The organism is Sphingobium psychrophilum (assembly GCF_012927105.1).
GTDB classification, from domain to species: Bacteria; Pseudomonadota; Alphaproteobacteria; order Sphingomonadales; family Sphingomonadaceae; genus Sphingobium; species Sphingobium psychrophilum.
On sequence record NZ_JABBFV010000001.1, the window covers coordinates 388,703 to 445,000 of the forward strand.

At 64.8% G+C, this 56,298-nt stretch carries 53 protein-coding genes and 1 tRNA gene (2 of these 54 only partly in view); 32 read left to right on the forward strand and 22 right to left on the reverse strand.

Translation table 11 applies throughout. The features are described from left to right. Positions 1–196, reverse strand: partial view of an SPFH domain-containing protein gene (locus tag HHL08_RS02015; RefSeq protein ID WP_169571091.1) — the 5' end (the start) only. It extends 779 nt beyond the left edge of the window; the window shows 196 of its 975 coding nt (coding positions 1–196); it begins with the start codon at positions 194–196; its stop codon lies beyond the left edge, outside the window. Positions 197–270: 74 nt separating this feature from the next. Between HHL08_RS02015 and HHL08_RS02020 the strand changes: the two genes are divergently transcribed. Further along, the gene (locus tag HHL08_RS02020) at positions 271–1,086 is read left to right on the forward strand and encodes an HpcH/HpaI aldolase/citrate lyase family protein (RefSeq protein WP_169570795.1); all 816 of its coding nucleotides are present in this window, start codon (positions 271–273) and stop codon (positions 1,084–1,086) included. Between the two features lie 85 nt (positions 1,087–1,171). Further along, on the forward strand, positions 1,172–1,984 hold the full coding sequence (locus HHL08_RS02025; RefSeq protein ID WP_169570796.1) for a DUF1206 domain-containing protein: 813 nt from the start codon (positions 1,172–1,174) through the stop codon (positions 1,982–1,984). A 7-nt stretch (positions 1,985–1,991) separates the two neighbouring features. Here the strand turns inward: HHL08_RS02025 and ubiG are convergent, their stop codons facing one another. After that, complete coding sequence (gene ubiG / locus HHL08_RS02030; RefSeq protein WP_169570797.1) at positions 1,992–2,726, reverse strand: bifunctional 2-polyprenyl-6-hydroxyphenol methylase/3-demethylubiquinol 3-O-methyltransferase UbiG; 735 nt, start codon at positions 2,724–2,726, stop codon at positions 1,992–1,994. Positions 2,727–3,003: 277 nt separating this feature from the next. On the opposite strand from ubiG, the gene HHL08_RS02035 reads away from it, so the two are divergent. The 3 genes from HHL08_RS02035 to HHL08_RS02045 all read left to right on the forward strand — a co-directional run bounded on the left by HHL08_RS02035 (position 3,004) and on the right by HHL08_RS02045 (position 6,389). Next, positions 3,004–4,269 carry an aspartate kinase gene (locus HHL08_RS02035; protein WP_169570798.1) on the forward strand — a complete coding sequence of 422 codons (1,266 nt, stop codon included), beginning with the start codon at positions 3,004–3,006 and terminating at the stop codon, positions 4,267–4,269. 123 nt (positions 4,270–4,392) lie between these two features. After that, on the forward strand, positions 4,393–5,421 hold the full coding sequence (locus HHL08_RS02040; protein WP_169570799.1) for an NAD(P)H-dependent flavin oxidoreductase: 1,029 nt from the start codon (positions 4,393–4,395) through the stop codon (positions 5,419–5,421). Between the two features lie 86 nt (positions 5,422–5,507). Further along, positions 5,508–6,389: a hypothetical protein gene (locus HHL08_RS02045; protein WP_169570800.1), complete on the forward strand. Its 882-nt coding sequence runs from the start codon at positions 5,508–5,510 to the stop codon at positions 6,387–6,389. 4 nt (positions 6,390–6,393) lie between these two features. Here HHL08_RS02045 and HHL08_RS02050 read toward each other — a convergent pair whose 3' ends face one another. After that, entirely contained in the window at positions 6,394–6,828 is a 435-nt protein-coding gene (locus HHL08_RS02050; RefSeq protein WP_169570801.1) for a winged helix-turn-helix transcriptional regulator, read from the reverse strand. 99 nt (positions 6,829–6,927) lie between these two features. Between HHL08_RS02050 and HHL08_RS02055 the strand changes: the two genes are divergently transcribed. Further along, entirely contained in the window at positions 6,928–7,665 is a 738-nt protein-coding gene (locus HHL08_RS02055; protein WP_169570802.1) for an SDR family oxidoreductase, read from the forward strand. On the opposite strand, the gene HHL08_RS02060 is transcribed toward HHL08_RS02055, so the two are convergent. Further along, positions 7,652–8,323, reverse strand: coding sequence for a winged helix-turn-helix transcriptional regulator (locus tag HHL08_RS02060; protein ID WP_206377635.1), 672 nt, complete (start codon positions 8,321–8,323; stop codon positions 7,652–7,654). The two genes, HHL08_RS02055 and HHL08_RS02060, sit on opposite strands and share 14 nt — an antisense overlap. Before the next feature lie 129 nt (positions 8,324–8,452). Between HHL08_RS02060 and HHL08_RS02065 the strand changes: the two genes are divergently transcribed. Genes HHL08_RS02065 through HHL08_RS02080 form a run of 4 tightly spaced genes read left to right on the forward strand, consistent with a single transcriptional unit; the run spans position 8,453 to position 10,613 of the window. Further along, the gene (locus HHL08_RS02065) at positions 8,453–8,815 is read left to right on the forward strand and encodes a DUF1428 domain-containing protein (protein ID WP_169570803.1); all 363 of its coding nucleotides are present in this window, start codon (positions 8,453–8,455) and stop codon (positions 8,813–8,815) included. A 30-nt stretch (positions 8,816–8,845) separates the two neighbouring features. Continuing rightward, positions 8,846–9,649 (forward strand): VOC family protein, encoded by an 804-nt coding sequence (locus tag HHL08_RS02070; RefSeq protein ID WP_169570804.1) that lies wholly within the window; start codon positions 8,846–8,848, stop codon positions 9,647–9,649. Beyond that, positions 9,646–10,137, forward strand: a complete 492-nt coding sequence (locus tag HHL08_RS02075) for a VOC family protein (protein ID WP_169570805.1) — start codon at positions 9,646–9,648, stop codon at positions 10,135–10,137. The genes HHL08_RS02070 and HHL08_RS02075 overlap by 4 nt, the downstream gene beginning before the upstream one ends. After that, on the forward strand, positions 10,134–10,613 hold the full coding sequence (locus tag HHL08_RS02080; protein WP_169570806.1) for an SRPBCC domain-containing protein: 480 nt from the start codon (positions 10,134–10,136) through the stop codon (positions 10,611–10,613). The genes HHL08_RS02075 and HHL08_RS02080 overlap by 4 nt, the downstream gene beginning before the upstream one ends. Positions 10,614–10,830: 217 nt before the next feature. On the opposite strand, the gene HHL08_RS02085 is transcribed toward HHL08_RS02080, so the two are convergent. Both HHL08_RS02085 and HHL08_RS02090 read right to left on the reverse strand, forming a co-directional pair. Beyond that, positions 10,831–11,997, reverse strand: coding sequence for a pyridoxal phosphate-dependent aminotransferase (locus tag HHL08_RS02085; protein ID WP_169570807.1), 1,167 nt, complete (start codon positions 11,995–11,997; stop codon positions 10,831–10,833). A gap of 133 nt (positions 11,998–12,130) precedes the next feature. Beyond that, positions 12,131–13,288, reverse strand: a complete 1,158-nt coding sequence (locus tag HHL08_RS02090; RefSeq protein WP_169570808.1) for a pyridoxal phosphate-dependent aminotransferase — start codon at positions 13,286–13,288, stop codon at positions 12,131–12,133. A 160-nt stretch (positions 13,289–13,448) separates the two neighbouring features. On the opposite strand from HHL08_RS02090, the gene ptsP reads away from it, so the two are divergent. The 7 genes from ptsP (at position 13,449) to HHL08_RS26085 (ending at position 22,722) form a co-directional block, all read left to right on the forward strand. Continuing rightward, positions 13,449–15,722 carry a phosphoenolpyruvate--protein phosphotransferase gene (gene ptsP / locus HHL08_RS02095; RefSeq protein ID WP_169570809.1) on the forward strand — a complete coding sequence of 758 codons (2,274 nt, stop codon included), beginning with the start codon at positions 13,449–13,451 and terminating at the stop codon, positions 15,720–15,722. Positions 15,723–15,796: 74 nt separating this feature from the next. Next, positions 15,797–16,747: a helix-turn-helix domain-containing protein gene (locus HHL08_RS02100; RefSeq protein ID WP_169570810.1), complete on the forward strand. Its 951-nt coding sequence runs from the start codon at positions 15,797–15,799 to the stop codon at positions 16,745–16,747. 106 nt (positions 16,748–16,853) lie between these two features. Then, positions 16,854–17,804: a tol-pal system YbgF family protein gene (locus HHL08_RS02105; RefSeq protein WP_169570811.1), complete on the forward strand. Its 951-nt coding sequence runs from the start codon at positions 16,854–16,856 to the stop codon at positions 17,802–17,804. Continuing rightward, positions 17,795–18,757 carry a tRNA lysidine(34) synthetase TilS gene (tilS, locus tag HHL08_RS02110; protein ID WP_169570812.1) on the forward strand — a complete coding sequence of 321 codons (963 nt, stop codon included), beginning with the start codon at positions 17,795–17,797 and terminating at the stop codon, positions 18,755–18,757. The genes HHL08_RS02105 and tilS overlap by 10 nt, the downstream gene beginning before the upstream one ends. Before the next feature lie 130 nt (positions 18,758–18,887). Continuing rightward, the gene (locus HHL08_RS02115; RefSeq protein ID WP_169570813.1) at positions 18,888–19,079 is read left to right on the forward strand and encodes a hypothetical protein; all 192 of its coding nucleotides are present in this window, start codon (positions 18,888–18,890) and stop codon (positions 19,077–19,079) included. A 99-nt stretch (positions 19,080–19,178) separates the two neighbouring features. After that, positions 19,179–21,128 carry an ATP-dependent zinc metalloprotease FtsH gene (ftsH, locus tag HHL08_RS02120; RefSeq protein ID WP_169571093.1) on the forward strand — a complete coding sequence of 650 codons (1,950 nt, stop codon included), beginning with the start codon at positions 19,179–19,181 and terminating at the stop codon, positions 21,126–21,128. Positions 21,129–21,309: 181 nt separating this feature from the next. Next, positions 21,310–22,722 carry a DUF2867 domain-containing protein gene (locus tag HHL08_RS26085; RefSeq protein WP_206377637.1) on the forward strand — a complete coding sequence of 471 codons (1,413 nt, stop codon included), beginning with the start codon at positions 21,310–21,312 and terminating at the stop codon, positions 22,720–22,722. An 82-nt stretch (positions 22,723–22,804) separates the two neighbouring features. On the opposite strand, the gene HHL08_RS02130 is transcribed toward HHL08_RS26085, so the two are convergent. Beyond that, positions 22,805–22,948: a hypothetical protein gene (locus tag HHL08_RS02130; protein ID WP_169570814.1), complete on the reverse strand. Its 144-nt coding sequence runs from the start codon at positions 22,946–22,948 to the stop codon at positions 22,805–22,807. Here HHL08_RS02130 and guaB point away from each other — a divergent pair. From guaB to HHL08_RS02150, 4 genes are all read left to right on the forward strand, one after another. After that, a complete protein-coding gene (gene guaB, locus HHL08_RS02135) occupies positions 22,947–24,404 on the forward strand; it encodes an IMP dehydrogenase (protein WP_169570815.1) in 1,458 nt (485 codons plus the stop codon). The genes HHL08_RS02130 and guaB overlap by 2 nt on opposite strands. A gap of 150 nt (positions 24,405–24,554) precedes the next feature. Then, complete coding sequence (locus HHL08_RS02140; protein ID WP_169570816.1) at positions 24,555–25,730, forward strand: RsmB/NOP family class I SAM-dependent RNA methyltransferase; 1,176 nt, start codon at positions 24,555–24,557, stop codon at positions 25,728–25,730. A 92-nt stretch (positions 25,731–25,822) separates the two neighbouring features. Next, positions 25,823–26,341 carry a tetratricopeptide repeat protein gene (locus tag HHL08_RS02145; protein WP_169570817.1) on the forward strand — a complete coding sequence of 173 codons (519 nt, stop codon included), beginning with the start codon at positions 25,823–25,825 and terminating at the stop codon, positions 26,339–26,341. A 100-nt stretch (positions 26,342–26,441) separates the two neighbouring features. Beyond that, positions 26,442–27,593: a ribosomal protein uL16 3-hydroxylase gene (locus HHL08_RS02150; protein ID WP_169570818.1), complete on the forward strand. Its 1,152-nt coding sequence runs from the start codon at positions 26,442–26,444 to the stop codon at positions 27,591–27,593. A 185-nt stretch (positions 27,594–27,778) separates the two neighbouring features. Here the strand turns inward: HHL08_RS02150 and HHL08_RS02160 are convergent, their stop codons facing one another. From HHL08_RS02160 to HHL08_RS02180, 5 genes are all read right to left on the reverse strand, one after another. Further along, positions 27,779–28,330, reverse strand: coding sequence for a pseudouridine synthase (locus HHL08_RS02160; protein ID WP_169570819.1), 552 nt, complete (start codon positions 28,328–28,330; stop codon positions 27,779–27,781). Between the two features lie 89 nt (positions 28,331–28,419). Then, complete coding sequence (rsmA, locus tag HHL08_RS02165) at positions 28,420–29,256, reverse strand: 16S rRNA (adenine(1518)-N(6)/adenine(1519)-N(6))-dimethyltransferase RsmA (RefSeq protein WP_169570820.1); 837 nt, start codon at positions 29,254–29,256, stop codon at positions 28,420–28,422. Next, entirely contained in the window at positions 29,249–30,271 is a 1,023-nt protein-coding gene (gene pdxA, locus HHL08_RS02170; RefSeq protein ID WP_169570821.1) for a 4-hydroxythreonine-4-phosphate dehydrogenase PdxA, read from the reverse strand. Before pdxA ends, rsmA begins: the two co-directional genes overlap by 8 nt. Beyond that, positions 30,249–31,634, reverse strand: coding sequence for a peptidylprolyl isomerase (locus HHL08_RS02175; RefSeq protein ID WP_169571096.1), 1,386 nt, complete (start codon positions 31,632–31,634; stop codon positions 30,249–30,251). Before HHL08_RS02175 ends, pdxA begins: the two co-directional genes overlap by 23 nt. Positions 31,635–31,719: 85 nt before the next feature. Next, positions 31,720–33,987, reverse strand: coding sequence for an LPS-assembly protein LptD (locus HHL08_RS02180; protein WP_408021746.1), 2,268 nt, complete (start codon positions 33,985–33,987; stop codon positions 31,720–31,722). 191 nt (positions 33,988–34,178) lie between these two features. On the opposite strand from HHL08_RS02180, the gene HHL08_RS02185 reads away from it, so the two are divergent. The 3 genes from HHL08_RS02185 to ndk all read left to right on the forward strand — a co-directional run bounded on the left by HHL08_RS02185 (position 34,179) and on the right by ndk (position 36,636). Continuing rightward, positions 34,179–35,624: a leucyl aminopeptidase gene (locus HHL08_RS02185; RefSeq protein ID WP_169570822.1), complete on the forward strand. Its 1,446-nt coding sequence runs from the start codon at positions 34,179–34,181 to the stop codon at positions 35,622–35,624. Between the two features lie 61 nt (positions 35,625–35,685). Then, positions 35,686–36,123, forward strand: a complete 438-nt coding sequence (locus tag HHL08_RS02190) for a DNA polymerase III subunit chi (protein ID WP_169570823.1) — start codon at positions 35,686–35,688, stop codon at positions 36,121–36,123. A gap of 90 nt (positions 36,124–36,213) precedes the next feature. After that, positions 36,214–36,636 (forward strand): nucleoside-diphosphate kinase, encoded by a 423-nt coding sequence (gene ndk / locus HHL08_RS02195; protein ID WP_169570824.1) that lies wholly within the window; start codon positions 36,214–36,216, stop codon positions 36,634–36,636. A gap of 63 nt (positions 36,637–36,699) precedes the next feature. Here the strand turns inward: ndk and HHL08_RS02200 are convergent, their stop codons facing one another. The 4 genes from HHL08_RS02200 to HHL08_RS02215 form a co-directional block, all read right to left on the reverse strand. After that, positions 36,700–37,545, reverse strand: coding sequence for a sulfite exporter TauE/SafE family protein (locus HHL08_RS02200; RefSeq protein ID WP_169570825.1), 846 nt, complete (start codon positions 37,543–37,545; stop codon positions 36,700–36,702). A gap of 113 nt (positions 37,546–37,658) precedes the next feature. Continuing rightward, complete coding sequence (locus tag HHL08_RS02205) at positions 37,659–38,303, reverse strand: hypothetical protein (protein ID WP_169570826.1); 645 nt, start codon at positions 38,301–38,303, stop codon at positions 37,659–37,661. A gap of 5 nt (positions 38,304–38,308) precedes the next feature. Beyond that, a complete protein-coding gene (locus HHL08_RS02210) occupies positions 38,309–38,983 on the reverse strand; it encodes a glutathione S-transferase family protein (RefSeq protein ID WP_169570827.1) in 675 nt (224 codons plus the stop codon). A 48-nt stretch (positions 38,984–39,031) separates the two neighbouring features. Then, positions 39,032–39,105 (reverse strand) — tRNA-Cys (locus tag HHL08_RS02215). 204 nt (positions 39,106–39,309) lie between these two features. On the opposite strand from HHL08_RS02215, the gene HHL08_RS02220 reads away from it, so the two are divergent. The 7 genes from HHL08_RS02220 (at position 39,310) to HHL08_RS02250 (ending at position 49,871) form a co-directional block, all read left to right on the forward strand. After that, the gene (locus HHL08_RS02220; RefSeq protein ID WP_169570828.1) at positions 39,310–39,942 is read left to right on the forward strand and encodes a protein-L-isoaspartate O-methyltransferase family protein; all 633 of its coding nucleotides are present in this window, start codon (positions 39,310–39,312) and stop codon (positions 39,940–39,942) included. A 20-nt stretch (positions 39,943–39,962) separates the two neighbouring features. Further along, positions 39,963–41,468: a TolC family outer membrane protein gene (locus HHL08_RS02225; protein WP_169570829.1), complete on the forward strand. Its 1,506-nt coding sequence runs from the start codon at positions 39,963–39,965 to the stop codon at positions 41,466–41,468. Positions 41,469–41,538: 70 nt separating this feature from the next. After that, positions 41,539–42,012, forward strand: coding sequence for a DUF2497 domain-containing protein (locus HHL08_RS02230; RefSeq protein WP_169570830.1), 474 nt, complete (start codon positions 41,539–41,541; stop codon positions 42,010–42,012). Positions 42,013–42,117: 105 nt separating this feature from the next. After that, positions 42,118–43,248 (forward strand): adenosine deaminase, encoded by a 1,131-nt coding sequence (add, locus tag HHL08_RS02235; protein ID WP_235954634.1) that lies wholly within the window; start codon positions 42,118–42,120, stop codon positions 43,246–43,248. A gap of 126 nt (positions 43,249–43,374) precedes the next feature. Further along, positions 43,375–45,423: an alpha/beta hydrolase family protein gene (locus tag HHL08_RS02240; RefSeq protein WP_169570831.1), complete on the forward strand. Its 2,049-nt coding sequence runs from the start codon at positions 43,375–43,377 to the stop codon at positions 45,421–45,423. Positions 45,424–45,466: 43 nt separating this feature from the next. Continuing rightward, positions 45,467–48,319, forward strand: a complete 2,853-nt coding sequence (locus HHL08_RS02245) for a valine--tRNA ligase (RefSeq protein ID WP_169570832.1) — start codon at positions 45,467–45,469, stop codon at positions 48,317–48,319. A 100-nt stretch (positions 48,320–48,419) separates the two neighbouring features. Beyond that, entirely contained in the window at positions 48,420–49,871 is a 1,452-nt protein-coding gene (locus tag HHL08_RS02250; RefSeq protein ID WP_328804541.1) for an MATE family efflux transporter, read from the forward strand. A gap of 7 nt (positions 49,872–49,878) precedes the next feature. Here HHL08_RS02250 and HHL08_RS02255 read toward each other — a convergent pair whose 3' ends face one another. After that, positions 49,879–51,534: an ATP-binding protein gene (locus tag HHL08_RS02255; protein ID WP_169570833.1), complete on the reverse strand. Its 1,656-nt coding sequence runs from the start codon at positions 51,532–51,534 to the stop codon at positions 49,879–49,881. Between the two features lie 237 nt (positions 51,535–51,771). On the opposite strand from HHL08_RS02255, the gene HHL08_RS02260 reads away from it, so the two are divergent. After that, complete coding sequence (locus tag HHL08_RS02260) at positions 51,772–52,899, forward strand: acyltransferase family protein (protein WP_328804542.1); 1,128 nt, start codon at positions 51,772–51,774, stop codon at positions 52,897–52,899. On the opposite strand, the gene HHL08_RS02265 is transcribed toward HHL08_RS02260, so the two are convergent. The 5 genes from HHL08_RS02265 to HHL08_RS02285 form a co-directional block, all read right to left on the reverse strand. Continuing rightward, the gene (locus HHL08_RS02265) at positions 52,869–53,873 is read right to left on the reverse strand and encodes an LLM class flavin-dependent oxidoreductase (RefSeq protein WP_169570835.1); all 1,005 of its coding nucleotides are present in this window, start codon (positions 53,871–53,873) and stop codon (positions 52,869–52,871) included. The genes HHL08_RS02260 and HHL08_RS02265 overlap by 31 nt on opposite strands. A gap of 82 nt (positions 53,874–53,955) precedes the next feature. Beyond that, a complete protein-coding gene (locus tag HHL08_RS02270) occupies positions 53,956–54,396 on the reverse strand; it encodes an Hpt domain-containing protein (RefSeq protein ID WP_169570836.1) in 441 nt (146 codons plus the stop codon). 95 nt (positions 54,397–54,491) lie between these two features. Further along, positions 54,492–54,704: a sulfurtransferase TusA family protein gene (locus HHL08_RS02275; protein WP_169570837.1), complete on the reverse strand. Its 213-nt coding sequence runs from the start codon at positions 54,702–54,704 to the stop codon at positions 54,492–54,494. A gap of 5 nt (positions 54,705–54,709) precedes the next feature. Beyond that, positions 54,710–56,077: a ribosome biogenesis GTPase Der gene (gene der, locus HHL08_RS02280; RefSeq protein WP_169570838.1), complete on the reverse strand. Its 1,368-nt coding sequence runs from the start codon at positions 56,075–56,077 to the stop codon at positions 54,710–54,712. A 128-nt stretch (positions 56,078–56,205) separates the two neighbouring features. Next, positions 56,206–56,298 carry the 3' end of an outer membrane protein assembly factor BamB family protein gene (locus HHL08_RS02285; protein WP_408021747.1) on the reverse strand. 1,260 nt of this gene lie beyond the right edge of the window, so only the last 93 of its 1,353 coding nucleotides appear in the window; the start codon falls outside the window, past its right edge; it ends in the stop codon at positions 56,206–56,208.

Consider the following 56,298-nt stretch of genomic DNA (forward strand, 5'->3'; position numbering starts at 1 on the left):
CCTGTTCCATCATGTTGATCTTGCGACCGACGGCGTAGAAGAAGGCGGGGTAGAAATTGAGGCCGGGTTTGGCGACTTCGGTGAAGCGGCCGAAGCGTTCGATCGTATATTGATAGCCCTGCCGCACCACCTTCACGCTGACGGCGAGGTAGAAGAGCACGAGGCCCGTGAGCGTCAGTGCGAAGGTCGTCAGCATCATCTTCTCCCGAAACAGGGTTGGACTATGCGCCTGTTTCGTTAACGGGGGAAGGCAAACCGAGGAGAGATACGATGTTGCTGCGTCATGCCCGTTCCCTGCTGTTCCTGCCCGCGTCCAATGCGCGCGCCATCGCCAAGGCGCGGACATTGCCGTGCGACATGGTGATATTGGACCTGGAGGATGCGGTGCCGGACGACGCCAAGGAGGATGCGCGGGCCGGCGCGGTCGCGGCGCTGGGCGAGGGCTTTGGCGGGCGGATCGGTGCGGTGCGGATCAATGTCGCGGGGACGCCATGGCACGGGGCGGAGATGGTGGCGGTCAAGGCGTCGGCCGCGGACTATGTGGTGCTGCCCAAGGTGGAGACGGGGCGGCAGGTGAAGGACGTGTACAGCGTTTGCCAAAAGCCAGTGATCGCGATGATCGAAAGCGCGCGCGGCGTGCTGGCGGCGGTGGAGATCGCCGCGGCGGAAGGGTGCGCCGGGCTGTTTATGGGCAATAACGACCTGCGCCGCGACCTGGGCATCCCGGCAGGCGCGGGGCGCGAGGGGCTGAGCCATGCGCTGCAGGCGGTGGTGCTGGCGGCGCGGGCGGCGGGGATCGCGGTGTTCGACGGGGTGTATAACCGACTGGACGATCTGGGCGCGCTGGAGGCGGAATGCGTGGCCGGCCATGCGTTGGGCTTCGACGGCAAGACGCTGATCCACCCCGCCCAGGTGCCGGTGGCGAACGCCGTATTCGGGCCGGACGCGCAGGCGCTGGCCGACGCGAGGCGGCTGATCGAGGCGGCGACCGGCGGGGCGGAACGCTATGAGGGGCGGATGATCGAGACGATGCATGTCGAGGAAGCGCGGGCGCTGGTGGCGCGGGGGCAAGCGGTGGGGCTGTAGGGCGCGGCCCATACGGCCATTTGCCGCATCAGGATAAGGGAACGGCCGCCGATCTGGCGCATTGGCGATGCGACAGGAGAGCGGCATGACCTATAATGACAGAATGACCCTTTTTGCCCGGATCGGCTTTGCCGCGCGGGGGCTGGTCTATATCCTCATCGGCTGGTTCGCGCTGGACGTGGCGATCCATGGCGGGCGGCCGATGGACAATCAGGGCGTGCTGGGGACGCTGGTGGATGCGCCGCTGGGCCATGTGCTGCTGGGCATCTGCGCGCTGGGCTTTGCAGGCTATGCGATCTGGCGGCTGACGGAGGCGATCACCGACCCCGAACGGCTGAGCAACGACATGAAGGGGCGGTTCAAACGCGCAGGGCACGCGGTCAGCGGGATAGTGCATGTCACGTTGGCGATGGCGGCCGGGCGGCTGGCGCTGCGGCAGACGTCGGCGCAGGGCAGCAGCCCCGGCGATCGCAGCGCGGAAAGCTGGTCGGCCTGGTTGCTGGCGCAGCCGGGCGGCGTGGCTATACTGGTCGCTGTAGGGGCGGGATTTTTCGCTGTCGCGGTCGCGCAGGGGATCAAGGCGTACAAGGCCCGGTTCGACGAGTTGGACGGGCGTATTCCCGCGCCCGACTATGTGCGGTGGATCGGCCGGCTGGGCTATGCCGCCCGTGCGCTGATCTTTGCGATCATCGGGTGGTTCCTGATATCGGCGGCCCTGAACCACGACCCCGATCGCGCCGGCGGCCTGGGTGAAGCGCTGATGGAATTGCGCGCCCAGCCCGAAGGCGTGCTGGTGCTGAGCGTCGTCGCGTGCGGCCTGGCGCTGTTCGGCATGTTCAGCCTGATCGAGGCGCGCTATCGCCGGATCAGCGTCGCAAAGCCGGGTTTCCTGGGATAGCTGAGCCTCAGTCCTGTCGGTGCTGCGCGGTCAGCAGATAGTTGATCGCGCTGTTGGCCGACAGGGTGAAGCCGCGGCCGGGATCGAAGCTGAGGCCGCTGCTGTCGATGACGGCGAGGCCCGCCTGTTCGAGGAGGGCGGTCAGTTCTTCGGGCCGGATGAATTTGTGCCAGTCATGCGTGCCCTTGGGGATGCCGCCGATGCTTTCGCCGATGGTGATCATGGCGACGCGGGAGAGCGGCGTGCGATTGGGGGTCGACAGGATCATGACGCCGTCGGGCGCGAGCTTGCTCGCCAGCGCGCGCACGAAGGCGGCGGGATCGGCGACATGTTCGATCACTTCCATCGAGGTGACGAGGTCGAAACCGCTGTCGGCCATCGCTTCGACCGGGGTGGCGCGATAGTCGATGGTGAGGCCCTGGGGCGCGGCATGGGCCTGCGCGGCGGCGATATTCTCCGGCGCGGCGTCGAGGCCGGTGACGGTCGCGCCCAGCCGGGCGAGCGGTTCGGCGAGCAGGCCCGCGCCGCAGCCGACGTCGAGGGCACGCTTGCCAGCCAGCGGGCGGAAGCTGTGCGCGTCGCCGGGCCAGCGCCGGTCGATGGCGGCGCGGATATAGGCGAGGCGCACCGGGTTGAGTTTGTGCAGCATCGCGCTGGACCCGGCAGGGTTCCACCAGTCGGCGGCCATTTCGCCGAAATGGGCGGCTTCCTTCGGGTCGATCGTGGCGGTGGTTTCGGTCATGATGCGCCTTGGTCTGCGGCCCCTGGACAGAAAACAGCCCTTCGACAGGCTCAGGGCGAACGGGGAGGGGTGGTTTCGATTATCCTGATGCGGCTTTTAGCAGGCCATGGGCGGGAGGCAAATGGGCCTATCCCGTCGAAGCCAAAAGAGTGAGCGCTAGGTGGCGCGACGGATATGGCAGGATTGCTTGCCATATGCGTGGCGGCTGCTAATAGGAGCGCCGTTTGGCCCTTTTGGGACATTTTCTTTCATAGCTACAGGCAGGCTCGACACACACATGGCGCGCATCGTGATGAAATTCGGCGGCACCTCCATGGCGGGGATGGAGCGGATTCGCAACGTGGCCGCGCGCGTCAAACATGTCGTGAGCCAGGGCCATGAAGTCGCCGTCGTCGTATCCGCCATGGCGGGCGAGACGGACCGGCTGGTGGGTTTCTGCAAGGAAGCCTCCGCCCTGTACGATCCGGCCGAATATGATGTTGTGGTCGCTGCGGGCGAGCAGATCACCAGTGGACTGCTGGCGATGACACTGAAGGCGATGGACGTCGATGCGCGCAGTTGGCTGGGCTGGCAATTGCCGATCCGCACGATCGAGGCCCATGCCAAGGCGCGGGTGAGCGATATCGACACGCTGGACCTGCTGGCGTCGATGCGGTCGGGCACGGTTGCGGTGATCCCCGGTTTCCAGGGCATGATGGCCGATGGCCGGGTATCGACACTGGGCCGGGGCGGGTCGGACACGTCGGCGGTCGCAGTGGCCGCGGCGATCAAGGCGGATCGTTGCGACATCTATACCGATGTCGACGGCGTCTATACGACGGACCCGCGCATCGTGGCGCGCGCGCGCAAGCTGGACCTGGTCACCTACGAGGAAATGCTGGAACTGGCGTCGGTCGGGGCGAAGGTGTTGCAGACCCGATCGGTCGGCCTTGCCATGAAGGAGGGCGTGGTGGTGCAGGTGCTGTCGTCCTTCGACGATCCCACGCAGGATGACCTGCCCGGCACGCTGATCGTCAGCGACGTGGAACTGGAAGCCAAGCTCAAGGAAGACAAGATGGAACGTCAGCTCATCACCGGCATCGCCCATGACAAGAATGAGGCGAAGATCATCGTGACGCGCGTGCCCGACAAGCCGGGCGCGGTCGCCAACATCTTCGTGCCGCTGGCCGATGCGGCGATCAACGTCGATATGATTATCCAGAATGACAGCAAGGATACGGAAGAGACGGATGTCACCTTCACCGTCCCGCGCGCGGACCTGGCCCGCAGCGTCGATATTTTGGAAGCGAACAAGGATGCGATCGGTTTCCGCCGCATCATCACGGATACCGAAGTCGCCAAGATCAGCGTCGTAGGGGTGGGGATGCGCAGCCATGCGGGCGTCGCCGCGACCATGTTCAAGACGCTGGCCGATCGCGGCATCAATATCGAGGCTATATCGACCAGCGAGATCAAAGTTTCGGTGCTGATCGATGAGGACGAGACGGAACTGGCGGTGCGGGTGTTGCATACGGCCTATGGCCTGGACGCGCCGGTGGCTTGATTTTTTGTCTTTCCCCGGTCAGGGGAGAGGCACGGAAGGGCTAAGGGTGCGTGTTGCGGCACGCCCCCACCCCAACCCCTCCCCTGAAGGGGAGGGGCTTTTTTGATTCTGAAGGTTCGATACATGACCCACGCCAAGCTGAACTCCCTGATGGCCCGCGGCGCCGAATTTTTTGGCAGCCAAAGCGCGATCCTGTGTGGGGCGATGAGCTGGGTCAGCGAGCGCAACCTGGTGTCGGCGATCTCCAATGCCGGTGGTTTCGGCGTGATCGCGTGTGGGGCGATGACGCCCGAATTGCTGGACGCGGAGATTGCGGCGACCAAGGCGCTGACGGACAAGCCGTTCGGCGTAAACCTGATCACCATGCATCCGATGCTGTTCGACCTGATCGATGTCTGCGCGAAGCATGAAGTCAGCCATGTCGTGCTGGCCGGTGGCCTGCCGCCCAAGGGGAGCATCGAGGCGATCAAGGCGCCAAAGGAAGGTAAAGCGGGCGCCAAGTTGATCTGCTTCGCGCCCGCGCTGAGCCTGGCGAAGAAGCTGGTGCGGTCGGGCGTCGATGCGCTGGTCGTCGAAGGCATGGAGGCGGGCGGCCATATCGGTCCGGTCGCGACCAGCGTGCTGGCGCAGGAAATCCTGCCGGAAATGGCGAGCCAGGTGCCGGTGTTCGTCGCGGGCGGGATCGGCCGGGGTGAGGCGATCGCCGCATACCTAGAAATGGGGGCGGCTGGCGTGCAGTTGGGCACCCGCTTCGCCTGCGCGACCGAGAGCATCGCGCATCCCAATTTCAAGAAAGCCTTTTTCCGCGCGTCGGCGCGCGATGCGATCGCCAGTGTGCAGATCGACCCGCGTTTGCCGGTGATCCCGGTGCGGTCGCTGAAAAATGCGGGGATGGAGAATTTCACTGCCAAACAGCGTGAAGTCGCCAACCTGCTGGACAGTGGCGCGGTGGACATGATGGAAGCGCAGTTGCAGATCGAACATTATTGGGCGGGTGCGCTGCGCCGCGCGGTGATCGACGGCGATGTCGAGGGCGGGTCGCTGATGGCGGGCCAGTCGGTCGGCATGGTGACCAAGGAAGAGCCGGTCGCCGACATCATCGCAGAGCTGCTGGATCAGGCTGCCACGGCTTTGGAGCGGCGAGTCGCCTAAGGGGTTGCGGCGAACCGAGCGTTAGGCATATTTCCTCCGCATAAAATGCACGGCATGACCGGCGCACAGTCCCATCGGAGAAGTTGATGTTGTCATCGCGCCGTCTTGGCCGTCTTTCCCTTGCGTCGCTGGCCGTGCTGGCGGCCTGTTCGACCCCGCCGCCACCACCGCCGCCGGCCCCGCCGCCGCCGGTGGTGCCGACGATCAAGCCCATGCCGCCATCGAACGCGGTTCAAGGCATGAGCATCCCCGAGCAGGCGGCGGACGGCAAATATCTGACCGCCAATCGTGGCGTCACGTCCAATACGGCGCTGTGGCACCTGCGTATGGGGCTGAACGTCGCGGCGCTCAATTGCGACAAATATGGCCCGGCCGCGCGGTTGCAATATAATCAGTTGCTGGCGGTGCATAAGACGGCGTTGAACGGGGCCAATGCGGCGGTCGACCGCAATTATAGCGTCGCCTATGGCAGTTCGGGCATGGCGTCGCGCGAGCGGTTGAACACGGTGGTCTATAATTTCTTCGCGCTGCCGCCGGTCATCAAGAGTTTCTGCCCGGTCGCGGTGACGGTCGGCGCGAAGATGATCGCGATGCCCGCGGCTCAGTTGCTGGAATCCGCGCCGGCCCTGCTGGCCGAACTGGAAAAGCCATTTCAGGATTTCTACGCCGCCTATGCCGACTATCTGCGCCGGCTGGCCGAATGGCAGTCGCGTTTCGGTGCGACGGTGACGGTCGTGGTGTCTCCCACGCCGCTGCCGCCGCCGCCGATCCCGCCGGGGGAGGCCCCGCCCAAGGGGTGGACGCCGAGCGTGACGACATCCACGGCCGCTGCCGCCACGCAGCCGGTTACGCCAGCGGCCCCGACGGGGACGGCACCCCCGTCCGGTCCGCCGTCCGCCACCCGCACCTTGCCGGACAACAGCCAGCCCAAGCTGGTGGTGCAGCCGCTGCCGACGACGGGCGAATGAGGCGTCAGTCGCGCGCGTCGAAGGTGGCGCGCGCGGCTTCGACCGTGTCGAGATGGCGTTCGGCCCAGACCCAGACGCCGCAAAAGGCCGCGCTGAGGCTATTGCCGAGCGGGGTCAGCGCATAATCGACGCGCGGCGGCACGACGGGATGGACGGTGCGGGTGAGCAGGCCGTCGCGCTCCATCTGGCGCAGCGTTTGCGTCAGCATCTTCTGGCTGATGCCTTCCACTTGGCGACCGATTGCGGAGAAGCGCAGCATGCCCTTCTCCTCCAGCAGTTCCAGCACCAGCAGCGTCCATTTGTCGGCGATGCGGCCGATCAGGTCGTTGACGAGTCGCTCCACCCGCGGGTCGAGTTCGGCGGGTGGTTCGGTTGCCAGATAGCGTTCGGCCTGCGCTATATCGTCGGGCGCGAAGCGGGTTTGCAGCGGATTTGCCATTTCTTACCTTTGGGTGACTACAGCACTTTTCGGTGCCTACTTTCCAAAAGAGAGCATAAGCCTAAATTGCCTTTCAAGCCAATTGAAAGGAATTGACACATGCAATTGACAGGCAACACCATCCTCATCACCGGCGGCGGTTCGGGCCTTGGCGCGGCGCTGGCGCATGAATTGCACGAAGCGGGCAATCAGGTGATCATCGCCGGGCGGCGGCAGGCGGCGCTGGACGCAGTCGTGGCGGCGCATCCCGGTATGGCCGCGATGGTGCTGGATATGGCGGATGCGGCGGGGATCGTATCGTTCGCGGACAGGCTGGTCGCCGACTTCCCGGCCTTGAACGCCGTGTTGCTCAACGCCGGGATCATGGTGGCGGAGGAGAAGATCGACCTGGCCATTGCCGAGGCGACGATCGCGACCAATTTGCTGGGGCCGATCCGGCTGGCCCATGCGCTGTTGCCGCATCTGGAGGCACAGGCGGCATCGACGATCCTGACGGTGTCGTCGGGCCTGGCCTTCGTACCGCTGGCGGCGACGCCGACCTATAGCGCGACCAAGGCGGCGATCCATAGTTGGTCGCTGGGGCTGCGCGAGCAGTTGAAGGCGACCAGCGTGGAGGTGATCGAGATCGTGCCGCCGGGCGTCCAGACCGATTTGATGCCCGGCCATGCGGACAATGAGCAGATGATGCCGTTGGCCGACTTCATCGCCGAGACGATGGCGCTATTGCGGCAGGAACCGGCGCTGGCGGAAATCCATGTCGAGCGGGTGAAATTCCTGAGCGAAGCGACGCAGCGCGGGGAATTTGCACAGGTGTTCGGGATGCTCAACCAGCATTGACGGTGGAGGCCGCCTTTGGCGGCAGGGGGAAGAGGGTGGCGAAGCGGTCGGCCAGCGCCCGGTCCCCCTCGACGTTCAGGGCGCCCGCCATGTCGGCATAGCTTGCACCGCCATAAAGGACCGCGACCAGCGCATTCTGGTCGCCGCTGATGATCGCATCCGCGCCCGCCGCCGCGCCGCGGTCGATCCGGCAAACGCCGTCTTTGAATGTGGCGCGAAATTCCTCCTCGCCAAAGCGGAAGCCCAGCGTTGCATTCAGGTCGCCGATGCGGGTGCGGTCGATCATCGTGCGCATCGACAGGATCACCGACACCTGGCTCATCGGCTTGCCCGGTTCCATCGTGGGGGATCGGCAGGCCCAGCGGCCCAGCACCTGAAACAATATTTCCGACTCGCGGCCCCAGTCGGTCAGGTCGTAAATCTGGCTGGCGGCGGGCGGGGGCAGGCGGCGACGGATGAGGATGCTGGCCGCCTCCAGATCCTCCAGCCTTTGCGTCAGCACATTGGCGCTGATTCCGGGCAGGCCGGCGCGCAGGTCTGTGAAGCGCTTTGGGCCGAGCATCAATTCGCGCATGATGGGCATCGCCCAGCGATCGCCGATGATGTCGAGCGCGTGGGCGACGGCGCATCCGTCCTGATAGGCGCGTTTCTGGCTCAAGGTTATCTTTTCTAACTTAGTCGTTGCAATAGATAAAAGCCGGGCGCAAAAAGTGCAAGTGATGAGTCGCCTTCAGCAGAGACAGAGCGCCGCCACGGCCGCGTGATCGACATGGAGAGGAGAGAGACGATGGCCTATATGGACGGTTTCGTGATCCCGGTGCCCAAGGGCAATAAGGCGCGCTATAAGGAGGTCGCCGCTTTCGCCGCGCCCATCTTCATCGAATATGGCGCGACCCGCGTGGTCGAATGTTGGGGCAATGACATCAAGCTGGGCAAGACCAACGACTTTCGTACCGCGGTGATTGCCGAGGAGGGCGAGGAGGTCGTCTTTTCCTGGATCGAATGGCCCGACAAGGCGACCCGCGACGCCGGTGCCGAGAAGGTCATGAAAGATGAACGCATGCAGCCCAAGGCGGGTGAGGACATGCCGTTTATCGGCGCGCGGCTGATCTATGGCGGGTTCGAGGTTTTGTTGGACGCCAAGGCCTAAGGGCGGGCGCACCCATGCAGGAGGAAGACCATGACCGATCTGACCGGCAAATTCTTCTGGTATGAATTGATGACCAGCGACCCGCAGGCGGCGCTGGCTTTCTATGGCGATGTCGTGGGATGGACGTCGCAGCCTTTTGGCGGCGAGCGGACTGACGATCCCTATCATGTTGTGTCGGGCAGCGCGGGCGCGGTTGGCGGTGTCATGGCGATCCCGGCGGAGGCCAGGGACTGCGGCATGACCCCCTGGTGGGGCGGATATATCGGGTCGGCCGATGTCGATGCGGACGCCGCGCGGCTGCGCGCGGCGGGCGGCACGGTGAAGCGTCCACCCGAAGACATTCCCGGCGTCGGCCGCTTTGCAGTGATGAGCGATCCGGGCGGGGCGATCTTCATGTTGCTCAAAGGCTCCAGCCCGGACGGGATGGAGTCCGCGCCGCCGATGGCGCCGGGGCATGTCGGCTGGCATGAACTCTATGCCGGGGACTATGACAAGGATCTGGCCTTTTACACCGGCCAGTTCGGTTGGACCCAGGGCGACGCGATGGATATGGGGCCGATGGGCAGCTATCGGTTGGTGTCGCAGACCGGGGGAAGCGATTTTCAAGACATGACCGGGGGCATTATGCCGGTGCTTAAGGACATGCCGGTTCCGGTGTGGCTGTTCTACTTCACCGTGGGCAATATCGACGCGGCGGTGGAGCGGGTGAAGGCCGGGGGCGGTGTCGTGCTGAACGGGCCACAGGAAGTGCCGGGCGGCGCGTGGATCATCCAGGCGACCGATCCGCAGGGCGCGATGTTCGCGCTGGTCGGCGGGAAGGAAGAGGCGCGATGAGCAAGATATCGCCCTGCCTCTGGTTCGACGGTCAGGCCGAGGAGGCGGCGCATTATTATGCGAGCGTCTTTGGCGGGTCGGTCGATCATGTCAGTTACTATCCGCAAGAGAATCCGTCGCCGTCGCCGATGGCGGGTGGCAGCGTGCTCCTGGTCGAGTTCACCCTGTTCGGGCAAAGCTATCAGGCGCTCAATGGCGGGCCGCAATTCACCTTTGACGAGGCGATATCGCTGTCGGTCGGGTGCGCGGACCAGGCGGAACTGGATCTTTATTATGACGCGCTGACCGGGGACGGCGGCAAGGCCGGGCCGTGCGGATGGGTGACGGACAAATATGGCCTGTCCTGGCAGTTGGTCACCAGTGCGATCATGGCGAATTATCATAGCGACGACAAAGCGGCGATCGCCCGCATGATGGCGGCGATGATGACGATGCAGAAGCTGGATACCGCCGCGATGCAGGCGGCCTTTGACGGAGAGACGGCATGAGCCACGCGGCGCATGTATTGTCGGTAAGCTGCCATATCGCCGCGCCGCGTGCGATTTGCTGGAAGGTATGGACCGACCTGAAGGACGAATGGTTCTGCCCCAAGCCCTGGCGCGCCGAGGTGATCGAGGAAGATTTGCGCCCCGGCGGGCGCAGCGCGGTGCAGATGTTCGGTCCCGATGGCGAGGAGACGGGGCCGATGGAGGGCGTGTTTCTGGAGGTGGTCGCGAACGAACGGGTGGTGACGACCGACGCCTATGCCATGGGATGGGTGCCGCAGACGCCGTTCATCACGGCGGTTTGGGACTTTGCAGACGAGGATGTGGACGGCGATGGCGGCACGCGCTTCACAGCGACCGCGCGCCATTGGGACGCCGAGGCGAAGGCGCGGCATGAAGCGATGGGCTTTCATCCCGGCTGGGACCAGATGATGGCGCAGTTTCAGGCGCTATGCGAGACGTCGGCGGCGAGCGCTTAGCGTCGCTTTGGCGGATCAGGAAATGCGGTCGAGAACGGGACGGGGCTGGGGCCGGTCTGGGGGGGGGGGCGACAGCCCACCCCGCTGCGACCAACGCGCTGCGCGCGTAAGTCTCGCTGCCCCTGCCGGTTACGGGAGGGGCTTAGCCATTCTGACCGCCCAAAAGCAAAGGGCGCCCGGTTACCCGGACGCCCTTCCTTCGTGACGATATGTGGCTTTACGCCTTGTAGACTTTGTCCACTGCGGCGCGGAACTTGGCCATGTCGTCGGCGGAACCGACCGTCACGCGCGAGACGTTGGGCCAGATGGGCCAGCTGCGGCCGATCTGCACCCGTTCAGGGGACGCGATCAGCGCAGCCTGCATCTCCTTGGCGGGCTTCTTCCAATCGACCATGAACATGTTCGCCTGGCTGCCGGGATGGACTTCAATGCCCTTCTTGGTCAGCCATGCGATGGTTTCGTCTCGGTTGCCGATCATTTCGGCGCGGCGCGCCTTGATGAGGGCGGCTTCCTTATAGACCGCATTGCCGCAATGCATGGCGGTGATCGCCAAGCCGCCGGCCGACGGGCCGAACAGCGAGATGCGCTTTTGCACTTCGGGATCGGCGAATGTGAGGCCCAGGCGCACGCCGGCCATACCGAACAGCTTCGAGAAGGTCCGCATGACAATGATGTCCTTGCGGGTGCCGATGAGCGTAGCGGCGCTGGGGGCTTCGGAGAAGTGGATATAGGCTTCGTCCACCAGCAGCATGGCGTCGGCGGGCTTGTTGTCGAGAAGCCATTTGATGTCGGCCAGCGGGGTGATGGTGCCGGTCGGGTTGTTGGGCGTGCAGATATAATAGAGGCCAGCGTTCGGGTTGGCGGCCAGCATCGCCTTGACGTCATGACCCTTGCCGATCGCCTGGGGTGCCTTGGCAATGGGGGCCTTCATGTAGTCGGCGGTGCGCCACGCGGATTCGAAAGTCGGGTCGGCGGTCACCAGGCCCTTGGTCGGCGAGCAGTAGGCCGCGACGATGCTGACCAGCGGGCCGCCTGAACCGGGCCAGGGCATGACCTGCGTTTCAGGGATGCCTTCGACCCCGGCGACGGTCTTAATGAGGTCGCCCTTATAATTGTCGGGGTCGTACCAGTTGCCGAACGAGGCGGCTTCGGCGGCGGCGGCGACGCCCGAGGGGAAGGGGCCGGTCCAGCATTCGTTGGAACCGATGCGCACCGCGCCCTTCACGCCGCGTGCGGCCTGCTGCTGCGCCATGGCGCTTCCGCCCAGCAGCGAGCTGGCGGCGACGCCGGCACCGAGCAGCGCGGTGATTTCGCCCAGTTGGCGGCGCGAATAGCCGCGCTCGATCATGTCGTCTTTGGCGTCTTTGGTCAGCATCATGGTCATGTCGTCCGTCCCCGTCCGATTTCGGTTTCAAATCTCAATGGGGAAAACGAAAGGGCGGCGCATTTCCACAATGCGCCGCCCTGTATTTTCGCAATTTTATGCGTTTGCTACGGTGCCATGGTCGGTTCTGGGCTTACGCCTTCCAGACCGTGTCGACTGCGGCGTTGAACGCTTCCATTTCCGCCATCGAGCCGACCGACACGCGCGAGACGTTGGGCCAGATTGGCCAGCTGCGGCCGATCTGCACATTGGCGGCGAGCAGGGCGGCCTGCATGTCCTTGGCGGGCTTGCCCCAGTCGATCATGAACATGTTCGCCTGGCTGCCGGGGATGACCTTGATCCCCTTGGCCTTCAGGTGGCTGACCGACTTTGCGCGCGCGGCGTTCATTTCGGCGCGGCGGGCCTTGATGAGGGCCGATTCGGTAACGGAGGCGGTGCCGCAGGCGACGGCGGTCATCGGCAACATGCCGGTCACCTGGCCGCCGTCATAGCGCATCATCTTTTCCATGAGCGTGGGCGCGGCGAAGGTGAGGCCGAGGCGCATGCCGGCCATGCCGAACAGTTTCGAGAAGGTGCGCAGGATCAGCACGTCGTCGCGGGTGGCGGCGAGCTTGGCGGCGTTGGGGCCATCGACCCAGTGGATATAGGCTTCGTCCACCACCAGGATCGAATCCTTGGGCTTGTTATTGGCCAGCCATTCGATGTCGGCGATCGGCGTGACGGTGCCGGTCGGGTTGTTGGGCGAGCAGATATAGTAAATGCCCGCATTGGGGTCCGCCGCCAGCATCGCCTTTACGTCATGCGCGTAATCCTTGGTCAGCGGCACCTTCGTCACCTTCGCGCCCAGCCAGTCGCCGGTGCGCCAGATGGCTTCATAGGTTGGGTCGGCGGTGACGATGCCGCGCGTGGGCGAGGCATAGGCGACGGCGACGCGGCTCAGCGGATCGGACGATCCGGGCCAGGCGACGACGCGCTCGGCCGGGATGCCCTCGACCGAGGCGACGGCATCGAACAATTTCTGATGTTCATTGTCCGGTTCGTAGCGATTGCCTTCCTGCACCAGCTTGAAGGCGGCCTCTGCGGCGACAGGGAAGGGGCCGGTCCAACATTCGTTGGCGCCGATGCGCACCGCGCCTGCCACGGGCTTTGCCGCCTGCTGCGCGCCCACGCCGGTCACCCGGATGGCGGCGGCGCCTGCGCCAAGCAGGGCGGCGACCTTCGCCAGTTGGCGGCGCGAATAGCCGCGATCGATCAGATCCTGTTCCATTGCCGGTTGAAATTGCGTCGCCATGATCCCTGTTCTCCCTGCAAGCCCATAGAAAGGCTTTTCACTTGCTGGACGATTGTACAGAATGTTTCCGCCATGCAAATATGCCCCGTCGAACATTATTGCCGGCACAGCGAACGGAAACGCCTTGGAAAGCCGGGCGTCTATCTGATAGCGCAATATTATGCCCAGCACCCCCGCCGCCGCCGCCCGTCAAATCCTCATCCGCTTGCAGGAGGTGATGGCCGCACGCAACAGCGCGCAGGCCAAGCTGAACAAGGTGGTGGAGATTATCGGCGAGTCGCTGTCGAGCGAGGTCTGCTCCATCTATCTGGTGCGCGAAGGCGTGCTGGAGCTGTTTGCCACCCGCGGGCTGAAACAGGAGGCGGTCCATGTGACGCGGATGGCGATGGGCGAAGGGCTGGTCGGCCTGATCGCCACCAATGTCGAGACGCTGAACCTGGACGAAGCGGCATCGCACCCCGATTTTTCCTATCGCCCCGAAACCGGCGAGGAATTGTTCCACAGCTTTGCCGGGGTGCCGATCGTGCGGCGCGAGCGGGCGTTGGGAGTTTTGTGCGTCCAACATGCCGATCCGCGCAAATATGAGGAAGTGGAGATAGAAGCGCTCCAGACCGTCGCCATGGTGATGTCGGAGTTGATCGCGAATGCGGAGCTGGCCGACGATGGGCCGACCGACCAGCGGGTGACGGATACCGGCACCACGATGTTGCACGGGTTGCAGTTGGTGATGGGCATGGCGCGGGGGCATGTCGTGTTCCACCAGCCGCGCGTCCATATCGAACATACGGTGGCGGAGGATACGGAGGCCGAGCGGCAGCGGGTCGTGTCCGCCTTCACCAAGATGCGCGAACAGATCGACCGGATGACCGGCGCTGCGGAGTTCGGCATGGAGGGCGAGCATCAGGAGGTGCTCGAAACCTACAAGATGTTCGCCTATGACGAGGGGTGGACGCGCCGGATCAACGAGGCGATCGACAGCGGCCTGACGGCAGAAGCGGCGATCGAGCGGGTGCAGCAGCATACCCGGATGCGGATGCGCAAGATCGACGATCCATTGCTGTCCGACCGGATGCACGATCTGGAGGATCTGGCGAACCGGTTGCTGCGCATCGTGTCGGGGCAATTGGGCACGGCGGCGCAGATGGGGTTGCGGCAGGACGCGATATTGATCGCGCGCAACCTGGGGCCGGCCGAATTGCTGGAATATGACCGGCGGCGGTTGAAGGGCGTGATTCTGGAGGAAGGGTCGCTGACCGCCCATGTCACCATCGTCGCACGCGCCATGGGCGTGCCGGTGCTGGGCCGCGTGCGCGACATCCGCCATCTGGTGAATGAGGGCGACCTGGTGCTGATGGACGTCGGCACCAATTCGGTGCTGATCCGGCCGACCGCCGACATGGAGGAAGCGTTCGAGACGCGGTTGCACGTGACGCAGAAGCGTCGCGCGGAATTTGTCGCCATGCGCGACCTGCCGTCCGTCACGGCGGACGGGCAGCGGGTGGAATTGATGGTCAATGCAGGCCTGCGCGAAGATGCGCAGGCGCTGGACCTGGTGGGTGCGGACGGTATCGGCCTGTTCCGCACGGAGTTTCAGTTCCTGGTGTCGGCCACGCTGCCGCAACGCGAGAAGCAGCAGCGGCTTTACAAGGATGTGCTGGATGCCGCGGGCGACCGGCCCGTCATCTTCCGCACCGTCGATATCGGCGGCGACAAGGCGCTGCCCTATATGCAGCGCGACGATGACGAGCATGAGGATAATCCGGCGATGGGCTGGCGCGCGCTGCGCCTGGCGCTGGATCGCGACGCCTTGATGAAGGTGCAGGCGCGCGCCTTGCTGGAGGCGAGCGCGGGCAAGATATTGCATGTCATGTTCCCGATGGTGTCGGAGCCGTGGGAATATGAAGAGGCGCGCGCGCTGGTCGAGCATCAGCGCGAATGGCTGCATGCGCAAAAGAAGAAATTGCCGATCGCGGTGCGCTATGGCGCGATGCTGGAGGTGCCGGCGCTGGCCGAAGTGCTGGACATATTGCTGCCCAAGCTGGATTTCCTGTCGATCGGCACCAACGACCTGACCCAGTTCCTGTTCGCCGCCGACCGCGCCCATCCCAAATTGGCCGAACGCTACGATTGGCTGAGTATCGCGATCCTGCGCTTTCTGGATCGGGTGGTGCGGACCTGCCACGATTATAAGGTGCCCGTCGGCGTGTGCGGCGAAATGGGCGGGCGCACGCTGGAGGCGATGGCGCTGATTGGCCTGGGCGTGCGGCGGCTGTCGATCACCCCGGCGTCGGTCGGCCCGGTCAAGGCGATGATCCGCGCGATCGACGCCGAAGAGTTGCGGACGGTCATGCGCGGGCTGCTGGATGGCGGGGTTATCGACATTCGCGGGCGGCTGACGCAATGGGCGGTCGAACGGAACATCGAACTGAGCTGAAATGGGCGGACGCGGCGTTGACAACGCCCGTCCCGCAATGAGACAAGGCCGGCCATCACAGGTCGCGGAGCAGCATGGCAGACGAACCAGAACTCGAAACCGGCGCACACAGCGCGCCGGAAGCGCATCCTTCAACCCCCGGCGCCAAGCTGCGCGCCGCGCGGGAGGCGCGGGGCCTTTCGATACAGGATGTCGCCACCCGCACGCGCATCGCGGTGCGGCAGCTGGAAGCGGTCGAGCGCGACGATTATGCGGCCCTGCCGGGCATCCCCTACGCCGTCGGCTTCGCCCGCGCCTATGCCCGCGCGGTCGACCTGGACGAGGTGGAGATCGCCGCGCAGGTGCGCCATGGCGTGCATAACAGCGACATGGGCGCACGGTATGAGGCGTTCGAGCCGGTCGATCCGGCGCGGGTGCCGTCGCGCACGCTGGCCTGGACCGCGGCGTTGATCGTTATCGTGTTGATCGCCGGCTTTACCATCTGGCGCACCCAGTTGCTGACCCCGCCGACTGGCGAGGAAATCGCCCAGGATCAGGCCGCGCCTGCCGTCGCCCGTCCCGCCGGTGGCGCACCAGTCACGCCCGCCGCGCAGCCGGTGGTGTTCACCGCGATCGACGATGTCTGGCTGCGGATCGTCGACGAGGCCGGCGAACGGTTGAAGGACGGCATTTTGAAGAAGGGCGAAAGCTTCACCCTGCCGGTCGGCGCCAAGGGGCCGACCATATTGACCGGGCGTCCCCAGGCGCTGAACGTGACGGTCGGCGGCAAGCCGATACCGGCGCTGGGCGCGGCCGATCGCACCATCGCCGACGTGCCGGTCAGCGCCGAAGCGCTGCTGGCGCGGGGCGCTGCTACGGCCCCGGGGGCGACCCCCGCGCCTGCATCGCGTCCGGCGGCTTCGTCGCCACGCGCCGCGCCCCGGCGGAGCGCCCCGGCCGCCAGCGAGACAAGCGGCCCGGCCGCGACGCCTGCGTCAGCGCCGGTTGCGCCTTTGGGCGATGGCGCCGCGGTGCCGCAACCCTGACGCGCGCCGCCGGGACGACAGGCATCGGGACGACAAGGCGACGTCGCGCTTTACCGCGCGAAATAACGCCTTATGGTTAAGCCAGGAATATCAGTCGGGGATCATCATGCGTAACGCCTTCCTTGCGACAACGGCCTTCCTGCTGGCCGTCGTCCTGCCTGTCATGGCTCTGCCCGCCGCCGCGCAGAATGCGCCGGTCGAGGTGCGGGTCGACCGGCTGGAAAAGGAAATGCGCGCGGTGCAGCGCAAGGTGTTTCCGGCCGGCACGCCGATCGAGGCGGAGATCAGCCGTCCCGCCACGCCGACGGTGACGCCGGGCAGTCCGTCCGGCACGCCGATATCTGACCTGACGGCGCGGGTGGGCGCGCTGGAATCGCAGTTGGCGTCGATCACCGGACAGGTGGAGGAGAATAGCTACAAGCTGCGCCAGCTGGAGGAAGCGTTCAACAAATATAAGGCGGAGAATGACGCGCGCATGACGCCCGTCGCCGAAGCGCCGCCCGTGTCCGCGCCCGTAGCGGTCGCGCCTGCGCCGGTCACGCCGCGATCCGCCGCCCCCAAGCCTGCCCCGGCCGCCACGCCCAAGCCGGCACCGGTGGCTGCGCCGCCGGTCGCGAGCGAAGCGCGCAAGGCCGCCGTCGCGGCGGTCGAGCGGCCCGACACCGGCGACGCCGCAAGCGACGCCTATAATTATGGCTATCGCCTCTGGGAGGCCAAATTCTACCCCGAGGCGCAGGGCCAGTTGAAGACGACGGTCGAGAAATATGGTGCCAGCCCGGTCGCCAGCAAGGCGCAAAACCTGCTGGGCCGCGCCTATCTGGACGATGGCAAGCCGGCGCTGGCATCGGTCGCCTTCTATGAAAATTACCAGAAGCGCCCGCGCGGCGACCGCGCGCCCGACAGCCTGGCCTATCTGGGCGACGCGCTGATCCAGCTCAAAAAGCCAGCCGATGCGTGCAAGGTTTATCAAGAGCTGGAGCAGGTCTATGGCGAGAGCCTCTCCTCCACCCTGCGCGGCATGATGACCGCGGGTCGCGCCAAGGCGAAGTGCAGCTGACCAGCGACGCGAGCGCGCTGGTCGCGCGGCTGGACGCGGCGACGCGGGCGCTGGTCGGGGACGTGTCCGTGGCGCGGTTCGGCGTCGCAGTGTCGGGCGGGCCGGACAGCATGGCGTTGCTGTCGCTCGCCGCGCGCGCCTTTCCAGGGCGGGTGGCGGCGGTGACGGTCGATCATCAGTTGCGTGCGCAATCGGCGGAGGAAGCGGCCATGGTGGCGCGCTGGTGCGCCGATCAGGGCATCGCCCATGCGACGCTGATCCCCGACCGGCCGGTGGCGGGCAATATCCAGGCCTGGGCGCGGGCGCTGCGCTATCGGTTGATCGAGGGGTGGCGGGCGGCGCAGGGGATCGACTGGATCATGACCGCCCACCATGCCGACGACCAACTGGAAACCATGGTGATGCGGCTGAACCGTGGATCGGGCGTCGGCGGGCTGGCCGGGGTGCGGGCGCGATCGGAGGCGGGCGCGGGCCGGGTGATCCGCCCGCTGCTGAACGTGCGCAAGGCGGCGCTGGAGGCGCTGGCAGCCGCCGAGGGACTGCCCCATGTCCATGATCCGTCCAATGCCGATCCGCGCTTTGACCGGGCGGCGCTGCGCGCGGCGTTGGCGCACGCGCCCTGGCTGGACGTCGAGGCGGCGGCGCGCAGCGCGGCGGCGCTGGCCGAGGCGGACGGGGCGATCGAGTGGAGCGTGACGGCGCTCGCCGCGGCGCATGTCAGGCCTGATGGATTGGGGTGGCGGCTGGAGCGGACCGACCTGCCGCGCGAATATCTGCGGCGGTTGCTGCTGCTTATGCTGGCGCGGGTCGCCGCGCCGCCGCCACGCGGCGACAGCCTGGATCGGGCGATCGCCGCCGCCATGGCGGGTGGGCAGGCCAGTCTGGGCGACTGGCTGTTGAAGGGCGGGGCGGTCTGGACGCTGCATCCCGCGCCGCCGCGCCGGACGCCGTAGAGATCGTTACGGAAAGGTTCCACGGATTGTCGCGATACCCTCACGCTTTGCCGATTTGATGCAGCGCAATGGCCTTTCCTTAAAGCCCGTCATGGCTATCCTGCGACCTTTCTAGCGGGGGATCCGGTGCATGGTGGAGTTTGCGGCACTGACCTATGGCCTGTTGGCCAGTGTCATTCTTTCGGCGGCGCAGCGTAACCGCAAGCGGGGACACCCGCATCCGCCGCTGTTACTCTATGTCGGCTATCTGCTGTGCGGTCTGTCGGGCGGTGTGGCGCTGGCGCTGGCCTATGTCGCGTGGACGTTAGTTGGCGGCGTCTGAGCGATCGCGAGCGGCGCGTTAAATAGCGATCAGGACGGGGCGGCGTGCGCTTGCGCTTTTGTCGGCGCGCCCTATCTTGACCGGTGAAAGCGAGTGATGATGAACGACGAAAAAGACCCGCAGGGCAACCCCTGGATCAAGAGCGCCATGATTTGGGCGGGCGTGATCGTCGCCCTGCTGATGTTCGTGTCGCTGTTCGACAGCCGGACCGCGTCCAGCGCGGGGACGGGCATCGCCTATTCCGAATTCCGGTCCAAGGTGCAGGAAGGCCAGGTCAAGGATGTCGCGATTGCGCCGGACAAGATCAGCGGCACCCTGTCCAGCGGTCAGAAGTTCACCACCGTTCCGGTCAACGATCCGGGCCTGACCGGCCTGCTCGACGACTATAATGTCAAATATTCGGGCCAGGCGCAGGACCAGCCCAGCTTCTGGCAGATCCTCATCTATCAGTCGTTGCCCTTCCTGCTGATCCTGGGCATCGCCTTCTTCGTGCTGCGCCAGATGCAGAAGGGCGGCGGCGCGGGCGGCGCGATGGGTTTCGGCAAGTCCAAGGCCAAGCTGCTGACCGAAAAGCATGGCAAGGTGACGTTCGATGACGTCGCCGGCATCGACGAAGCGCGCGAGGAATTGCAGGAAATCGTCGAGTTCCTGAAAGACCCCACCAAATTTTCGCGCCTGGGCGGCAAGATTCCCAAAGGCGCGCTGCTGGTCGGATCGCCCGGCACCGGCAAGACGCTGCTGGCCCGCGCGATTGCGGGCGAAGCGGGCGTGCCATTCTTCACTATCTCCGGCTCCGACTTTGTCGAAATGTTCGTGGGCGTCGGCGCCAGCCGCGTGCGCGACATGTTCGAACAGGCCAAGAAGAACGCGCCCTGCATCGTCTTCATCGATGAAATCGATGCGGTCGGCCGTCATCGTGGCGCGGGCCTGGGCAATGGCAATGATGAGCGCGAGCAGACGCTGAATCAGTTGCTGGTCGAGATGGACGGTTTCGAAGCCAACGAAGGCATCATCATCGTCGCGGCGACCAACCGCCCCGACGTGCTGGACCCCGCCTTGCTGCGGCCGGGCCGCTTCGACCGTCAGGTCGTGGTGCCCCGTCCCGACATTGACGGCCGCGAGAAGATCCTGGCCGTCCATATGAAGAAGGTGCCGTTGGCCCCCGACGTCAATCCGCGCACGATCGCACGCGGCACGCCGGGCTTTTCCGGCGCGGACCTGGCCAATCTTGTCAACGAAGCGGCGCTGACGGCGGCGCGGCGTGGCAAGCGGTTGGTCGCCATGGACGAGTTCGAGACGGCCAAGGACCGGGTGATGATGGGCGCGGAACGTCGCTCCATGGTCATGACCGACGATGAAAAGAAGATGACCGCCTATCATGAGGCCGGCCATGCCATCGTGTCGGTCCATGAACCGGCGTCCGATCCGATCCACAAGGCGACGATCATCCCGCGCGGCCGTGCGCTGGGCATGGTGATGCGCTTGCCCGAACGCGACAGCTATTCCTATCATCGCGACAAGATGCACGCGAACATGGCCGTCGCCCTGGGTGGTCGCGTGGCCGAGGAAATCATCTTTGGCTACGACAAGGTGTCGAGCGGCGCATCGAGCGACATCCAATATGCGACCAAGCTGGCGCGCGACATGGTCACGCAATGGGGCATGTCCGACAAGCTGGGGCCGCTGCAATATGAAGAGCAGCAAGGCGAGACGTTCCTGGGCTATTCGCAGAGCCAGCGCGTCCATATGTCCGACGAGACGGCCAAGCTGATCGACGCGGAAATTCGTGGACTGGTGGAGCAGGGCTATAAGCGCGCGCAGGAGTTGCTGACCGGCCATGAGGATCAGTTGCACCTGCTGGCGAACGCCATGCTGGAATATGAGACGCTGAGCGGCGAGGAAATCCGGGCGTTGTTGGAGAAGGGCGAGATCACCCGCGACGACGGCACGACGATCAAGCCGTCGGTGATGCCGGCGGCGGGGTCCTCGATCCCGCGCATCCGCAAGCGCAAGGGACCGTTCGGCGAGGCGAGTCCTGCGGGGGCTTGAGGGCTGCGATTAGGTTAGGGAAAGGGGGTGTGGCTGAGGCTGCGCCCCTTTTTCGTTGGGTGGTTTGGTGTCCGCCACCGACCACCTTTGGCCATGAGAACGCAGACGTGCGGTGCCACATCGCGAGACAGTGGATTCGTTGCGCCATTCATATAGGTATCGGAACAGCGCAAACTATGGCGTGACGGAACTCTGCGAGATCTCAATGCTGTATCTGACACGCGTCGTTGACACCTTCCCATCTGTCGTCATTCCGAATGCGAAGGATAGGCTCCCGATCGAAGTTTCGCTGATCGCGCAATTGGGCCACGGCGCGGGAAGCCATCTTTTCCACAGTATCGCCGCCCGGCAAAAGGCGCATACTCAATATATCGATGCGCTTGAAGAGCCTTCAGCGAAGCTTGGGGGAACCAACTTCGAGTTGGGCGATACCACAGCCCTCTATTCATTCGTTGTCGGCCCTCAAGGGCATCCGTTTCATCGCCATGCCGGACATCGGATTTTCACCGCCGTTTCGGGCAGCGGCGGCGCTCAACTCCGCTTTTCGACGGCTACTGCGGAAGATATGAAAATCAATCCCCGCAAATTCCTGGAGGCGCTGCATTTTATAAACATCCCGCCGGACTGCTTGTTTACCGTGCGATTTGGTGGCGAAACCTGGCACCAGTTCTGGCCATTATCCAAAAATTCCCTGCACCCTGTTTTCTTCGCGCTGTCATCCCATACGGACGAACTTGGCGGCAATCTTACAGATGACCTCAAGGCCCGGATCAAAGCCAATATGGCCGATATTCCGGCACTGACCGAGGTTTTGCCGGAAGATATCTCTCAACTAATCCAGTCCGGGAATTTTCTGCAAGAAGTTGTTCCTACGACAACATTGTCTTTGGACGCGCCAGCAGGCACGATCCATCGGAAGGTATGTGACACCTTCCGGGGCAGCATGGGAATTTTCAGGAGTTTTTGGAGCAGCCGCCACCGGCCGGGCGGCTATGTTTCAGAAACGGAAATCACAAAGACGGTGATCGAATTGCAAGCCGTTCCAGAGGATTCGCTTCTGATGCGGCATCTGGGCGCCGCTAAAACCCATCATCAGGACACTTTTATGATCTCGCTCAGCGGGATGGATTTCGGCGATCTAAAAGCTGCGCAGATTCTTGAACTACTACTCGAAGGTTTTCTTAATAATGCCCCGCGTGGCGTCTCTCATCTCATGACGATCAGAAATATTCTCGTCAAGCCTTTAGGATTGAGAACATCGCCCTTGGGATGTCCCGTGTCTTCGCTCTTGTCCGATGAAAGAACTAATATGTTCGTAAACCAATATCCCGTCCTGGATCAGTCAGTCGAAGAGGATGGCTTGCGTGCTGCCGTAGTCCTCGGTGCACGCGACAGACATCTGGTTTTTAGGTCATGTGTTAGCGTCGAGAAAGTGGCGTCAGACCGGGTAAATCTCACACTCGGCACTGGGGTAAGGTGCAAGAACCTATTTGGACATTTTTATATGTCGGCCATCTCGCTCGTTCATCGGAAATATATATCGCCCACTATGCTGCGTAGGGCGGCGGATTACTTAGTTTCGAGGGTAAATTGAAGATGCTCTACATCGTTAGCAATGATCGGTAGCCGACTGTCACGTCCGCTTCCTACCCATAGCTGCCCCTTGGCGATGCTCATCACACCGCTTCATCGTCCCTTAATAAAATCCCCCAAGGGGTCTGGCCGTCCGCGCCCATAGTGGTTACATGGGCCGCCACAAATCCCCCGGAAGCGCTGTCTTTTTCGGCATCGGTTCCGCAGCAGAAAGTGGCTTTTTCCATGGATATCCGCCTCGGCCTCACCTTCGACGACGTGCTGTTGCAGCCCGGCGAATCCGATGTGCTGCCCAGCCAGGCGGACACGTCCACCTTCGTCACGCGCGAGATCAAGCTGAACATCCCGATCCTGTCGTCCGCCATGGACACGGTGACCGAGGCCGACATGGCGATCGTGATGGCGCAGTTGGGCGGCATCGGCGTGCTGCACCGGAACATGACCGTCGAGGAGCAGGCCGATGCGGTGCGCGCGGTCAAGCGGTTCGAGAGCGGCATGGTGGTCAACCCGATCACCATCCTGCCCACAGCGACGCTGGCCGACGCGCAGATGCTGATGCAGAAGCACAGGATCAGCGGTATCCCGGTCGTGGAGGCGAACGGCAAGCTGGTCGGCATCCTGACCCATCGGGATACGCGCTTTGCTGAGAACCCCAAGCAGCCGGTTAGCGAGCTGATGACCAAGGATAATCTGGCCACGGTCAAGGTCGGCGTGGGGCAGGAAGAGGCGCAGCGCCTGCTGCATCAGCGCCGGATCGAAAAGCTGCTGGTGGTCGATGAGGGCTATCATTGCGTGGGCCTGATCACGGTCAAGGATATCGAAAAGGCGGTCACCTATCCGCAGGCGACCAAGGATGGCACCGGCCGTCTGCGCGTCGCGGCGGCTACGACGGTCGGCGAAAAGGGGCTGGAGCGCAGCCGCGCGCTGATCGACGCGGAGTGCGACCTGATTGTCATCGATACGGCGCATGGGCATAGCAAGCAGGTTTCGGCTGCCGTCGAGGCGGTGAAGAAGCTGTCCAACCATGTGCAGGTGGTCGCGGGCAATGTCGCCACCGCCGAAGCGACCAAGGCACTGATCGGCGCGGGCGCGGATTGCGTGAAGGTGGGCATCGGGCCGGGCTCCATCTGCACCACGCGCGTCGTGGCCGGCGTGGGCGTGCCGCAGTTGACCGCGGTCATGGACTCCGCAGAGGAAGCGGCCAAGCAGGGCGTGCCGGTGATCGCCGATGGCGGGCTGCGCACGTCGGGCGACCTGGCCAAGGCGCTGGCGGCGGGCGCGGGTTGCGTCATGGTGGGTTCGCTGCTGGCCGGCACCGCCGAAGCGCCGGGCGAGACGTTCCTGTACCAGGGCCGCGCCTATAAGAGCTATCGCGGCATGGGCAGCGTCGGCGCGATGGCGCGCGGGTCCGCGGACCGCTATTTCCAGGCCGATATCAAGGACCAGATGAAGCTGGTGCCCGAAGGCATCGAGGGCCAGGTGCCGTTCAAGGGGCCGGCCAAGGATGTGATCCATCAGCTGGTCGGCGGCGTGAAGGCGGCGATGGGCTATACCGGCAGCGCTACGATCAAGGATTTGCAAGAGCGCGCGCGTTTCGTGCAGATCACCAATGCAGGGCTTTCGGAAAGCCATGTCCATGATGTGACGATCACGCGGGAAGCACCCAATTATCCGACGCGGTAAGCCTTTTCTTAATTCCCCTCTCTTTTAAGGGAGGGGTTAGGGTGGGTGCGCCGCGCAGTGGTGCTTCTGCCTGATCGGCGGGGCGCTAGGCTCGCTTCGCTCGCCACCCACCCCCGACCCCTCCCTGGAAGGGAGGGGGGGAAGGATTAGATGACCCCCTCCGCTCGTATCCAGGCCGCGATCGATCTGCTGGACGCCATCATCGCGTCGGCGCGCGATGGCGGGCCGGCGGCCGATACTCTGATCGCGCGCTATTTCAAGGAACGGCGCTATGCGGGTTCGCGGGATCGGCGGGCGGTGCGCGACCATGTCTATGACGCGATCCGCCGCGCGGCGGAGCGGCCGGAAACCGGGCGTGCCGCGATGATCGGCGTGGCGCTGGAGCGGCCGGAGGTCGCTGCGCTGTTCGATGGATCGACTCATGCGCCGTTGCCGATCGAGCCGGGCGAGACGGGGGCTGAGGCTGGCGCGGTGCCGGGCTGGCTGCAACCGTTGCTGGCAGCACCCGTAGAGCAGGATGCGCTGCTGGGCCGCGCGCCGGTGGATCTGCGTGTGAACCGGTTGAAGGCGACGCCCGCAGCGGTCGCGCCCTTGCTGCCCGACGCGGTGCCGATCGCTGGCCTGCCGGACGGCTTGCGCCTGCCCGAAGGCTTTCCGGTCGAACAGCAGGCGGCGTGGAAGGAGGGGCTGGTCGAGGTGCAGGACGCCGGCAGCCAGTGGATCGCGGCGGCCTGCGCCGTGCAGCCGGGCATGACGGTTGTGGACCTGTGCGCCGGGGCGGGCGGCAAGACGCTGGCGCTGGCGGGCGCGATGGCCGGTCGGGGGACGCTGATCGCGGCCGACACGATCCGGTCCCGACTGGCGCGGCTGGAACCGCGCGCGGCGCGGGCGGGGGCGACCTTTATCGAGACGCTGCTGCTGGACCAGAGCCATGAGGGGCGCGGACTGGAGAGCCTGAACGGACAGGTGAACGTGGTGCTGGTCGATGCGCCCTGTTCGGGCACCGGCACCTGGCGGCGCAACCCGGAGGCGCGCTGGCGGCTGACGCCCGCGCGGCTTGACCGGCTGGTCGCGGAACAGGCCCGCATCCTCGATTTCGCGGCGCCCTTGCTGGCACCGGGCGGGGCGCTGGTCTATGCCACCTGCGCGCTGACCGAGCGCGAAGGGCGCGGCCAGATCGACGCCTTTCTGGCGCGGCACGCCGGATGGACGGCCGAACCGATCGAGATTCCCGTTGGCCGGGCGCATGGCGCGGGGCTGCTGCTGACGCCGGGGCATGATGGCAGCGATGGCTTCTTCTTTGCGCGGTTGCGCCGGGGGGCGTGAAACAGGCCATGGACAAGCGCCCGCAAAATCGCGACAGTTGGGGCGTGGGCTATGGGCCGAAATCAGCGCCTGAAACATGGCTGGAGACTATCATGCGTTTTACCCCCGCCTCGATCGCGCTCGCCATCGTCCTGACCACCGTGTCGAGCGTGGGCCTGAGCCAGAAGCCGGACAGCCAGATCAGCCCCCAGTCGGTCGAATGGCAGAAGGCGGGCGAGGCCGCACACAAGGCCGGCAATCTGGAAGGCGCGAACGATGCGCTGGAAAGCGCGCTGGCGATCGATCCGCGTAACCGCGCGGCCTTTGTCGCACTGGCCGAGGTTGCGCGCGCGCAGGGGCTTCAGGGCAAGGCGATCCGCCTCTACAAGGAAGCGCTGCTGCTCGACCCCACAGACGTCGCCGCGCTGGCCGGACAGGGCGAGGCGATGGTCGAAAAGGGCGCACTTGCCCGCGCCAAAGAGGTGCTCGCGCAGGCGCAGGCCTTGTGCAAGGGTGACTGCGCCCCGGTCGGCAAGCTGGCCGCGGCGATCCAGAAGGGGCCGCCCGCCGTCGCGATGACGAGCAAGGATGCGGTGACCGTGCCGAAGGCCGCGCCCACCGAAACCCCCTGAATATGATCGGCGTGCGCCGCACGCTTTGACTTCGTTGGCATCGCACGGCAAGGCCGGTGGGGCGGGCGCATGAGGCGCGCCGCTGAACCGCGGACGGGCCATGCACTTCACAGATTTCGACGTCGACCTGTTCCTGCGCGACTATTGGCAGAAAAAGCCGCTGCTGATCCGCAACCCGTGGGCGGCGTGGATCAATCCGCTGGAACCGGACGAACTGGCGGGCCTGGCCTGCGAGGATGGTGTGGAATCGCGGCTGGTCGGCCAGGGCGACGGGCGCTGGATGGTCGAACATGGGCCGCTGCCCGAAGACCGGTTCGGGGCGATGGGCCGCAGCCCCTGGACGCTGCTGGTGCAGGCCGTGGACATGCATGCGCCGGAAGTCGCCGCGCTGGTCGCGCCGTTCCGCTTCATCCCCAACTGGCGGATCGACGATGTGATGGTCAGTTACGCCACCGATGGCGGCGGCGTCGGCGCGCATTACGACCAGTATGACGTGTTCCTGGTTCAGGGGCTGGGCCGGCGGCGCTGGCAGGTTGGCGGGCGGTGCGACGCCGATACGCCATTGATGCTGCATGAGGATCTGCGCCTGCTCGCCGATTTCCAGCCCGAAGCCGAATGGGTGCTGGAGCCTGGCGACATCCTCTATGTGCCGCCGGGCGTGGCGCATAATGGCGTGGCCGTGGGCGATGATTGCATGACCTATTCGGTCGGTTTCCGCGCGCCGTCGCGCAGCGAACTGGTCGAGCAATTTTGCGCCCATATCGTCGGCGGAATGGAGGATGACGACCGTTATGCCGACCCGGACCTCACGATACAGGACAATCCGGGCGAGATCGGCGCGGCGGCGCTGACCCGTTTGCAGGCGATGGTCGGTGACGCGCTGAACGATCGCACGGCCTTCGCGCGCTGGTTCGGGGCCTATACCAGCGAGCGCAAATATCCCGAACTGGACTTCCGGCCCGACGAGCCGATCGCGGTCGAGGATGTGCAGGCATTGGTGGAGCAGCGCGTCGTCCTGTACCGCAATCCTGCGAGCCGCTTCGCCTTCGTGGCGGCGGGGGAGGGCGCGGTGACGCTGTTCGTCGATGGCGAGAGCTATGATTGCAGCGGCGATGTGGCGGTGCTGGCGAAGCAGATTTGTGCGGCGGAAAGCATCGTGATCGATCCGGCATTGGCTGGCACTGACGCGGCAATGGCGTTGGTGGCGACGCTCTACAATGAGGGCAGCGTCAGCTTCCTGTCCGAGGACTGAGCGATCCGAACGCGGCTGAGCATCTGTGCGCGCAAGCGGCGGTTCGGGTCGCAGGACGCGGCCCTGGCGGCGGCACTGGCAGGCAGCGTGCCGCTGCGCTTCTATCGCTGCGACCGGTGTGGCCAATATCACCTGACCAGCCGGACCAAGGGCAAGCGGGTGTTGCCAGCCCCCGGTATGGACGATCAGCCGACCTGAACCTCACGCCATTCGCCCGGCTGCAACCCGTCTAGCGTCCAGTCGCCGATGCGCCAACGGACGAGGCGCAAGGTGGGGTGTCCGACCGCGGCGGTCATGCGGCGCACCTGCCGGTTGCGGCCTTCGCGGATGGTGAGGCTGATCCAGCTGTCGGGGATCGCCTTGCGCACCCGGATCGGTGGATTGCGGGGCCAGAGGTCTGGCGCGTCGATCCGTTCGACATCGGCCGGGCCGGTAAGGCCGTCCTTCAAATCCACGCCGCGGCGGAGCGTGGCGATCGCGGCGTCGGTAACGTCGCCTTCGACCTGCGCCAGATAGGTTTTTGCGGTCTTATATTTGGGATCGGCGATGCGCGATTGCAGCCGCCCGTCGTCGGTCAGCAGCAGCAAGCCCTCGCTGTCGCGGTCCAGCCGACCGGCGGGATAGACGCCCGGTACGGCGATGCAGTCGGACAGGGTCGCGCGCGCCGTGTCGGTGCCGCGATCGGTGAATTGCGACAGCATGTCATAGGGTTTGTTGAACAGGATCAGGCGGGACATGGGTTTTCCAGACGGTGCTTCGATTCGAGCCTTCGACAGGCTCAGGCTCTACTCAGCACGAACGGATTGGCTGAATAAGGGGTTCGGATTCAACGGCTCAATATCCGCGCGATGGCGACAAATTCATCGACACTGACGGTTTCGGCGCGGCGTTGCGGGTCGATGTCGAGGCTGTCCAACGCTTCGAGCGCGCCGGGCAGGCCTTTGAGGCTCTGGCGCATCATCTTGCGGCGCTGGCCGAAGGCGGCAGCGGTGAGGCGTTCGAGAAATTTGAGCTGCACCCCGTCGGGCGCTGGCTTGGGGGTGATGTGGACGACGGCTGACATCACCTTGGGCGGGGGGGTGAAGGCGCTGCGATGCACCTTCATCGCGATCTTCGCGTCGCTGCGCCATTGGGACAGGACGGCGAGGCGGCCATAATGGTCGGAGCCGGCCTTGGCGACGATACGCTCGGCCACCTCCATCTGGAACATCAGCGTCAGGCTGGACCACCAGGGCAGCGGTTCCCATTCGGCGGACAGCCAGCCGACCAGCAGCGGCGTGCCGACATTATAGGGGAGGTTGGCGATGATATGGGCGCCCGTCCCCGCCTCGGCATGGGCGTCGATGGCCATCGCATCGCCGGAAATGACGCGGAGCTGGCCGGGAAAGGCTTCCTCCAGTTCGGCGAGCGCGGGCAGGCAGCGGCGATCCCGCTCGACCGCGACCAGCCGCGCCCCGGCGCGGAGGATCGCGCGAGTGAGGCCGCCGGGGCCGGGGCCGACTTCGAACGTCGGGGCGTCGGTCAGCGTGCCGGGAATGGCGGCGATCCGGTCCAGCAGTTGTTCGTCGAGCAGGAAATTCTGGCCCAGCGCCTTGCTGGCGGCGAGGCCGTGGCGTGCAATTACCTCTCGTAGAGGCGGCAATGCTGGGCGCGTGTCAGCCATGGGCGATGCGGGCGCGGGCGGCTTCGGCCGCCATCTTGAGCGCAGCCATCATCGCGCCGGGATTGGCGCTGTCGGTGCCGGCTATGCCGAAGGCGGTGCCATGGTCGGGCGATGTGCGCACGATCGGCAGGCCCAGCGTGATGTTGACGCCTTCGTCAAAATACAACGTCTTGATCGGGATCAGCGCCTGATCATGATACATGCAGAGCGCGGCGTCATAGGTTTCGCGGGCGCGCGCATGGAACATGCCGTCGGCGGCGAGCGGGCCGACAATGTCGAGGCCGTCTTCGCGCAGCAACTCGATCGCGGGACGGATTACCTCGATCTCCTCCCGGCCTAGCGCGCCATTTTCGCCGGCATGAGGGTTCAGCCCTGCCACGGCGAGGCGCGGGCGGGCGATGCCGAAATTGCGCTGCAATCCCTTCGCCGTGGTCAGCGCGCGGGCGCGGATCAGGTCGATCGTCAGCGCCGAAGCCACCTGCGCCAGCGGAATATGGATGGTGATCGGCACCACCTTCAAAGACGGACCGGCCAGCATCATCACCGCATTATGGGGCGACACGCCGCAGCGTTCGGCGACAAATTCGGTTTGGCCTGGATGGGTGAAGCCGACGCCGTAAAGCTGTTCCTTGCCCACCGGCGCGGTCACGATCCCGGCGGCGGACCCCTGACGCGCCAGCCCGACCGCGACTTCGAGCGCCTGGAAAGCGGTGCGCGCGCCATCGATGCTGGGGCTGCCCGGCACGATATCACCCGCGTCGGCGACCTGGAGACAGGGCAGAGCGTTGCCGAACGCACCAGCCGCTTCCTCCGGCGCGCCGATGATCGCGATCGGTCCCAGCCATACCGCGCGTAGCGACGCGGCGTCGCCCACCGCGAAGAAGGGCGGCAGGCCGCGCGCTTCGCGCATCACCCAGCTTTTCGCGACGATCTCCGGCCCGATCCCGGCGGGATCGCCGAGCGACACCGCAAAGGGTGCGAGAGGCGCGGCGTCAGTTATATTCGATGACCGCATCACGACGAAGGTCACGCAGGTAGATGCGCGCGCGCTTGTTGACCCGTTCTTCTTCCAACTGCGCCTGAATCTGTTCGGCGTTGGGGGCGTTGGCCGACACCGGATCGTCGCGGCCGCAGACCACCAGGACGCGCACGCCATCGTCGATCGACCCGAAGGGCGGCGTCGATTCGCCCACTTGCAGGTTCATCAAAATGTCCTGCAACTGCGGCGGCAGGTCGCGCACCTTCACATTGTCATTGTCGACCACGTCGGCGCCGATCTTCGACCCGACTTCGTTGGCCTGGCCGCAACCCTTGATCTCCTTGATCGCGGCGGCGAAGCTGGCGGCTCTGGCGCTGGCCTGATCCTTGGTCGTGCCCTTGGGGAAAAGGACCGACAGCTGTTTCAGGCTGAGCAGCGAATCACGCGGATCGGCGGTCAGCACCTTGCGCTTGTCCATCACATAGACGAGCGACACGCCACCGGCGACGTCGATCGGGCCAGCGATCTGGCCGACCTGCATCCCGGTCGCGGCCTGCGCCAGTTCGGGTGGCAACTGCGCGGGACGGACCCAGCCCAGGTCGCCGCCGACCGCGGCGGTCGACGCTTCGGAAAACTGCCGGGCATAAGCGGGGAAGCTGCCACCCTTTTGAATCTGTTCGATGATGTTGCGGGCATTGGCGACGATCTGGTCGTGATTTTCAGGCGTCGCCGACAGATAGATTTCACCGATGCGATATTCGTCCGCGCCCTTGGCGGCATTGAGGCGATCGACCACCGACTTCACTTCGTCTTCCGACACGTTGACGAACGGCTGGATATTGCGCCGTTGCAGGCGGCTCCATGCCAGCTCGCCCTCGATCTGGCGCTTGATGCTGGCGGCGGCGCTACCCTTTTCGCGCAGATAGCCGTCGAACTGGGTCGGCGACTGGCGGAAATTGGCGGCCACGCGCTCATAGCTTTGCTGCACTTCGGCCGGATCGACCTTGATGTCGTTGGCGGCGGCTTCCTGAATCTGGAGCGTTTCGTCGATCAGGTTGCGAAGAACCTGCACGCGCAGCCGCTCCTTTTCCGCTTCCTCCACCTTGCCGCCATTGGCGGTGATGATGAGCGCCAGGCGTTGGTCGATGTCCGTCCCGGTGATGATCCGGCCGTTGACGATGGCCGTCGCCTTGCGAACATTGGGGTCGCTCTTGCCAAAAACGGTGACGTCCTTGGGCAGGTTGAGTTGCTGCGCGCCGACGCCGCCATCGTCATCGACCGTCTGGGCGAGAAGCGGCTGGACGCCGACACTGAGCAGCGCCGAGGACAGGAGCAAGGTGCGAAGGCCCGAGCGGACGCCATGAAACAGGCTGGTGGGCGAGGAAGCGACAGGCAGCATCTTCGGCAAAAATCTCCAATACGAACCGGCGCGTGATGCGCTGGTCCGCCTTAACCAGTCCTGACGGTAGGCGGGAGCCCGTTCCTTATATGCCAATATTGCGGAAAGCTAGCCGTAGCTGGAAGCCATTGCCCTTTCGCGCGTCGCCATTGGCCTGATAGTCGCGGCGCCAGGTGAGGCCGAGGGTGAGGCAGTCATCCTCATAAGCGACGCCGAGGCGGTGACGAACAGGTTCGTAGCCATCCGACGTACTGTTGGGCGCTTCCTTCGCATCGGTCAGGTCGACCACGGTGGAACCGAACACCGACCAGAAGCGCGCGAACTGGATACGGCCGCCCAGGCGCAGTTCCTCGCGATCCTGAAAATCCTCCAGCCCCGACGCGACATCGCGGTTGAGCCGCAGATAGCCGACCATGGCGTAGGTTTTCTTCGTGCCGACGGTCGCGTCGATTTCATTGCGGCGAACCGACAGATTGTCCTTGTCCACGCGATAGCGGTGGGTGAGGGCGAGGAAATCCTTGTAGCGGACGGTGGTGCGGCCGACGATGTCGGACGTGCGGTCGGACAGGCCGGTGCCGTCCGGCAGGATGGCGGGACGATTGTCGATCCGGTAGCTCTGGCCGACATTGGCTTCGAGCAAGAAGTTGGGCAGCGCCAGGCTATATTCCAGGCCATAGGTGATGCGGGTCGAATCCTCGAACCGGTCATAGCCCGCGAAGCGATTGAGCGCGAAGAGGTTGCTGTCCTCCAGGTCGACGGCGCGGGCATCCTCATTGGGTAGCGACAGGTTGGCCAGATGCGGCGCGGCGACGATCTGCACGCGCGGGGCGATACGCTGCACGCCGCCAAAGGCTTCGCCGACGAAGGGCCAGCGCATGTCGACCGCGGCGGCGGCGATGCCGCGCGCCTGCCACCCCGGATCGCCGGCATAGCTGACGACGGAGGTCAAGGCGTTGTCGCTGCTGTGATAGACGTCGCCGCGCAGATAGCCGGTGAAGGTGACTTCCTGCCCCAGGCCGGTCAGCGTGCGCAGATTCCATTCGGCCGCGGCAAAGGCGCGCTGCGTATCCTGACCGCTGGTGCGGGTGATGGCCAGCGTGTTCGCCTGCAACTGGAGCACGCCGCCCAGCAGCGGGTCTTTCAGCCGCAGCCGATAGTCGATGACCGGCAGCGCGATCGGGGTCTGCCCCTGCGAATCGCCCTGGCGCAGGGTTTGCACCGCCCAGCCGCGAATCGAGAAATAGCTGTCATCGCCGATCCGCTGCGCGCCGAGCGTCGAGCGCAGCCGATCGTCGCGGCTGATGTCGTAGCGGCGCAGGAAGGTGCGGTCGGTGGCGAAGCGGAGCGAACCGTCGAGGCTCCATTCGGGCGACAACTGCATCTTGCCGCTGGCGTCGAGATAGCCGCGAATATCCTTTTCGGATTCCGCCGGGGTCGTCCCTACGCTGCTGTCGCTGGTCGCGACGCGGCTGCCATGGGTGATGAAACCGGTGACCTGATAGGCACCGCGATCGTAGAGATGGCGGTAATTGGCCTCCAGCATCGGCAGCGTGTCGGTATAGACATGCGGGGTGACGGTGAGGTCGCGATTGGGGGCCAGCTTGAAATAATAGGGCAGCGCGATTTCGAAGCCGTTATTGCGGTCGTAGCGCAGGTTGGGCACCATCAGGCCGCTGCTACCGCCATCGCCGACCGGGTGCGACAGGCCGGGCAAGGGGATCAGCGGCAGGCCGAACAGTTCGATATTGGCGTTCTTGTACGTCACGCGCTGCCGCACCGGGTCGTAGATCACGCGGATGGCGTTGATCTGCCAGGTGGGTTCCTTGGGACAGCCATGGCTGTCCTCCACCGCGCAGCCGGTATAGGTGGCGCGATTGAGCGTATAGATGCCGTCGGCCCGCGTGCCCTTGACCGACGCCAGGCGGCCGCCCGACTGGAGCACGAGCAGCATATTGTCGACCGCGCCGTCTTTCAGCGTATCGGTGACGTCGATGCGGTCGCCATAGGCGATATTGCCTTCGGGATCGACGATCGAGACATTGCCGATCGCCTCCACCTTGCCGCTGGTGCGGTTCCACACGATCCTGTCGGCGCGCAGCCGGTTGCCGTCGCGCAGCAATTGCACATTGCCGTCGGCGGTCACGACTTCGCTGTTGCTGTCATATTGCAGCGCATCGGCGGCGAAGCCGATCTGGTCTTGATTGTCCGGCATGGGCGCGTCGGGCGCGCTGATCGGAGCGACTGGCTCGTTCAGCTGCTGCGCCAGCGCCGCAGGGGCCAGCAGGAAGACGGGTAGCGTCGCGCCGGCCATCAGGGCATGGCGGACGGAGAAGGGGAACGGAACGGTTTGCAAGCGGTGGGGCCTCATCAACGGGGCGCATATTGCCGTCCCGCCTATCGCACTGATTGCCCGTCCGCAATCGCTCGTCGCGCATCTTTGGCCGGAAATCGGTCGAACGGCTTTGCCAGACGGGGAAAGCCGCACTATCTGACGGATAAGAGCGCGGCTTTGCCCGCCGAAGAGACAAGAGGACAAGAACCCCGATGGATATCCAGTTCAGCCCGACCCGCCCCGATGCCGACACGCTGGTCTTTGCCGTGCCCAAGGGCGGGTTCGACACGCTGCCCCTGTCGGCGGCTCCGACTTTGGCGGCGGGCGCGGCCGCGTCACGCTTCACCGGCGAGGCGGGGACGAGCTTCGAAAGTTTCGTGGATGAAGCTGGCAAGACGCTGCGCGTGCTGTTGCTGGGCATCGGCGCCGGTAGCGAACTGGACGTGGAGAAAGCGGGCGCGGCGCTGACCGCAAAGCTGGCTACCAGCGGCGCGATCCATGCCGCGGTCGAATTTTTCGGCGGCGCGAGCGGCGAGCAGGCGGCGCATCTGGCGTTTGGCGCATTGCTGCGCGGCTGGCGGATCGACACCTATCGAACGCGCCAGCCTGAAAAGGCGAAGCCGACGCTGAAGACGATCACGCTGGTTGCTGCCGGCGCGGATGCGGCATGGGCAAGGCTGGCTGCGGTTGCCGCCGGCATCGCCTTTACCCGTGAACTGGTGTCGGAGCCGGCCAATATTCTTTATCCCGAAAGCTTCGTCGAGCGCTGCCAGCATCTCGCCGAACTGGGCGTGAAGATCACCGTGCTGGACAAGGCAGCGATGGAAGAACTAGGCATGGGCGCGCTGCTGGGCGTGGCGCAGGGTTCGGTGCGTGAGGCGCGGCTGTTGGCGCTGGAATGGGACGGCACCAATGGGGCGGTGGAAAAGCCGGTCGTGTTCGTCGGCAAGGGCGTGACCTTCGACACTGGCGGCATCTCCATCAAGCCAGCGGCCGGCATGGAAGACATGAAGTGGGACATGGGCGGCGCGGGCGCGGTTGCGGGCGCGATCAAGGCGCTGGCCGGGCGCAAGGCGAAGGCGCGGGTCGTGGGTATCTGCGGCCTAGTTGAAAATATGCCCGACGCCAACGCCCAACGCCCCGGCGACATCGTGACGTCGATGTCGGGGCAGACGATCGAAGTGTTGAACACTGACGCCGAGGGGCGGCTGGTGCTGTGCGACGCGATCACCTGGGCGCAGAAGACCTATGCGCCTGAGGTCATGATCGACCTTGCTACGCTGACCGGCGCGATGATCGTTGCGCTAGGCGATCAATATGGCGGCCTGTTCGCCAATGACGACGGCCTGGCGGAAGACCTGACCGCGGCGGGCAAGGCGAGCGGCGACCAGCTGTGGCGCTTCCCGCTGGGAGACGCCTATAACAAGATGATCGACAGCCCGATCGCCGACATGAAGAATATCGGCGGGCGTTATGCCGGTTCGATCACCGCCGCGCAGTTCATCAAGCGGTTCGTGGACGAGGGCGTGAAGTGGGCGCATCTCGACATCGCCGGGATGGTGTGGTCGGACAAGCCGGGCGCGACCTGGGACAAGGGTGCCACCGGCTATGGCGTGCGCCTGATCGACCGGCTGGTCGCGGACAAGTTCGAGCATTGAGCGTAGGGTGTTCCCGCGCAGGCGGGAACATGCCCCACCCCCTATAACCAAGGCTTCGCCCATGCAGGTCGATTTCTATCAGCTTAGCCGCGATCCGGTGGACCAGGTGCTGCCCGCGATCGCGGCGCGCATCCTGGGCCTGGGCGCGCGGCTGCTGGTGGTGGCGCAGGAGCCGGATCGGCTGGAGCGGATTTCGGCGGGGTTGTGGGCCGGGCCGCCCGAAAGTTTCCTGGCGCATGGCTGGGCGGGCGAGGGCGGCGAGGCGGCGCAGCCGATCCTGCTGAGCGAAGCGTGCGAGGCGCTGAACGGCGCGGCGCACATCGCGCTGGCGGACTGTATCTGGCGCGACGAAGCGCTGGAGTTCGAGCGGGCTTTCTACTTCTTCGACGATGATACGGTGGACGGCGCGCGGGCCAGTTGGCGGATATTGTCGAAGCGCGAGGAAACGGTTTCGCGCTATTTCAAGCAGGACGGCCGCAAATGGGTGCAAATGGCCTAATTGGCGGTCAGGGTTAAGCCCCTTGCAGCCTGGCCCGGCCGCGTCTAAAGGCGCGCCCAGCATTTCCACCAATTCGGAGTACCGAGGGCCATGGCCGTCACGCGCACCTTTTCGATCATCAAGCCCGACGCGACCCGTCGCAACCTGACCGGCGCGGTTGCCAAGATGCTGGAGGAAGCAGGGCTTCGCATCGTCGCGTCCAAGCGCATCCGCATGAGCCGCGAGCAGGCCGAAGGCTTTTATGGCGTTCACAAGGAACGGCCTTTCTTCGCCGACTTGGTCGCCTTCATGATTTCCGGTCCGGTCGTCGTCCAGGTGCTGGAAGGCGAAAACGCCGTGCAGCGCAACCGCGACATCATGGGCGCCACCAACCCCGCCAATGCCGACGCCGGCACGATCCGCAAGGAACTGGCCGAATCAATCGAAGCCAATTCGGTCCATGGTTCGGACAGCGAAGAAAATGCCGCGATCGAGATCGCCTATTTCTTCAAGCCGGAAGAAATCGTCGGCTAAAGCCACGATCCTTCCGAGCCGAAAAAGCCCGGTCCTCACACATGAGGGCGGGGCTTTTTCATGTCAGTGCGCTTTCGCCATCACCGGCGCTTCGACCTTCACCGGGGCGGGCGTGCGCGCCTTGACGAAGAGTTGCCAGGAAGAGATGGCCAGCACCGCGGCGAGCAGGGGTTGCAGCACCTTGTCGGGGGCGTGGGACGACAGATAGCTGCCGACGATCACGCCGGGTATCGACCCGATCAGCAGGTTCATCAGCAGCACGAAGTTGACGTCGCCCATCAGCCAGTGGCCGGTCCCGGCGATCAGCGCCAGCGGCACGGCATGGGCGATGTCGGACCCCACGATGCGCGCCATGGGCAGGCGTGGATAAAGGAACAGCAACACCGTCACCCCGATCGCGCCCGCGCCGACCGAGGAGAGTGAAACGGCCGCGCCGATCAACGCGCCGAGCGCGGTGGTGCCGTAGAAGGTGGTGCCCGCCGAGTGGGTCGATCCCAGGTCGCCGCGATGACGGAACAGCCATTTGCGGCCGATCACCGCGACCGACGTCAGCGCCAGCAGCGAGGCGAGCGCAATCAGAATGATATTTTCGGTCGATTGGCCGACATCGCCGATCCAGCCGAGCGCCAGCAGCGTGACGAGCGCGGCCGGCACGCTGCCCGCGGCCATGCGCCGCACGATCGGCCATTCGATCGTGTCGCGCTTCCCATGGACGGCCGATCCGACGATCTTTGTGAGGGCGGCGAACAGCAGGTCGGTGCCCACGGCGGTCTTGGCGCTGACGCCGAACATCAGCACCAGCAGGGGCGTCATCAGCGAGCCGCCGCCCACGCCGGTCACGCCCACCAGCACGCCGACCAGCAGGCCGGCAATGGCATGGAAGATGTCGATCGATCCCATCAGGCTCATGGCGCCCGCTTGTCCTTATTATGGTATGCAACAACCCTGCGCGGGCCTTGCACCCGTTTCATGGCCGCAAGACAAGTGGTTTTGCGGTTTCAGGCGACGAAGCAGGACTTGGGCTATTTGCCGCTAAGGTGCGCCCAGCGAGCGTCGACCCTGGCCTGGGCGCTGTCGGGCTTGAGGGTTTCGACCCGTGACAGGCCGCGCAGCGCCAGGCTGTGCCCGGCGATCCAGCGGCCCGCTATGCCATAGCCGATGTCGTAGAGCGCGACATTCTCATGCGTGTCGCCGCCCACGACGAAGCGGGTGGTGATGGCGACGGGCAGCCGTTCGTCCCCGACGCTGTCGTCGGGCAGCTTCGCCTTGGCCCGCGCCGTCTTGAGCGCGTCGCCGAACCAGTCCGCCTCGATCCGCGGATCGCCGGTGGTGTCTACCGGCCCGATGCCGAGCGCGCGGGGAAAGAGGATGGTCTGGCTCTGGATGACCTGATCGGGGTCGGTGGTCTTGAGCACGATCCGGTCGTCCTTCACCGAAACGGCGTTCAGTACCAGTATGGCGGCGCGGCCGGACGCCTTGCGGCTTTCCGCCGCCTTTTCGGCGCGCTCGTCCTTCTTGTCCGCCCAGTTGAGATAGAGGGTGAGGGCGGAGATGCCGACCGCCAGCACGGCGAGTATCTCGCCCAGCGTGATCCAGCGGCGGCGAATCGCGGCGGCTTCGGCGGCGCGCGCTTCCTTGGGCGTGTCGGTTTCCGGCGTTTCGCTCATGATCGTCAGACCGTCTGCGGCGGAACTTCGAACCGGTCGATCACCCAGTCTTCCGCCTGGGCGCCACCGATCCACTCCTGCATCCAGGGATGGGCGATGACGGCGTGCATATAGGCCTGCGCGAAACGGGCGACGGGCAGTTGATAGGTGATGAAGCGGGTGACGACGGGCGCGAACATCAGGTCCACCGCGCCAAACTCCCCGAACAGGAAATCGCCGTCACCGCCATAGCGGGCGCGGGCCTGTGCCCACAGCTGCATGATACGGGCGATGTCGTGCGCGACAGGGTCGGACGGGGGCACGGCGGGATAGATCTGCCGGATGTTCATGCTGTGCTCGCGGCGCAGCGCAGCAAAGCTGCTGTGCATTTCGGCCGCCATCGACCGGGCCATGGCGCGTGCGGCGGGATCGGTCGGCCAGAACAGGTCGCCATCCGTCTTTTCATTGAGATATTCGACGATGGCCAGGCTGTCCCACACTACGACGTCGTCGCCATCCCACAGGATCGGCACCTTGCCGGAGGAGGGCGCGAACTCGTCGCCCTCGCGCCGTTTCTCCCAAGCTTCGTCATAGAGGGGGACGACCACCTCCTCGAACGGGAGGGCGGACAATTTGCACGCCAGCCAGCCGCGCAGGGACCAGCTCGAATAGGCTTTGTTGCCAATGAACAGCTTCATCATGCCGCCCTCTTAGACGGGAGCGGCGGAACAAGTCGAGAAGGAAGAAGATGGAGGCCCGAGCCGGAATCGAACCGGCGTGCAAGGATTTGCAGTCCTCTGCGTAACCACTCCGCCATCGGGCCTCGACAAGTGGGTGGCCGCAAATGTGCGGCTTTGGATGCAAAGTCAAGCGGGGGATGGGGCGGCGGCGTCAAGATTCTTATCGACCCTCACGCAAAGCCGCTTGGCGCGGGGCGCGCGCTGATTTAGAGGATCCGATGATCCCCTTACTGTATTGCATTGCCAATACAGTTGTGCCAAGCCCCCCGGACAAGCGAGGAACTATCGTGACCGAGCAGAACTATTCTTCGATGCGGGCCGCCATGGTCGAAAGCCAGTTGCGCACCAGCGACGTGGGCGACCAGCGTGTCATCGCCGCGATGGCGAAGGTGCCGCGCGAGGATTTCGTGCCCGCGCAGCGCCGTGCCATGGCCTATATCGACCGTCCCATTCCGTTGGCCGGGGGGCGTTCGCTCAATCCGCCGCTGGTGACGGGGCGGCTGCTCAATGAAGCGCAGGTCGTTCCGGGCGACAAGGTGCTGCTGATCGGCGCGGCGACCGGCTATGCCGCCGCGCTGCTGTCCGAACTGGGCGCGCAGGTGACCGCGGTCGAGGAAGAGGGCGGAGCGGAGATCGCGCTGCCTGGCGTGACGGTCGTGCGCGGCGCGCTTACCGCCGGCGCGGCCGATGGCGCGCCCTATGACCTTTTGTTCATCGACGGTGCGGTGGAGGAAGTCCCCGCGGCGCTCGTTCAGCAGCTTGCCGAGGACGCCCGCGTGGTGACGGGAATCGTCGACAGGGGCGTCACGCGCCTGAGCAGCGGTCGGGTGGTCGGCGGCGTGCTGGGGCTGAGCAGCCTGGTCGATATCGAAATGGTGGTGTTGCCTGGTTTCGGCGCACCCAAGGGATTTGTGTTCTAAAAAATGATGGGCGGGGACAGATGACGGCGCAGCGCACCTTTTATCGGCATCATGCCGCAGCCGCGTTGCTGTTGCTGTCCTCTGCCCTGGCCAACGGCGTCCTGGCTAGCAGCGCGCAGGCCGAGACGTTGCAGAGCGCGCTGGCCAAGGCCTATGCGTCCAACCCGACGCTGACCGGCGCGCGCGCGGGGCAGCGCGCGACCGACGAAAATGTGCCGATCCAGAAAGCGGCGGGCCGGCCCGGCGTGGACGTGTCGGGCAGCTTTTCTGAAAGCATCCTCAAGCCCACGATCAGTTTCACGTCGCCGCAGCGGACCGTGAATGCGCAGGCGCAGCTGAACGTGCCGATCTATTCGGGCGGTTCGGTGCGCAACGGGGTGAAGGCGGCCAAGACGCGCGTGGAGGCTGGGCAGGCCAATTTGCGCGGGACGGAAGCGAGCATTTTTTCGCAGACCGTGGGCGCTTACATGGATGTGATCCGCGACAGCGCGATCGTGTCGCTGAACCAGTCCAATGTGCGTGCGCTGGAGGTCAATCTCCAGGCGACCAACGACCGATTCGAAGTCGGCGACCTGACCCGGACCGACGTGGCCCAGTCGCAGTCGCGGCTGGCGCTGGCCCGGTCCGACTTGCAGATTGCGCAAGCCAATCTGATCACCAGCCGTGAAAATTATATCGCGCTGGTGGGGGACGCCCCCGACGCGCTGGAACCGCCGCCCGCGCTGCCGGGCCTGCCCGCTACGCCGGTCGCCGCGGTGCAGGTCGCGCTGAACGACAATCCGGACATATTGGCGGCCAAGAAGAACCGGATCGCCGCAGGCTATGACGTGAAGGTGGCGCGCGCCGGGCGCCTGCCGACGCTGTCGGGCTTCACGACGGCGGGTTATACCAATTACCTGCATACGCTGGGTGGCACGGCGCAGGATGCGGATGGCAATTCTGTGGAAGGGCCACAGATCAACAAGCAAGCCACCGCTGGCGTCCAGCTGACCATCCCGCTCTATCAGGGTGGTCGTCCGGCCGCGCAGGTCCGCCAAAATCAGGCGCTCGAATCGCAGGCGATCGAGCGCGAGATCGAGGTGGAGCGCAGCGTCATTTCCCAGACGCGCGCCGCCTATGCCAGCTGGCAGGCATCGTTGGAGAGTATCGAATCGAATCGCAAGGCGGTCGAGGCCGCCAATCTGTCGCTGGAAGGCGTGCAGGCGGAAAATTCGGTCGGTAGTCGCACGATCCTCGACATCCTGAACGCCGAACAGGAAGCGTTGAACGCCAAGGTTCAGTTGGTGACGGCGCAGCGCAACGCCTATGTTGCGGGTTTCAGCGTCATCGCGGCCATGGGCCATGCCGAAGCCGACGATCTGGGCCTGGAAGGCGGCACGCTCTATGACCCGATGGTCAATTATGAACGGGTTAAGGGCAAGTGGCTGGATTGGAGCTTCGATCCCAAGCCGACCCCCGTCGCCACGCGGACCGTTGACACGCCCGCGCAAAACGCCAATGTCGAACCCGCTTCGCGGCAGCCTTAACCGCTTGTTAACCCGGCCGGGTAATCTTACGGGTTAAGGATGCGCAATGGATTTTGGACGGGGACTATCCATGGGTGACATGACCAAGGAACCCTCGATGGAAGAGATACTCTCGTCCATCAAGCGGATCATCGCCGAAGAGGGCGAAGAAGCGGTGCAGGCCGCCCCGCGTCGCACGCGCGCCGAGGCGAAGGCCGTTGCAGCGCCCGTGCCCGTTACGGTCGAAGAGATACTGGAACTGACCGACGAGGTCGCGGAGGAGATTGTCATGCCTGCTCCCAAAGCTGCCGCAGCCGCGCCCGTGAGCGCGAGCGTGCCCGGTGACGACTCGATCCTGTCGGTCGAAAGCGAAGTGGCCGCACGCCACTCGCTCTCGGCCCTGTCCTCCATGCTGGTCGCGCCCAAGGATGGGCAGGACAATACGCTCGATGGCCTTGTCCGCTCGATGCTCAAGCCGATGCTGAAGGACTGGCTGGACCAACGCCTGCCTGGGCTGGTCGAAGAGATGGTCGCCAAGGAAATCGCGCGCATCGCTGGCCGCTAAACCAGGCCCGCTCCCTTTTTTGCGACGGCCCGTCCCATATTCCATGATGGACAGGCGCACCCCGATCCCCGGATAGAAGGCCGGGTTTCAAGGGGGTGATGATCGATGTTCAGCAGGCGCGCGATAGTCCATGGCCTGCTGGGCGCCCCGTTGGCCGCCTGGATCAATGCAGCGCCGGTCTGGGCGGCATCGGACGACGGCGCTTCGGCCGACATGGCCCGCTTCATCGCGGCGATGCCCAAGGCGGAATATCATGTCCATCTGGAAGGCACGCTGGAAGCGGAGATGAAGTTCGCGCTGGCGCAGCGCAAAGGGCTGGACCTGCCCTTCGCCGATGTCGCCGCGATGAAGGCCAGCTATCTTTATCATGATCTGCCCAGCTTCCTGGCCATCTATTATGACGGCATGAAGGTGCTGCGCACCGAGCAGGATTTCTATGATCTGGCCTATGCTTATCTGGCCAAGGCGGCGTCGCAGAACATTCTCTACGCCGAAATCTTCTTCGACCCGCAGGAGCATTTGAAGCGCGGCGTGCCGATGGCCGCGGTGATCGGCGGCATTACCCGCGCGCGGGCGGCGGCCGCCGCGCAACTGGGGATCGGGTCGCAGCTCATCCTCTGCTTCGTGCGCGACCTGTCGGCAGAGTCGGCCATGGCGGCGCTGGACGCGGCGCTGCCGTTTCGCGATCAACTGGTCGCGGTCGGGCTGGATTCGGACGAGAAGGATCATCCGCCGGTCAAATTCGCCGCCCATTTCGCCAAGGCGCGCGCCGCGGGGCTGAAGGTCACGGCGCATTGCGACCTCAATCAGAAGGACATTATCGAGCATCTGCGTCAGGCGATCGTGGACCTGCGCGTCGACCGGATCGACCATGGCGGCAATATATTGGAGTCGCCGACGCTGATCGCCGCGGCGAAGGCGCGCAATTTCTATTTCACCGTCTGCCCGACATTTTCCGGCACCGTGCGCGGCGATGCGCCGCCGGTCGACGTGGTGCGCGGGATGATCGACGCGGGCCTGAACATCACCATCAATTCCGACGATCCGGCCTATATGGGCAGCGAATATCTCAATGAAGTGCTGGTCAAGGCGCAGGCGCACAGCGCGCTGACCAAGGCGGAACTGGTGCGGTTGCAGCGCAACGCCTTTAACGCCGGATGGATGGACGAGGGGCTGCGCGCCGCCTGCCATGCCAAGCTGGACGCCTTCGCCAAGGCGGAGCGTATCGTGGCCTGATCCCGCCGCGACGCGCGCCCTTGTCGGCATCGCCGTGCGGGTTTAGGCCATAGCCATCATCCGCATCGCCCGCCGCCCCATCCGGCCGTGAACGGGGCAGGGCGATCGACTTGGAAAGCCTGTTGCATGAAGACTATCCTTACCGCTGCGCTGGCCGCTACTGCGCTGGGCGCATGCCCCATGCCGGCCCTCGCCCGGCCCTTTACGCCCGCCGATATGGTTTCGCTGGACCGCATAGCCGCCCCGGCCGTGTCGCCGGATGGGAAATGGCTGGCCTATCAGTTGCGCAGCACCGACCTGGCGGCGAACAAGGGGCGGATCGACCTCTATCTGCTGGACATTGGCAAGGCCGGGCAGGTCCCGAAGCTGATCGCATCCAAGCCCGACAAGAATGAAGCGTCGCCGGTCTTTTCGCCGGACGGATCGGCGCTCTATTTCCAGTCTAACGCTAGCGGCGACGACCAATTGTGGCGCGTGGCGCTGAGCGGTGGCGATCCGGTGCAGATCAGCAAGGTGCCGGGCGGCATTTCGGGCTTTCTGCTCGGCCCCGACGGCAGCCAGGTGGCGCTCTGGGCCGATCGGCCGGTCGGCGCAAAGACGATCGACGATGTGAAAGGCGAGGTGCCCAAGGAGGCCGGCAGCGGCCGCGTCTATGAGCAACTGTTCGTGCGCCATTGGGACACATGGGCGGACGGCCAGCGGTCGCAAATCTTCGTGATGCCGGTCACGGGCGGTCCGGCGATGTCGGTGATGGGGGCGCTTGTAGGCGATAGCCCGTCCAAGCCCTTTGGCGGGGCCGAGGAAATCAACTGGAGCAAGGACGGCAAGACGCTGTTCTTCGCGCTGCGCGAGGCGGGACGAATCGAGCCGTTGTCGACCAATCTCGACATTTTCGCAGTACCGGCGGACGGCAGCGCTGCGCCCGTCAACCTGACCGACGCCAATGACGCGACCGATACGCTGCCGACCGTGTCTCCGGACGGCAAATGGCTGGCCTATGTCGCGATGCAGCGGCCGGGCTATGAAGCCGACCGTCAGGTGCTGATGCTGCGCAACATCGCTACCGGCGCGACGAGAGCGCTGACCGAGGGCTGGGACCGGTCGGTCGCGTCGATCGCCTGGGAGGCGAACGGCAAGGGGCTGCTGGTCACCGCCAATGACGTGCTGGATAACCCGGTGTTCCGGGTCGATGCGGCGTCGGGGAAGGTGGCGCGCCTCACGCAGAAAGGCCATGCGGGTAGCGTCGTGCCGTTGCCCAAGGGCGGTTTCGTCTATGCGCTGGACAGCATCCAGTCGCCTGCGGATTTCTGGAAGATGCCGGCAAAGGGGAAGCCGGTGCGCCTGACCAGCGTCAATGCGAGCAAGCTGGCGGGCGTCGATGACGTGTCGGTCGAGCGCTTCAGCTTCAAGGGCGCCAATGGCGACACCGTCTGGGGCCAGATCGTCAAGCCGCTAAACCCATCTGCCAGCGGCACGGTGAACAAGCTGCCGGTCGCCTTCCTGGTCCATGGCGGGCCGCAGGGCAGCTTTAACGATAGCTGGTCCTATCGCTGGAATCCCAAGGCGTTCGCCGCCCATGGCTATGCGGCGGTGATCGTCGATTTCCATGGCAGCACAGGCTATGGCCAGGCCTTCACCGATGCCATCAACAAGGATTGGGGCGGCAAGCCGCTGGAAGACCTGAAGCTGGGTCTGGCGGCGGCCGCGGCGAGGGATGGCGCGATCGATGCCGGCAATGCCTGCGCGCTGGGCGCCAGCTATGGCGGCTATATGATGAACTGGATCGAGGGCAAATGGGCTGATGGCTTCAAGTGCATCGTTCAGCATGACGGCGTGTTCGACGCGCGCGCCATGGCCTATGAAACCGAGGAATTATGGTTCGACGAATGGGAGCATGGCGGCCCCCATTATGAGAAGTCGGAAGAGTATGAGAAATGGAACCCGGTCAATCATGTGACGGCGTGGAAGACGCCGATGCTGGTGGTGACGAGCGAGAAGGATTTCCGCATCCCTTATACGCAGGGGCTGGCCGCCTTCACCGCGCTCCAGCGGCGCGACATTCCATCGAAGCTGCTGGTGTTTCCAGACGAGAATCACTGGGTCTTGAAGCCGAAAAACTCCCTGCAATGGTATGGTGAGGCGCTTGGCTGGCTCGACAAGTGGACGGGGAAGTAAAAGCGCTGGAACCAGATGGGAAGGCGCTCTAAAGCGCCTTCCCATGACCGAATTGCCGAAAACCTTCGACCCCGCCGATATCGAATCCCGCTGGTACGAGCATTGGGAGAGCAATGGCCTGTTCCGCCCCGAACGGCCGGACGCGACGCCCTTTACGATCGTCAACCCGCCGCCCAACGTGACGGGTAGCCTGCATATCGGCCATGCGCTCGACAATACGTTGCAGGATATCGTGATCCGGTATGAGCGGCTGCGCGGCAAGGATGCCTTGTGGGTGGTCGGCACCGATCATGCGGGCATCGCCACGCAGATGGTGGTCGAGCGGCAACTCAACGCCAAGCAGCAGAAGCGCACCGATTTCACCCGCGAGGAATTTGTCGCGAAGGTGTGGGAATGGAAGGCGGAGAGCGGCGGGACCATCACTGGCCAGCTGCGGCGGCTGGGCTGTTCGATGGACTGGGCGAACGAGCGCTTCACCATGGACGAGGGTTTCTCCAAAGCGGTCGTCAAGACCTTTGTGGAGTTGCACAAGCGCGGCCTGCTCTATCGCGACAAGCGGCTGGTGAATTGGGACCCGCATTTCCGCTCCGCTATTTCGGACCTGGAGGTCGAGACGGTCGAGACGAAGGGCGGCTTCTGGCGCTTCCGCTATCCATTGGCGGATGGCGTAACGCTGGCCGATGGCAGCGACCATATCGTCGTCGCCACGACACGACCGGAAACGATGCTGGCCGATATGGCGGTGGCCGTGCATCCCGATGACGAGCGGTACAAGGACGTCATCGGCAAGGAGATTCTCCAGCCTATCACTGGCCGGCGTTTCAAGATCGTGCCCGACGAACATGCCGATCCGGCACTGGGTTCGGGTGCGGTCAAGATCACGCCGGGGCATGATTTCAACGATTTCGACGTGGGCAAGCGGGCGGGCTTCAAGGCCGGCGACATGCTCAACATGTTCGACGCCGACGCCAATGTCGTCCAGACCGCCGATGGTCTGATCCCCGATCGCTTCCTGGGGCTGCACCGTTTCAAGCGCGATGGCGTGGATGGCGCGCGCGAGGCTGTGGTCGCAGAGATGAAGGCATTGGGCCTGCTGGTCCCGAACATCACGAAGGACAAGGAAGGCGAGCCGGTCGAAGCCGATTTTGAGCCGCGCACGATCCAGACGCCGTTCGGCGATCGATCCAACGTGGTGATCGAACCCTGGCTGACCGATCAATGGTATGTCGACGCGGAAAAGCTGGCGGTCGCGCCGATGCGGGCGGTGCGCGACGGCGCGATCGAGATCGTGCCCAAGACTTGGGAAAAGACCTTCTTCAACTGGATGGAGAATATCCAGCCTTGGTGCGTGTCCCGCCAGCTGTGGTGGGGGCATCAGATTCCGGCATGGTTTGGCTCGCCCGCCGAGTGGTTTGATTTTTCTAAGCCGATGCACGAGCGGGCTTATGATCCTACAGCAGCATTGCCTAGCTTCGTGGCGGAAAGCGAAGAAGAGGCTATCCGCAAGGCGGAGCAATTTTATCGCGAGAACGGGAACCTTGAGGGTAAGAACTTTTCTGTAGCTGTTGCTGATGATGCAGGGATCAATGTTGATGGCGCTAACGTCGTAGCGACTATTCGCCGCGATCCCGACGTCCTCGACACATGGTTTTCCTCAGCCCTCTGGCCGTTCGGTACGCTGGGCTGGCCGGAGCAGAGCGAAAAGCTGTCGCGCCATTATCCCAACGACCTGCTGATTTCCGGCTTCGACATCCTGTTCTTCTGGGACGCCCGCATGGCGATGCAGGGCATGGAGTTCATGGGCGATGTACCATGGAAGAAACTCTATCTCCACGGCCTGGTCCGCGCGGCGGATGGGCAGAAAATGTCCAAGTCCAAGGGCAATGTGGTCGATCCGCTGGGCCTGATCGACAAGTTCGGTGCGGACGCGCTGCGCTTCTTCATGGCGGCGATGGAGAGCCAGGGCCGCGACGTAAAGATGGATGAGAAGCGGGTCGAGGGCTATCGCAACTTCGCGACGAAACTGTGGAATGCGGCCCGCTTCCTCCAGTCCAATGGCGTCGCCGCATCGACCAGCCATGAAGCGCCCGCCGCGGCGCTGCCGGTCAACCGCTGGATCATCGCGGAGACGGTGGCGACCGTGCAGACGATCGACACGGCGCTTGCCGACCTGCGCTTCGATGCGGCCGCCAACGCCATCTATCATTTTGTCTGGGACCAGTTTTGCGACTGGTATATCGAACTCACCAAAGGCGCGATGGACGATGAGACGCGCGCCGTCGCGGGATGGGCGTTCGACCAGATATTGGTGATGCTGCATCCGTTCATGCCGTTCATAACCGAAGAGTTATGGCATTTGACGGGCGACCGGGCGAACGCCCTGATCGTCGCGCAATGGCCGCAGGCGCTGGCGGCGGTCGATAGCGAGGCGCAGGCGGAAATCGATTGGCTGATCCGGCTGGTAAGTGCGATGCGGACGGCGCGGACCGAACTCAACGTGCCGCCGGGCGCGAAACTGCCGGTGATCGTGCGCGATGCATCCGAAGAAACGCATCGCCGACTCGACCGTCAGGGCGTGGCGCTGGCGCGGCTCGGCCGGGTCGAAAGCCTGACCTTTGGCGAACCGCCCGCTGGCGGCGCGGCGCAGATCGTGGTGGATGAGGCGACCTTCATCCTGCCTTTGGAAGGCGTGATCGACATCGCGGCGGAAAAGACCCGCCTGGCCAAGGCGCTGGCCGCGGCGGAGAAGGAGCGGGATGGTCTGGGCGGTCGCCTGTCCAACCCCAGCTTCGTCGAGAAGGCCAAGCCCGAAGCGGTCGCCAAGGCGCGTGAAGACCATGCCGAAAAGACCGCCGAGGCGGAACGGTTGAAGGCGGCATTGGACCGGCTGGGATAAGTCGATAGATGTGGTCCCGCGAAGGCAGGAATCCAGTTTAGATGGCGGACTGGATTCCCGCCTGCGCGGGAACACGGATATAGTGGGGAGAGGCAGGCGAGTGGCAGCGAGCAGACCGGGCGCAAAAGACCTGACGCAGGGGCCGATCGCCGGCGTGCTGCTGATGTTCGCCATTCCGACGCTGGCGTCCAATATCCTCCAGTCGCTCAACGGGTCGATCAACGCGATCTGGGTCGGCCGCTTCCTGGGCGCGCAAGCGCTGGCGGCGACCGCCAACGCCAACATCATCATGTTCCTGATGTTTTCGGTCGTGTTCGGTTTCGGCATGGCATCGACCGTGATGATCGCGCAGGCGACGGGCGCGCGCGACCTGGATACGGCGCGGCGCGCCTTTGGATCGGCGGTCGGTTTCTGTTCGATATTGGGCGTGGCGGTCGCGCTGGCGGGCTGGATCGGCGCGCCGGCGCTGCTGCGGCTGCTGGCGACCCCGGCGAAAGCGTTCGACATGGCGCTGATTTACCTGCGCGTCATTTTCTTCGCCATGCCCGCGACGCTGCTGGTCGTCATGATCATGATGGGGCTGCGCGGCGCCGGGGACGCGCGCACCCCGCTGATCTTCATGATCGTCAGCGTGGCCGTGGACCTGATCCTCAACCCGGTGCTGATCCTGGGGCTGGGGCCGATCCCGGCCTATGGCATCGCCGGATCGGCGGCGGCGACCGCGGTGGCGGGCTTCGTCAGCCTGATCGGCGTCGTCGCCTTCATCTATGCCAGGGATTTGCCCCTGCGGCTCCGGGGGCGCGAATTGCGCTATCTGTGGCCCGCGGCGGACCAGTTGCGCGTGCTGCTGGCCAAGGGCTTTCCCATGGGTTTGCAGATGATCGTCATGTCCGCATCCGGGCTGGTGATGATCGGGCTGGTCAATCGCGAGGGCTTGCTGGTGACGGCCGCCTATGGCGCGGCGCAGCAGATATGGACCTATCTCCAGATGCCGGCGATGGCGATGGGCGCGGCGGTCAGCGCGATGGCGGCGCAGAATATGGGCGCGGGCCGATGGGACCGGATCAGCCGCATCACCGGCTATGGCATAGGCTATCTGCTGGCGATCACCGGGGCGATGATCGTCATCATCCTGCTGTTTCACGAATCGCTGCTGTCGCTGTTCCTGGGCGATAATAGCTTTGCGATCGCGGCGGCGTGGAACATGCAGTTGCTGGCGAGTTGGAGCTTCCTGTTGTTCGGTTGCACCATGATCCTGTTCGGCGTGATGCGCGCCAATGGCGTTGTGGTCGCGCCGTTGCTGATCCTGATTTTCACCCTGTTCGGCGTCCGCCTGGGCTTTTACCACATGGCCTACCCGCTATGGGGCGCTGACGCGCTCTGGCTCAGCTTCCCGGCGGGGTCGTCCATGTCGCTGTTGCTGGCGTGGATCGTCTATGCACGCGGCGGTTGGCGCAAGGCGCGATTGCTGGTCCCGGTACATGAAGAACAATGCCGCGAGACGGTGAACAGCAACGCCGAACCGGCGGGACGGATCGCGCCGGCGGGCTGAAGGCCGTTTACCGTCCCTGGTTGCGCCAGCGGGTGATGGTGCGTTCCAATATATCGGCTTCGCTGCCGGATTGACGCCAGAGTTCGGTGAAGCTGGGATCGCCCGATGCGGGGCGTCGATGCTCCTCCAGATTGTCGAGCGCGACGCGGATCGGCACGGCGACGCCTTCACCGCAGATGATCGCCTCCCGATTGCGCAGGGCGGGGATCGAATCGAGGAAACCGCGCGCGCCTTCGGGCATGGCGGCCTTCACGAACGCCTGATCGCGGTCGTTGTTGAGGCGCATTGAGATGATCGTGCCGCACTGTGACAGCACGCCTTCGGCAAGGTCCGACGGGCGCTGGGTGATAAGGCCCAGGGAAATGCCGTATTTACGGCCTTCCTTGGCGATCCGCTCCAATATCTTGCGCACCGCCTGGCCCGAACCGGTGGTGGTGTTGGGGATGTAGCGATGCGCTTCCTCGCACACCAGCAGGATGGGCCGCTGCGGTTCGTCGCGCGCCCAGATGGCATAGTCGAACACCAAACGCGACAGCACCGACACGACGGTCGAGGTGATGTCGGACGGCATGGCGGATACGTCGATGATGGAAATCGGCTTGCCGTCGGACGGCAGGCGGAAAATCTTGGCTAGGAAGGCCTGCATCGTGTCCGCGACCAACATGCCGGAAAACATGAAGCTGTAGCGCGGGTCGGCCTTGATCTCGTCGATCTTGGTCTTGAGGCGCATATAAGGCAGCGAATTGGTGCCCTTGTCGAGCTTCCCCATCTCATTCTGGAGGATGGTGGTGAGGTCGGACAAGAGATAGGGGATCGGCGAATCGACCGTCAGCCGCCCGATGCTTTCGGCCAGGCGGTTCTTCATGCGCGCGGCGAGCAGGCATTTGGCGAGAATGTCGCAATCGACCGTGCGTTCGGAGCCGGAGGAGGTGACGAACACCTCGCAATGCTCCTCGAAATTCATCAGCCAATAGGGCAGGGCCAGGTTGTTGACGTCGAACACCGCGCCGTTGGTGGCGAAGGCCGCGCCATATTCGCCATGGGGGTCGATCATGACGATATGGCCCTGCGGCGACAGGTCGCAGATGCGGTGCAGGATCAGCGCGGCGCTGGTCGACTTGCCAGTGCCGGTGGAGCCGAGCAGCGCGAAATGCTTGCCCAGCATTGAGTCGACATAGAGGGCGGCGCGCGTGTCCGTGGTGGGATAGACGGTGCCGATCTCCACATTCGCGCGGTCGTCCGCGGCGTAGATCTGGCGCATGTCGTGGCCTGACACCGGAAAGATGTCGGTGCCCGGCGTGGGATAGCGGGTGACGCCGCGGCGGAAGCGGTAAATCCGCCCGGTCAGCTTCTCCTCATCGCCTTCGCCCAGAAAATCGATGTCGGCGACGATGCCCTTGCTCGCCTGATCCAGCGTCATCGCGCGGACGCTGGCGACCAGCCAGCTATTGCCGACGCGCATCTTGACCTGGCTGCCGACCTGGCCCGCCATGGCGGTGCAAGGGTCTTCATCCTGCTCCAGCAGCGCCAGTCGCTGGGCGTCGATCAGCACCTTGGAACTGGACCCGGCGATCTGGAACACCATCCCCATCGACTGAACCGAAGCGTGATGCACGGGCGTCGCAGAGGATGAGAAATGTTGTGCGCCCGGCATATGGGTCATGAGCCTTTTGTCGTCCCCTTGACCGGAATGGCTTCCGGTTAACAGGATGCTTCTAGGCAAAAGAGGTAAAGATTGGCTTAGCTTATGTCGCGCGCCTGGCCGCAACAGCCCACTTCAGGGTGGCGGGTGAAGGTTAAGAGACGCTGAGCCGGGGTCCGATCTGGACCAGTCGTTTGGCGGAACAGGAACATGGATCAAGTTCGGGCATTGAGAATAGGCAACAAACAGGATGGCCGCGTGTCCGATATCCCGAAGATCAATGGCCACACAGATGGCGCGCGTCGCTCAGCCGCGATCGCGATCGCCCGTGTCATCTGCATATTGGGCGTCGTCTATGTTCATGCCTGGACCGGCCTGAATGGCGAAGCGCTCAAGGCGCTGCGCGGCAGCGGGCAGGATAATTTGCGCTGGCTGCTGATGGAATTGTTCGGCCGCAGCGCGGTGCCGCTGCTGGGCCTCATATCCGGCTGGCTGGTCGCCCAGTCGCAGACGACGCGCGACTGGGGCCGGCATGTGCGGCGTAAGGCGCGGACCATATTGCTGCCCATGGTGCTGTGGAACGTCATCGCGATCATCCTTGTTTCGGGCGCTGCCTGGCGGCTGGGCCTCTCTGCGCCGATGCCGCAATCGGGATGGTGGGTGGTCGACGAGATACTGATCTTGACCCGTAACCCCGACATCAATGTTCAGATGCCGTTCCTGCGCGACCTGTTCCTGTGCATGGTCGCAGCGCCTTTGCTGGTGCGGATGCCGGGTTGGTCGCTGGTGTTGATCGCGGCGGTCGTGGCTGGTTGTCACATTGCCGGCTTCGGCCCGCCGGTGCTGATGCGGGCATCGATCTTGGTCTTCTTCACGCTGGGCATATTGGCGCAGCGTGGCGGCTGGGCCGAGCGTGTGGCGAACAAGCCGATGCTGCTGATGGCCATTCCCTTTGCCCTGCTGATGGCGGTGCAACTCTATCATGCCGTCACCGTCGGCGACGATGCCTGGCCGGTGGCGCAGCGGGGGTTGGACCTGACGCTGCGGATCGCAGCGGCGGTTGCTTTCTGGCGGCTGGCCTGGGCGCTGGCGGACAGCCCGGCGCGGCCGATGCTGCTGCGGATCGAGCCTTATATGTTCTTCCTGTTCAGCGCCCACCTGATCATGATCTGGCTGCTGGGGCCGGTGCTGGGCGGATTGTTCGGGAAGATGGGCACGCCCTTCTATCCCTTCTACCTGATCCTCCAGCCGCTGATGGTGCTGGGCGCTGTGATCGCGATCGGCGCGGGATTGCGTCGTGTCGCGCCGGGCGCGGCGGCGCTGCTCAGCGGCGGGCGGTTGAAGCGGCCGGAGCCTCAGGCGATCTCGCGGGTCGTGACCGTCTGAGCCGCCGCCATGGCGATGGCGAAGCTGTGCTTGCGCGCGGCGGGGTCGAAAATCTGGCCGGTCAGCATGAGTTCGTCCGCTTGGGTGCGGCGCAGGAACGCCGCGATGTCGCGCTCCACATCGGCCTGCGTGCCGATACTGGAGACGCTGAGTACATCCGACAGCATCGCCTGCGCCTGCGCGGGCAGCGCGTCATAATAGCCCGGCACCGGCGGTTGCAGCTTGCCCGGTTGGCCGGTGCGCAGCCGCACGAAGGACTGCTGCATCGAACTGGCGAGCAGATGGGCTTCCTCCGCCGTATCGGCGGCAAAGACATTATAGCCCGCCATCACATAGGGATATTTCAGCTGGGCCGAGGGGCGAAAGTCGCGGCGATAGATGGCGATCGCCTCGTCCAGCGCGGAGGGCGCGAAATGGGAGGCGAAGGCGTAGGGCAAGCCCAGCATGGCCGCCAGCTGCGCGCCATAGAGGCTGGAGCCGAGTATCCAGAGCGGCACATCGGCGCCCGCGCCCGGCGTCGCCTGGATGCTCAACCGTTCATCTTCGCTGAAATAGGCCTGTAATTCCATCACGTCGCGCGGGAACTGGTCCGCGCCGCCGGACAGGTTGCGGCGGATCGCCTGCGCCACTCGCTGATCCGAACCGGGCGCACGACCCAGGCCCAGATCGACGCGGCCGGGGAAAAGGGCGTCCAGCGTGCCGAACTGTTCCGCAATCACCAACGGCGCGTGATTGGGCAGCATGACGCCGCCCGCGCCGATGCGGATGGTGGACGTCGCATGGCCGATATGCGCCAGCACGACCGCCGTCGCTGCCGACGCGATGCCCGCCATGCCATGATGTTCAGCGACCCAGAATCGATAATAGCCCAGCCTTTCGGCATGGGCGGCAAGATCCGCGGCGTTGGCAAGGGCCGTGGCGACAGTGTCGCCTTCACGGACGGGGACTAGGTCGAGCAGGGAGAAAAGGGTCATGCCCGCCATATGGGGGCATAATCGGTTTTACTTCAAGACCTATAAGATGGTCGTGCCGCAGTTTGCGATCGACGGCGGCAGATCAGACCGCCCGGCCAAAACCCTGTACGGGCACTTCGGCGCGGCGACCGAAGGTGGCGGGCCGACGGGCGACCAGCGGGTTGGCATCGCGATCGAGCAGCGCCATCGTTTCGGTGAAGCAGGGTCGCAACGCGACGACGACCTCGATCAGTTCGTCCGGTCCTTCATGCGTTTCCACGCAACGGCGGGCGACCATCTCGATCTCTTCGGCCATGGCGCTAAGGCGATAAGCGCCGAACTGGGCCGATTCGCCCTTCAGCGTATGGGCCGGGGTCACCAGCGCAGCGGCGTTGCGGGCGCGAAACGCCTCTTCGACAGCGCCGATGGATTTCGCGCCATCTTCCCGAAAATAGCCCAGGATACGAAGAAAGGCGGTCCCCAACTCGCTGCGGGTCCGCGTAAATTCGTTCCAACTGACCAGTTCGGTATCGTGATAGGACACCCACGCCGCTCCTTCATTCTAACGACGCCAACATAGGCGCGGCGCGTAAACAGGGAGTTAAAGCGTGGCGGAAAGCCACCCGATATGGATCATATTCACGCCGGGCGGGACAGGGCGAACCGATCGTCGCCCAGCGTCGCGAAGGTCCAGCCTTGCGCCTGGGCGAGCGCCGCCAATTCGCGCGCGGCGATCGGGTCGTCCGCCTCGATCACGATGGCGTCGGCGTCGCGCAATGCACGGGCGGCGCGCAGCGCGGGCCAGGGACATTTCATGCCCCTGGCGTTCACGGACACGGGATCGGCCGCCATCGCGCTTATTTGGTCGCGAACGGGTTCTTCTGGCTGCGCAGCGTCAGGCGCACCGGCACCGCACCGAACCCCAGTTCGCGGCGGATGCCGTTCACCAGATAGCGGCGATAGCTTTCGGGCAGGTCGTCCAGCCGTGTGCCGAACAGCACGAAGGTAGGCGGACGGGTCTTGTTCTGGGTGATGTAGCGCAGCTTGATCCGCTTGCCGCCGGGCGCGGGAGGGGGATTGGCCTCCAGCGCGGTTTCGAACCAGCGGTTGAGGATGCCGGTGGAAACACGCTGCGACCAGGCGGTGCGGGTTTCGAAGGCGACATGGATCAAGTCGTCCAGCCCCTTTCCGGTGGACCCGGAAATGGTCATGATCGGAACGCCGCGCACCTGCGCTAATCCTTCGTCCAGGGCCTTCTTGATGCCCTGATACAACGCCGACCCATGTTCGACCGTATCCCATTTGTTGAGCGCGACGACGAGGGCGCGGCCCTCCTCCAGCACGCGGTCGGCGATGCGCAGATCCTGCGCTTCCAGCCCGCGCGTGGAATCGATCATCAGCACGACGACTTCGGCGAAATTGACGGCGTTGATGCCGTCGGACACGGCCAGCTTTTCCAGCTTTTCCTGCACCTTGGCGCGCTTGCGCATCCCCGCCGTGTCGATCAGGCGGACGGGACGCTCCACGCCTTCCCGGCTGGTCCACATCCAGTCGACGGCGATGCTGTCGCGGGTGATGCCCGCTTCCGGCCCGGTCAGCAGGCGGTTTTCGCCCAGCAGTCGGTTGATGAGCGTAGACTTGCCCGCATTGGGACGGCCGACGATGGCGAGCTTGAGCGGGGCGCTCTCGTCATCCTCGTAAAATTCCTTTTCATAGGGCTCGTCGCCCTCGCGCTCCACATGGGGGAGCAGCGCCTGGAACAGGTCGGCCATGCCCTGCCCATGTTCCGCGGAAAAGGGGACAGGTTCGCCAAGGCCCAGCGAAAAGGATTCCATCACGCCATCGTCGGCCGCTTTGCCCTCGGCCTTGTTGGCGACTAGAATAACCGGCGCGTCGTTGGCGCGAAGCCAGCGGGCGATTTCCTCGTCCAGCGGGGTGATCCCCGCACGGGCGTCGATCATGAACAGAGCGACGTCGCAATTTTCCACCGCCGCTTCGGTCTGCATCCGCATCCGGCCGGGCAAGGTATTGGCGTCCTCATCCTCATAGCCTGCGGTATCGACGATGATGAAGTCGAGGCCCAGCAGATGCGCCTCGCCCTCGCGCCGGTCGCGCGTCACGCCGGGCTGGTCGTCGACCAGCGCCAGCTTCTTGCCGACCAGACGGTTGAAGAGGGTGGACTTGCCCACATTGGGACGCCCGACAATGGCTACTGTGGGCAGCATGGAGGCCCGTTCCTTCTTAAAAATTCAAAATCGATAAACGCCGTACGCCCGCGCAGGCGGGAATCCAGTCCAGACGGAGGAACTGGACCCCCGCCTGCGCGGGAGTAGGCTTAGCATATTTGCGTCGCTTAACGGAACGCCGTCAATTTCCCGTCGTCAGCCAGCACATAGAGCATGTTGTTGGCGACGATCGGCGACAGCGACATGGACCGATCCATGTC

Excerpts from the sequence above, each read along its gene's own strand:
- HHL08_RS02240 (WP_169570831.1), top strand. The coding sequence starts at position 43,375 with ATGAAGACTATCCTTACCGCTGCGCTGGCCGCTACTGCGCTGGGCGCA.
- HHL08_RS02055 (WP_169570802.1), top strand. The coding sequence starts at position 6,928 with ATGCAATTGACAGGCAACACCATCCTCATCACCGGCGGCGGTTCGGGC.
- HHL08_RS02185 (WP_169570822.1), top strand. The coding sequence starts at position 34,179 with ATGGATATCCAGTTCAGCCCGACCCGCCCCGATGCCGACACGCTGGTC.
- HHL08_RS02105 (WP_169570811.1), top strand. The coding sequence starts at position 16,854 with ATGCGTAACGCCTTCCTTGCGACAACGGCCTTCCTGCTGGCCGTCGTC.
- guaB (WP_169570815.1), top strand. The coding sequence starts at position 22,947 with ATGGATATCCGCCTCGGCCTCACCTTCGACGACGTGCTGTTGCAGCCC.
- HHL08_RS02200 (WP_169570825.1), bottom strand. The coding sequence starts at position 37,545 with ATGAGCCTGATGGGATCGATCGACATCTTCCATGCCATTGCCGGCCTG.
- ftsH (WP_169571093.1), top strand. The coding sequence starts at position 19,179 with ATGAACGACGAAAAAGACCCGCAGGGCAACCCCTGGATCAAGAGCGCC.
- HHL08_RS02225 (WP_169570829.1), top strand. The coding sequence starts at position 39,963 with ATGACGGCGCAGCGCACCTTTTATCGGCATCATGCCGCAGCCGCGTTG.
- HHL08_RS02020 (WP_169570795.1), top strand. The coding sequence starts at position 271 with ATGTTGCTGCGTCATGCCCGTTCCCTGCTGTTCCTGCCCGCGTCCAAT.
- HHL08_RS02190 (WP_169570823.1), top strand. The coding sequence starts at position 35,686 with ATGCAGGTCGATTTCTATCAGCTTAGCCGCGATCCGGTGGACCAGGTG.
- HHL08_RS02040 (WP_169570799.1), top strand. The coding sequence starts at position 4,393 with ATGACCCACGCCAAGCTGAACTCCCTGATGGCCCGCGGCGCCGAATTT.
- HHL08_RS02035 (WP_169570798.1), top strand. The coding sequence starts at position 3,004 with ATGGCGCGCATCGTGATGAAATTCGGCGGCACCTCCATGGCGGGGATG.
- HHL08_RS02230 (WP_169570830.1), top strand. The coding sequence starts at position 41,539 with ATGGGTGACATGACCAAGGAACCCTCGATGGAAGAGATACTCTCGTCC.
- HHL08_RS02150 (WP_169570818.1), top strand. The coding sequence starts at position 26,442 with ATGCACTTCACAGATTTCGACGTCGACCTGTTCCTGCGCGACTATTGG.
- HHL08_RS02050 (WP_169570801.1), bottom strand. The coding sequence starts at position 6,828 with ATGGCAAATCCGCTGCAAACCCGCTTCGCGCCCGACGATATAGCGCAG.
- ptsP (WP_169570809.1), top strand. The coding sequence starts at position 13,449 with ATGCCCAGCACCCCCGCCGCCGCCGCCCGTCAAATCCTCATCCGCTTG.
- HHL08_RS02275 (WP_169570837.1), bottom strand. The coding sequence starts at position 54,704 with ATGGCGGCCGATCCCGTGTCCGTGAACGCCAGGGGCATGAAATGTCCC.
- HHL08_RS02115 (WP_169570813.1), top strand. The coding sequence starts at position 18,888 with ATGGTGGAGTTTGCGGCACTGACCTATGGCCTGTTGGCCAGTGTCATT.
- HHL08_RS02075 (WP_169570805.1), top strand. The coding sequence starts at position 9,646 with ATGAGCAAGATATCGCCCTGCCTCTGGTTCGACGGTCAGGCCGAGGAG.
- HHL08_RS02245 (WP_169570832.1), top strand. The coding sequence starts at position 45,467 with ATGACCGAATTGCCGAAAACCTTCGACCCCGCCGATATCGAATCCCGC.
- HHL08_RS02065 (WP_169570803.1), top strand. The coding sequence starts at position 8,453 with ATGGCCTATATGGACGGTTTCGTGATCCCGGTGCCCAAGGGCAATAAG.
- der (WP_169570838.1), bottom strand. The coding sequence starts at position 56,077 with ATGCTGCCCACAGTAGCCATTGTCGGGCGTCCCAATGTGGGCAAGTCC.
- HHL08_RS02265 (WP_169570835.1), bottom strand. The coding sequence starts at position 53,873 with ATGACCCTTTTCTCCCTGCTCGACCTAGTCCCCGTCCGTGAAGGCGAC.
- pdxA (WP_169570821.1), bottom strand. The coding sequence starts at position 30,271 with ATGCGGTCATCGAATATAACTGACGCCGCGCCTCTCGCACCCTTTGCG.
- HHL08_RS02025 (WP_169570796.1), top strand. The coding sequence starts at position 1,172 with ATGACCTATAATGACAGAATGACCCTTTTTGCCCGGATCGGCTTTGCC.
- HHL08_RS02205 (WP_169570826.1), bottom strand. The coding sequence starts at position 38,303 with ATGAGCGAAACGCCGGAAACCGACACGCCCAAGGAAGCGCGCGCCGCC.
- HHL08_RS02090 (WP_169570808.1), bottom strand. The coding sequence starts at position 13,288 with ATGGCGACGCAATTTCAACCGGCAATGGAACAGGATCTGATCGATCGC.
- HHL08_RS02255 (WP_169570833.1), bottom strand. The coding sequence starts at position 51,534 with ATGACCCATATGCCGGGCGCACAACATTTCTCATCCTCTGCGACGCCC.
- ndk (WP_169570824.1), top strand. The coding sequence starts at position 36,214 with ATGGCCGTCACGCGCACCTTTTCGATCATCAAGCCCGACGCGACCCGT.
- HHL08_RS02130 (WP_169570814.1), bottom strand. The coding sequence starts at position 22,948 with ATGGAAAAAGCCACTTTCTGCTGCGGAACCGATGCCGAAAAAGACAGC.
- HHL08_RS02210 (WP_169570827.1), bottom strand. The coding sequence starts at position 38,983 with ATGATGAAGCTGTTCATTGGCAACAAAGCCTATTCGAGCTGGTCCCTG.
- HHL08_RS02175 (WP_169571096.1), bottom strand. The coding sequence starts at position 31,634 with ATGCTGCCTGTCGCTTCCTCGCCCACCAGCCTGTTTCATGGCGTCCGC.
- add (WP_235954634.1), top strand. The coding sequence starts at position 42,118 with ATGTTCAGCAGGCGCGCGATAGTCCATGGCCTGCTGGGCGCCCCGTTG.
- ubiG (WP_169570797.1), bottom strand. The coding sequence starts at position 2,726 with ATGACCGAAACCACCGCCACGATCGACCCGAAGGAAGCCGCCCATTTC.
- rsmA (WP_169570820.1), bottom strand. The coding sequence starts at position 29,256 with ATGGCTGACACGCGCCCAGCATTGCCGCCTCTACGAGAGGTAATTGCA.
- HHL08_RS02160 (WP_169570819.1), bottom strand. The coding sequence starts at position 28,330 with ATGTCCCGCCTGATCCTGTTCAACAAACCCTATGACATGCTGTCGCAA.
- HHL08_RS02085 (WP_169570807.1), bottom strand. The coding sequence starts at position 11,997 with ATGACCATGATGCTGACCAAAGACGCCAAAGACGACATGATCGAGCGC.
- HHL08_RS02100 (WP_169570810.1), top strand. The coding sequence starts at position 15,797 with ATGGCAGACGAACCAGAACTCGAAACCGGCGCACACAGCGCGCCGGAA.
- HHL08_RS02145 (WP_169570817.1), top strand. The coding sequence starts at position 25,823 with ATGCGTTTTACCCCCGCCTCGATCGCGCTCGCCATCGTCCTGACCACC.
- HHL08_RS02080 (WP_169570806.1), top strand. The coding sequence starts at position 10,134 with ATGAGCCACGCGGCGCATGTATTGTCGGTAAGCTGCCATATCGCCGCG.
- HHL08_RS02070 (WP_169570804.1), top strand. The coding sequence starts at position 8,846 with ATGACCGATCTGACCGGCAAATTCTTCTGGTATGAATTGATGACCAGC.
- HHL08_RS02045 (WP_169570800.1), top strand. The coding sequence starts at position 5,508 with ATGTTGTCATCGCGCCGTCTTGGCCGTCTTTCCCTTGCGTCGCTGGCC.
- HHL08_RS02140 (WP_169570816.1), top strand. The coding sequence starts at position 24,555 with ATGACCCCCTCCGCTCGTATCCAGGCCGCGATCGATCTGCTGGACGCC.